This is a genomic window from Streptomyces sp. NPDC034085, from assembly GCF_055575555.1.
Genome location: NZ_JBVISL010000005.1, coordinates 24,403 through 79,481, shown reverse-complemented (window position 1 = coordinate 79,481; position 55,079 = coordinate 24,403). Strand labels below are relative to the sequence as shown.

The following is a 55,079-nucleotide window of genomic DNA, read 5'->3' as shown; positions in this document are numbered from 1 at the left end:
AGCCGTGTTGAGGGCAAGTTGGGCATTCAGGGGTAGTTATTCACCCGAAGTCACTGAGGTGAACGAGAAAGGCCCCCCACCCGTCGGAGTGGGGGACCTGGAAGTCCGGAAATCGCTTCAGCGTACGGGTTCAGTTCACCAGTTCGGTGATGAACTCGCCGATACCGGAGGCGGCGTCCGATATGCCTTGGAAGCCTATTCCCACCATCTCGGCCGCCCGCTTGGGCTGGGTGATGATCACGAAGAGGACGAACACGGTGAGGACGCCCGTGATGAGCTTCTTGGTGTCCATGAACGGTGTCGGCCTCCCCAACCGGTGCTGCAAAGTCGGGTGAGTCTAACCGGTCGGGTTTGGACGCTCACCCGCCCTTTAGGGACCAATGACCCGCTGGTTGGGGCCCTTTGCCGCTGGGTGTGCGGTTGCGGGAGGCGCAGGATGGAGCACGAGCCCACCGGTTCTGGCAGGAAACCGGTGGGTGAGGGACAGGGCCTCACTGCGGGGCCCGAGCCGCGGGTATCCCCCTGACCGCGGCTCGGGCGGCAGGTCCGTCCTCACCGGGGGAAGTGGCTTTGTCCCCCCGATGCCACTTCCCCCGTCCCCGTCGTCGAAGGCCCCGGCTCCGGCCGGGGCCTTCTTCGCGTGGTCCGGGACGGGGGGCGGTGTCGGCCGCGGCGGCGGGGCGGGCGCCTACTGGATGGCGCCGGCCAGGCTCAGGACCGGCTCGACGGGCGCGATCACCGGCGCGAGCTGGTCGGGCAGGGTCATCAGCTGGTTCAGCTGGTTGGCCCCCTCGCTGACCTTCGCGCCGATCTCCTGGACCGAGGCGGGCTGGGAGCCGGCCGGCATCCCCGGAGCGGCGGTGGGCAGGTCGGGCAGGGCGAGGGGGGCCACTCCCACGGGCGCGGCGGTGGCGGCGGGTGCGGCGAGGCCCGCGGCGGCCCCCGCGAGGGCGAAGGCGGCGAGCATGCGCTGGGTCTTGGTCATGCCGTGACAACGGCCGAGCGGGCGGCCGGTCACGGCGGGGACGCACGAGAGCCCCGGTTCGTACGAACCGGGGCTCTCGATCAAGAGCGGTAGTGGAGGGATTTGAACCCCCGATGGGTTGCCCCATACTCGCTTTCGAGGCGAGCTCCTTCGGCCACTCGGACACACTACCGAGAGAGATCCTAGCCCACGGTGGGGAGTGCTTTGCAAATCCGCAGCACAGACCGCACCCGCGCCGCCCTCGTCACCGCTCCCGGAAGAAGTCGGTGAGCTGCCGTGCGCACTCCTGCTCCAGCACCCCGCGGATCACCTCGGGCCGGTGGTTGAGCCTGCGGTCGCGGACGAGGTCCCACATCGACCCCGCCGCGCCCGCCTTCTCGTCTCCGGCGCCGTAGACGACCCGCGCCACGCGGGACTGGACGAGCGCGCCCGCGCACATCACGCACGGCTCCAGGGTCACGACCAGCGTGCACCCCGTCAGCCGCCACTCCCCGAGCCGTTCGGCCGCGCGCCGCAGCGCCAGCACTTCGGCGTGCGCCGTGGGATCGCCGACGGCCTCCCGTTCGTTGTGCCCGGTGGCGAGGAGCTCCCCGCCGGGGCCGAGCACGACGGCACCGACCGGCACGTCGCCGGCCGGTACCGCCAGGGCGGCCTGCTCCAGCGCGAGGCGCATGGAGTCCCGCCAGGGATCCCGTACGGGATCGGGGTCGTACACGGTGTCGTGCTCGGCGATCACTAGCGGACGGCCTCCAGGACCTCGGTGGCGCCGAGGGCGTCGGCGATCTCCGTCAGGGCGTCTCCGTCGAGGGACAGCAGTTCCTTGTGGCCGACCCCGAGGTCGTCCAGCAGGCGGGGGTCGCCGAGGGGGCCGGCCGGAGCGGGCTCGGAGCCGGTGAGCGGCTCGTCGTCCTGGTCGTCGTCCTCGTCCGTGAAGGCGGCGACCGGTTCGTCGTCGCCGTCCTCGGTGCCGTCCAGGTCCAGTTCGTCGAGGTCGTCGTCGTCCTCGTCGGTGCCCATCAGCTCCTTCGTCAGCATCGATCCGTAGGAGCTGCGGTCGGCCGCGGAGGCGTTCGACACGAAGTACCGAGGGTCCTCCTCTCCGTCCACGCGGATGACGCCGAACCAGGCGTCCTCCTGCTCGATGAGGGCGACCACCGTGTCGTCGTCGACAGCGGCGGAACGTGCGAGATCGATCAGATCACTGAGGGACTCGACGTCGTCGAGTTCCATGTCGCTCGCTTCCCACCCGTCTTCGGTGCGCGCGAGCAGTGCGGCGAAATACACCGTGACTCTCCCACTGGTCGTAGGCGTGCCGGTTGGAGGTCCCCCCGGCCGGAGGGTGGGGAGAACGGCCGTGACGCTTGCCGTCCGCACCCCGCCCAATCGGCATCGTGGCAGAAACAGCGGCTTTGCGAGAGGTCTTCGGCGCGGCGGCCGTGTCGCGGCGCCGCCCGGCCGCGCGGGTCACCAGCGGAAGGTACGCATCCGCATCTGCTGCCGCATCCGGGCCGCGCGGGCGCGCCGGGGCTGCACCCGGTCCCGCAGCTCCCGGGCCTCGTTCAGGTCGCGCAGGAACTGCGCGCGTCGCGCCCTGCGCTGCGCCGCCGTCTCCGGCGCCTCGTAGACCTCTCTCCCGTCGATGTCGTTGGGCTGCGTCTCGGGCATCGGCACCACCCCAGGCTGGGTCAGGTCGTCCTCCTCCGCCGGCGCGGAGCAGACCCCCCGGTGCCACCTTCCCCCGCACGGCGCGTTTGATGCCACCCCCCGCGCAGATAGCCCCAGGTCAGGGGTCGGCGCAGCGGATGCGGGTGCCGCGGCGGCCGGCGGTCAGACCCCGTCCTCGTCGGTGAGGGACGGTACGACGGCCACCGGGCCCTGCGCGTGCTGGAGCACCGCGTGCGCCACCGACCCCATCAGCAGGGACCGCACGCGCGGGTGGTGGCGGCCCACCACGACCAGCGCCGCCGACCGGGACGCCTCCACCAGCCGCCCGGCCGCGTTCCCGGGCTCGGCGGCCTGCTCGACGGGTACGTCCGGGTACCGCTCCCGCAGCGGGGCCAACCGCTGCGTCTGGGCCCGCAGCGTCTCCCGTTCGGCGGGCACCGTGTCCGCGTCGTCGGTGAGCGCCTCGGGCGGGATCACCGCGAAGGGGCCGCCGAGCAGCGTCGTCGGCCCGGGCGGGAGGGCGTACGCCGAGACCACCTGGACGGTGGTCCCCCGTGCGGCGGCTTCCGCGAAGGCGAAGGCCAGTACGTCGTCGGGGGTCTCGGCGGCGTGCAGCCCGACCACCACCTTGCCGGCCGAGTCCCCCGCCGGAGCGCCGGCCGCGTCCCGGCCGGGGGCCGCGTCCCGGCTCGGGGCGGCGTCGCGGTCGGCGTGCGGGACCACCACCACCGGGCAGGAGGCGGTGCCGGACACGGCCCGGCTGTTCGACCCGAGCAGCAGCGTGGCGAACCCGCCGCGCCCCCGGGAGCCCATCACCAGCATCAGCGGCGAGCCTTCGCCGCTGATCACGCGCAGGGCCGCCGGAACCGAGCCCTCCAAGGCCTCGTAGCGGACCTCCGCGGGCAGCTCGGGGGCGGTCGCGAGGAGGCCGCGTACGTGGTCGCCGACCGGGTCGGCGTACTCCTCGGGCTCATTGGGGTCGTGCAGGGCCGAGCGGCGGCCGGCGTACAGCTGGGACGCCTCGGGCAGCACATGGGCGACCAGCAGCCCGGTGCCGTGCCGCAGCGCCGCGGTGCGGGCCCACTCGAGCGCGCGGAGGCTGTGTTCCGATCCGTCGACGGCCGCGATGACCGGTCCGTTGCTCACCAGTCAAGGGTGCTCGGCGCCGCGGCGGCCCGCAACGCAGGGCGCCGGGCGGACGCGGAGCGGGGTGCGCAGCGCGTAGCCTTTTGCCAGTGGGTCGCGAACAGGCGGCCGTTTTCGCAGGTAGCAGGGTCTCGCAGTTCGCAGATCGCAGGTCGAAGCCCGGCTGAGTCTTGGAGGATGTTGTGCGTTTGCAGGTCGTCGATCACCCCTTGGTGGCGCACAAACTCACCACGCTGCGCGACAAGCGCACCGACTCGCCCACCTTCCGGCGGCTCGCCGACGAGCTGGTGACCCTCCTCGCGTACGAGGCCACCCGCGACGTGCGTACCGAGCAGTCCGACATCGAGACCCCGGTGGGCCCGACCACCGGCGTCAAGCTGGCCCGCCCGCGTCCGCTGGTGGTGCCGATCCTGCGCGCCGGCCTCGGCATGCTGGACGGCATGGTCCGGCTGCTGCCGACCGCCGAGGTGGGCTTCCTGGGCATGGTCCGCAACGAGGAGACCCTCGAGGCCTCCACGTACGCGACGCGCATGCCCGAGGACCTCTCCGGCCGCCAGGTGTACGTCGTCGACCCGATGCTGGCCACCGGCGGCACGCTGGTCGTCGCGATCCAGGAGCTCATCAAGCGCGGGGCCGACGACGTGACCGCCGTGGTGCTGCTGGCCGCGCCCGAGGGCGTCGAGGTCATGGAGCGCGAGCTCGCGGGCACGCCGGTGACGGTGGTGACGGCCGCCGTGGACGAGCGGCTCAACGAGCACGGCTACATCGTGCCGGGCCTGGGCGACGCGGGCGACCGCATGTACGGCTCGGCCGAGTAGCGCGCCGCCCCCGCGTTCCGGGGGATCAGCACTGCTTGGAGGGCGCGGGCGCGGGGTTGGCCAGGAGGGCCAGCGCCTTGTCCGCGTCCTCCTTCGTGCTGAGCTCCTTGAAGGCGTCGCCGAGGATCAGGTCGATGTCCGTGCCCTCGCGGGCGTCGGTCTGCGTGGTGACCCCGGCGAGCTGGGTGCCGAGGACGGAGTAGGCGGCCTTGTCGGTGCGCGGGGAGCCGAGCAGTATCCCGGTCCCGGGGACCTTCTTGTCGAAGTCGGCGGGGGCGTTGCCGACCTGGCCGATGGTGAAGCCGCGCTTCTTCAGCTCGTCGCCGACGGCCTTGGCCAGGCCCGCGCGCGGAGTCGCGTTGTAGACGTTGACGGTGATCTGGCCGGGCTGGGGGAGGACGACCGCGGGGGCACCCGAGGCGGCGGGGGCCGCGTCCGGTCGGGCGCCGGGTTGCACGGCGCCGGCGGGCTTGGCGGGTGCGGCGGACGCCGTCGGGCAGTCCTTGCCGGCCGCCGCCGCACCGCGCTTGCCGCTGCCGTCGCCGAACACGTCCATGAGCTGCAGCGCCCCGTAGCCGAGCAGGGCCAGCGCCAGGACCGACCCGAGCAGGGCGGCGACGATCTTCCGACGCCGCCGGGGGCGGCTCATGCGGGGGTAGGCAGCTCCCGTTACGCGGTACTTTCCGCCCATGCCGGGGGGAGTGAGCATGCTCATGGGCGCAGCGTAGTGCCGTACCGGAATGGTGCCTACTAAATGATGAGTTGATCGGGTGATGCCGACCCGAAAGGCGCAATCAGTCCATCTCGAGCACGCGTGCGTGCAGGACCTGGCGCTGCTGGAGGGCGGCGCGCACGGCGCGGTGCAGCCCGTCCTCCAGGTAGAGGTCGCCCTGCCACTTCACGACGTGGGCGAAGAGGTCCCCGTAGAAGGTGGAGTCCTCGGCGAGCAGGGTCTCGAGGTCCAGCTGCCCCTTGGTGGTCACGAGCTGGTCGAGCCGGACCGGGCGCGGGGCGACGTCCGCCCACTGCCGGGTGGTTTCCCTGCCGTGGTCGGGGTACGGCCGCCCGCTTCCGATGCGCTTGAAGATCACACGGAAAGCCTACCGGGCCGGTGCCTCCGGGCGCAGCCTCGCTCGGGTGGTGCAAAGGTGGCACACGGGGCTATTCCGGGAGGGATGCATGAGTCAGAGCACCGACCCGGCCGGTTCGGGCGGCACGCCCGGCGCGGCCGACGCGGCCGCCGCCGAGATCGCCGCCGGTTACGCCTTCACCGGCCCGGCGCTCGATCTCGGGGCGCTGCTCTGGGACGGGCAGTGCCTGCCCGGGCGGCAGATCCGCATCCCGCTGTCGATGCTCAACCGGCACGGGCTCGTGGCGGGCGCCACGGGCACCGGCAAGACCAAGACCCTCCAGCTGATCGCCGAACAGCTGTCGGCGAGCGGCGTGCCCGTCTTCCTCGCCGACATCAAGGGGGACGTCTCGGGCATCTCGGTGCCCGGCGCGGCGAACGACAAGACCGCGCAGCGGGCCGGGGAGGTCGCGCAGGAGTGGCGGCCCACGGGATGCCCGAGCGAGTTCTACTCGCTGGGCGGGATCGGCCCCGGCATCCCGGTCCGTGCGACGGTGACCGCCTTCGGGCCGGTGCTGCTGTCCAAGATCCTCCAGCTCAACCGGACGCAGGAGCAGTCCCTCGGCCTGATCTTCCACTACGCCGACTCCAAGGGCCTGGAGCTGATCGACCTCAAGGACCTGCGGGCGGTGGTCGCCTTCCTCGTCTCCGACCGCGGAAAGCCCGAACTGAAGGGGATCGGCGGGCTCTCCACGGTGACCGCCGGGGTGATCCTGCGCGCCCTGACCGCATTCGAGCAGCAGGGCGCCGCGCAATTCTTCGGCGAGCCCGAATTCGACACCGGTGAATTTCTCCGGACGGCCGCCGACGGGCGCGGTGTGGTCTCCGTACTGGAACTCCCGGCAGTCCAGGACAAACCGCAGCTTTTCTCCACATTTCTGATGTGGCTGCTGGCCGACCTGTATGGCGGCCTCCCCGAAGTCGGCGACCTGGACCGGCCCAAACTGGTCTTCTTCTTCGACGAGGCGCACCTGCTGTTCCACGACGCCTCGAAGGCGTTCCTGGAGTCCATCACCCAGACAGTCCGGCTGATCCGCTCCAAGGGGGTCGGCGTCTTCTTCGTCACCCAGACCCCCAAGGACGTGCCGGCCGACGTGCTGGCCCAGCTCGGCAACCGGGTCCAGCACGCCCTGCGCGCCTTCACCCCGGACGACGCCAAGGCCCTCAAGGCCACCGTCAAGACCTTCCCGCACTCCGCGTACGACCTGGAGGAGACGCTCACCGGGCTCGGCACCGGCGAGGCGGTGATCACGGTGCTCAGCGAGCGGGGCGCCCCCACGCCGGTCGCCGCCACGCGGCTGCGCGCCCCGCAGTCGCTGATGGGGCCGGTCGAGGCCGCCGCCCTGGACCGCGCCGTGAAGGCGTCGCCGCTGTACGTGCGCTATGCCGAGCCGGTCGACCGCGAGTCCGCGTACGAGAAGATCACCGCCGAACAGGCCGCCGCGGAGGCCGGGGCGGAGGCGGCGGCCGCGGCGGCGGAAGCCGGGAAGCAGGCCGAGGAGGCGGCGAGGTCCGCCCGCAAGACGCCCCGACCGGAACCCTCCCTGGCCGAACAGGTCGTGGGAAGCGGTCTGTTCCGCTCCCTGGCACGGTCGATCGGCACGCAGCTGGGACGCGAGATCTCCCGGTCGGTCTTCGGGACGGCGCGGCGACGGCGCTGAACCCGGAGGCCGTGCGCACCCCTCCAGACGGAATCGAGCGAACCGGCTGTTTGCGGTGCGGCGGCCGCTGACAGACTCGGGGGTATGCGGACCGAACTCACCGACACCACGTCCAGCAAGATCGGCCGGGCGCTGCTCGACGCCCGGCGGGCCGTCGGCAGCCCCACCATGGGGCTCGTGCTGACCCTCGTCATCGTCACCGACGAGGAGAACGCCTACGACGCCGTACGCGCGGCCTCCGAGGCCTCGCGCGAGCACCCGTGCCGGATCATCACCGTGATCAAGCGGACCTCGCGCGGCCCCGAACGGCGGCGCAAGACACGGCTCGACGCCGAACTGCGCGTGGGATCGGACGCCGGCTCCGGGGAGATCGTGCTGCTGCGCCTGCACGGCGACCTCACCAGCCAGGCCGGTTCGGTGGTGCTGCCGCTGCTGGCGCCGGACGCGCCGGTGGTGGCGTGGTGGCCGGCCGGCGCGCCCGCCGATCCCGCCCGCGACGAGCTGGGCGCGCTGGCGCAGCGCCGGATCACCGACTCCCAGGCGGCGCCCGACCCGCTGGGCGTGCTGGCCGCGCGCGCGGCCTCGTACGCCCCCGGCGACACCGACCTGGCCTGGACCCGGCTCACGCCGTGGCGGTCCCTGCTGGCCTGCGCCTTCGACCAGAAGCCGCTGCCGGTGACCGCCGCGGCGGTGGAGAGCGAGCCCGACAACGCGAGCGCGGAGCTGCTGGCGCGCTGGCTGGAGGACCGGCTCGGGGTGCCGGTGGCCCGGGTGGCCACGGACGGGCCGGTCATCACCCGGGTCCGGCTGGAGACGTCGGCCGGCGAGGTGGTCGTGGACCGCCCCACCGGCTCGCTGGCCACACTGGTCCTGCCCGGCTGGCCCGACCGCAAGGTCGCGCTCAAGATCCGCAGCACCGCCGAACTGATCGCGGAGGAACTGCGGCGGCTCGACGCCGACGAGGTCTACGCCTCGGCGCTGCGCAGCCGGCCGGCCCAGGCGTCGCTCTCGGCGTAGTGGTTGTCGTACGCGGGCTGGCTGTCGATGATGTCCTGCACGGTGGCCTCGCCCGCGCGCACCCGCCCGAGGAGGCGGTAGTAGTCGAAGCGGGCCATGCCGGGGGTGAACCCGACGAACACCTCGGCGGTGTGGCCGGCGGCCGGGGCGAAGGCGTGCTTCACACCGGGGGCGATGCTGAGGAAGTCGCCCTTGGCGAGGGTATGGACCTCGTCGCCGACGAGCACGTCGAGGCGGCCGTCGGTGACGTGGAAGAACTCGGTGGCCCTGGTGTGGAAGTGCACCGGCGCACCGGCCGCGCCGACCTCGAACCGGGCGGTGTTGCAGGTGAGTTCGGGGGTGTCGGTGAGGAGCGTGATGAAGCTGCCGGGACCGTCGGAGACGACTTCGGCGCCGTCGGCGCGCGTGAGGTTGTCGATCATGGTCCCGACCCTACGGCGACCCCCGCTCCGCCGCGGCCGGGTTTCCCGCCCCGCCGCCCGCTCCCGGGCGGACGGCCGAGGGGGTGTCCGCGAAGTCCCGCCTGCCCTGCGGGCGGCCGGCGCTACTTCGCGGACACCCCCTGGGAGCCCTTCGCGGCGGCCTTCTGCGCCTGCTTGTACGCGCGGACCTTCGCCAGTGAGTCCGGCCCGGTGATGTCGGCCGCCGAGCGGTACACGTCGGGCAGTCCGTAGCCGCCGGCGGCCTCCCGCCACCCCTGCGGGCGGACGCCGAACCGCTTGCCCAGCAGCGCCAGGAAGATCTGCGCCTTCTGCTCCCCGAAGCCCGGCAGCGCCTTCAGCCGGCCCAGCAGCTCCGCTCCCGTCGCGGCGTCGGCCCACACGGCGGCGGCGTCCCCGCCGTAGTGCTCCACCAGGTACGCGCACAGCTGCTGGATCCGCTTCGCCATCGATCCCGGATACCGGTGCACGGCCGGCTTCTGCGAGAGCAGTGCGGCGAAGGCCTCCGGGTCGTGGGCGGCGATGGCGTGCGCGTCGAGGTCGTCGGCGCCGAGCCGCCGGGCGATCGTCCACGGCCCCGAGAACGCCCACTCCATCGGCACCTGCTGGTCGAGCAGCATGCCGATGAGCGCGGCCAGCGGGCTGCGGGCGAGGAGGGCGTCGGCCTCGGGCTGCTGCGCGAGCCGGATGGTGATCTCGTCCATGCCTCCAGCCTCCCCCGGGACCGGCGTCCCCGCGCGGTCGGCGCGCGGCCCGGCGCGCCGTCGGGCGCTGCCCGCGTCCGTCCGGCGCGCGATTGTCAGACCCGCCGCCTAGCGTGGTTGCGACGGCGCAAGCATGCGTAGAGGACGACACAGGAGTCGATCGGCCATGGCTGAGTTCCCGGAAGGCGCCCCGTGCTGGGTGGACGCGATGTTCACCGACGTGGAGGCCGCCAAGGAGTTCTACGGAGACGTGCTGGGCTGGACCTTCGGCGAGGCCACCAGCGAGTACGGCAACTACACGCAGGCCTACTCCGGCGGCAAGGCGGTCGCGGCCGTGGTGCCGCCGATGCCCGGGGGCGAGGCGCCCTCGCAGTGGTGTCTGTACTTCGCCTCGCGGGACGCGGCGGCCACCGCCGAGAAGATCAAGGCGGCGGGCGGCACGCTGATGATGGAGCCGATGCAGGTCGGCAGCTTCGGCACGATGGTGATCGCGAAGGAGCCGAGCGGCGCGGTCTTCGGCGTCTGGCAGCCGGGGGACCACAAGGGCTTCGAGAAGCTCGGGGAGTCCGGCGCGTACGCCTGGGCGGAGGTCTTCACGCGCGAGCCGGAGAAGGCGGACGGCTTCCTGTCGCAGGTCTTCCCGTACGAGTCCCAGCAGATGGAGGCCGGTGACGACCCGGAGGCCGCCGGGATGGACTTCAAGGTCTTCAGCGTCGGCGGCCCGGACAACCCGGTGCTCGGCCGGATGAGGATGGGCCAGGAGTTCCCGCCGGAGATCCCGTCGTACGTACAGGTCTACTTCGCCGTGCCGAACTGCGACGAGGCGGTCGAGAAGGCCACGAAGCGCGGCGGGGCGCTGCACTTCGGGCCGATGGACAGCCCGTTCGGCCGTTTCGCGGCGGTGACCGACCCGCAGGGGGCGGCGTTCGCGATGATCGACCTGTCGACGACGGTGGGGGAGATGCCGAAGTTCGGCTAGGCGGGGCCTCTTCGCCGGTCTTCTGCCCGGCGCCACCCGTGCCCCCGCCGGTCGACACGGCGGAGGCACGGGCGTGCGGGACGCCGGCCGGGTGTCAGTTCAACCCGTAGACCACGTAGGCGGGGTGGAAGACAGGGTGGAGGGCGGGGTGGACGACCAGCGGGACGTGCCAGACACCCGGAGCCGAGGCGGCGGTGTAGACGGCGGGGTAGCCGAAGGGCGGGAGCGGGAAGGGGCTCGGCGCGGCCTGGGCGGGGGTGCAGGTGAACAGGGCGGTGCTGAAAGCGAGCGCCGCGGCGGCGGCGATGTTCTTGATCATGCGTGCAGAGATAGCGCCGTCGCGCGCGCCCCCACCAGCCGAGGACACTCCCGATCACCCGGTTGCCGGAGCGGATTCACCGCAGAATCGATCACTCGTCGCTTTCGCCGGCGTTGTCGGGTGGCCGGTAAATATGCGCAGACGTACGCCCGTTGACCACCTAGTGTGGTCCGCCATGCCTACCAATGAACACGTGATCGAACAGGCCCTGGAGCGGATCACCGCCGGCTACGTCTTTCCCGAGAAGGCCGCCGCCGTCGCGGCGGCCATCCGCGAGCGTCTCGCTGCGGGCGCGTACGCAGGCCTGGACGGCCCGGTGCTGTGCGAGACGGTGACGGCAGACCTCCAGGAAGTCTGCCCCGACAAGCACTTGCGGCTGCTGTGGACGCAGGAGCCGCAATCGCTGGAGCCGGTGGACGACGACGGCGGGCACGCCGCGTTCCTCGCGATGCTCAGGGCGGAGAACCAGGGGATCCGCCGCGTGGAGCACCTCGAGGGGAACGTCGCGCTCATCGACGTCCACCGCATCGCGACCGCCATCGAGGGCGCGAGCGCGATCGGCGCGGCCATGCAGCTGGTCGCCCACAGTGCGGCGCTCGTCCTGGACCTGAGGGCGTGCCTCGGCGGGTCCCCCGAAGGTGCGGCGATGTGGTGCAGCTACTTCTTCCCGGACGACCAGGTGCACCTGAACGACATCTACGACCGGATCTCCGACTCGACCCGGCAGTTCTGGACGGCGGGGCACCTGCCCGCCCCGCGCTACGCGGACCGCCCCGTCTACGTGCTCACCAGCGAGATGACCTTCTCCGGGGGCGAGGACGTGGCGTACACCCTGCAAGCGCACGGCCGGGCCGTCGTCATCGGAGCGACCACGCGCGGCGGGGCCCATCCGACGTCCCGCCACGCGGTCGCCGAGCACGTCCTGGTCACCGTACCGACGGCCCGGACCGTCAACACCGTCACCGGTACCAACTGGGAGGGCATCGGCGTGGTGCCCGACGTCCCGGTTCCGGCGGACCGGGCCCTCGAGGAGGCGCTCAAGGCCGCGCTGCGCCGCGCAACGGTCTGACGGCGGCCACCGGCTCCGGGCAGCGGGGGCAGTCGGCCGGTGCCCCCGCTGCCCGGAAGGGCGTCAGCGGGGCGGCAGTTGGTCGTACGTCCTGTAGGTGTACAGCGCGGACAGGGTGATCGCGTTGCCGGTCTGCGCCGGGAGCCCGAGCCTGTCGTTCAGGACCCGCCCGAGCGGCCCGCAGCCCTCGGCGGCCGGCACGGCGAAGGTGTCGTCCGCGGCGGCGAACTTGATCACTGGCGGGTTCTTCGAGACCCGCTCGGAGGGGCCCACGCGCTTCAGCCGGATTTCGACGGGGGTCTCACCCGCGCCGATGACGCAGCCCCGCGGGAGCAGCGGGCCGAGGGCGCGGTAGCGGACGGTGAAGAGGCCCATGTCGTCGCCGACCGTGTAGAAGTCCGAGCGCCCGCCGTACTCCGGCTGGACGGACAGGCCCAGGGCGGGGCTGCGGTCGCCGCCCGGGCTGCCGGACAGGCCGCCGGGGACGGCGGTCGGCGCGCTGCGCAGGGCGCCCCAGACCTGGCCCCTGCTCCCGTCGGGCATCGGCCCCTCGGCGTGCGTGACGGTCATCGGGGCGAACTCGGGCAGGGTGCGGTTGCCGAGCGTCAGGGACCCGGTGGCGGTCATGACCTCGCACTTCCACCGTGCGGCGTCGGCCCCGGCCGGGAGGGCGGGGCAGTCGCTGAAGTCGTACGAGGGGCCGGGCGCGGGCGCCGCACCGGCGGATCCGGCGACCGTGAGGGTGAGGGCGGCGGCGACGGCGAGCCCGGCTGCCGCGCGGCGGAGGAAGGTGTGGGTCTGCATGCCCCCCACGCTGCCGTTCCGCCCGGCCCGGACGTCACCGGGGAAGCCCCCGCCCGTCCCCGAGGCGTCCCTGATCAGGACTCAGGGGTGACCAACTGGTGGACCGCTCAGGGGCCTTGAGTGCATCGGCGAGCCGCGGGGGTGTATCCGGCCGGCGTTGGTGCGTGTGATCAAGGGGGCCGAGGTCTGCGTCCAGGCGGCGTGACACCGCCCGCCGGTGCCGGCCTGGGTCGCCGCTCACTCGATGTAGAGGCTCTGGCCGTGCCCGATCGCGGTCTGCCCCGGCAGGATCGGGTGCACCACCCGGCCGTCGCAGTGCGGGCCCGACCAGACCCACGCCGTCGCGTCCGTGAAGTTGGCGACCTCCGACGGGACGAAGTCGCCCAACGGGTAGCAGCCGCTGGGGTCGGCGTTCGGCGCGCGGTCGATGAACAGGGCCCCCTGGGCCGCCTGTGCGCTGCCCGGCGCTGCCAGCGCCAGCGTCGCGGCCGCCGCGCAGACCCCGAGCAGCCTTGCCGTCCTCCGTACCATCCGCCCGCCTCGTTCCTCACGTTCCACCAGGTCTCCTGACCGAAGGTAAGGGGAGGTTACGTTCCGTGATACGGCGCGCGGTGGTGCGACAGGGGCGCGTGAAGGGCGTGATGCCCCTGCGCACGGACGCCGCGAAGGGTGTCGGTGGTCCCGGGCTCGTCCCGGACGGCGCCCAGGACCTGCCAGCCGAGGCGGGTGAGGCCGAACTCGGCCAGCACGGAGTCCATCGCGGTGGTGAGGGCCTGGTCGGTGCGGTTCAGCCAGTAGCCGATGGGTTTCATCGGGTGCTCCTCGTGGGCGCGGGTCATCGGCGGGTGAAGGCGCCGGCGTTCTCCCGGGCCCACTGGCCGAACGTGCGGGCGGGACGGCCGAGGAGGGTCTCGGTGGTGTCGGCGATGGGGGCGGGGCCGTGGGTCGCGGCCTCCCACAGGTCGAGCAGCGAGGAGACCATCGGTGCGGGCATGTGGGCGCCCATCTCCTGCTCGGCCTCGGCGCGGGTGATGTGCTCGACGGGGATCGCGCGTCCGACGGCCTCCGCGAGCACCTCGATCTGGCGGCGGAAGGTGAGCGACTCGGAGCCGGTCAGGGTGAGGCGGCGGCCGGTGAGCGTGTCACCGGTGAGGGCCTCGAAGGCGATGTCGGCGATGTCCTCGGGGTGGATGGGCGCGATGTGCGCGTCCGGATGGGCGAGCCGGACCGGCATCGAACGGCCGACGGGCCAGGCCCAGCCGAGGGAGTTGCTGGCGAAGGCGTCGGGCCGCAGGAAGGTGCAGGTGAGGGTGGAGGCGGCGAGGGCGCGTTCGACGTCGAGACTGTGGCGCGCGAGCGGGTCGGTCTCGGCGTCCGGGCCGAGGACCGAGGACGAGGACAGCAGGACGACGTGCTCGACGCGGGCGGCCTCGGCGGCCCGGACGAGTTTGTCGATGCCGGCGGGCTGGGGGTAGAGGAAGACCTGGCGGACGCCGCGCAGTGCGGCGGCGAAGGTCTCGGGGCGGTCGAGGACCAGCTCACAGGTCTCGACGCCGGCCGGGACGGCGAGCTCGGCGGGGCGGGCGCTGGCGGCGCGGACGGCGAGGCCCGCGGAGTGCAGACGGCTGATGACGGCCTGGGCGACCTTGCCGCGGGCGCCGGTGACGAGGACGGTCATGAAGGACTCCGTTCATTGGCTGCGTACATATGCATGCTTACATGCACACGTTTTCGCGTCAACACATGTTTGCTTGAAGTCACGTATGTACGATGGCCTCATGACGAAGCAGCAGGCGGAACCCGGTGACGACGAGCTGCTGGACGCCGTCGGTCCGGCCTTCGGGAAACTGCGGCGCTCCTCGCTCCTGGAGGTCGAGAACCCGATCTCGCAGAAGGACCTCAGCCGCACCCTGGTCCTCAACATCGTCCTGGAGATCGCCCAGGACGGGGCCCGCGAGGTCACCGTCGGCGCGGTCGGCGAGCACCTCGGGGTCGACCCCTCGGTGGCCAGCCGGATGGTGTCCGACTGCATTTCCGCGGGCTACCTGGTCCGCGCAGCCTCCCAGCAGGACGGCCGCCGTACGGTCCTCCACCTCAGCGCGGGGGGCCGGGAGCTGATGGACCGCTTCCGCCGGCACCAGCGCTCGGCCTTCGAGTACATCACCGCCGACTGGAGCGAGCGCGAGCGCCTGGACTTCGCCCGCCTGATGCTGAAGTACGTCGCGTCCCAGGAGGCCCTGCGCCGGCAGGACCGCTGACCGCCCGCCCGCCTCGCCGGGGCCCCGCGCCCCCGGAGCCGGGGGACACCGCGGGCCGCCGGGACGGCCCCCGCGTCACCGCGAAACGCCAGAGGGCCGGACCGCTGATGCGGTCCGGCCCTCTGAGCTGGCGGAGGATACGAGATTCGAACTCGTGAGGGGTTGCCCCCAACACGCTTTCCACATGTTCGTACGCCCGTCCGGTGAGGGTCGTACACGTCCTGACCTGCGGTGGAGTGCCTCGGATGCCTCAGTCCGAACGTCCTCGGGCGGAGGCGGATGCAACCAGAACTGCAACCACCCGTCGGCTACTTACGGCCCTCCGGGCCGTACCACTGGAGGGGCTGGCCGGTTACTGCCGCGATGCAGTCGAAGTCGTGGTCACAGTGCAGGAGGGTGAGTCCCTGCAACTCGGCAGTCGCGGCGACGACGAGGTCCACCGCACCGGCGCTGCGGTGCTTGCCCTGCTTGGTGAGGACCTCCTGGACCTGCCAGGCCCGGTTGTAAGCCCGGTCGTCGACGGGGACCCAGCCGAAGAGCAGCCGCATGTCCTCGATGCCGCGCGCCCGGTCGGCTGCTGATCGTGCGCTGTAGAAGAACTCCAGCTCGGTGATGGGGCACGTGGCGATCAGGCCGGCGGCCGCCGCCTGGTCCCAGCCGTGCTGCTCTGCGTCGCCCCGCATGAAGCGGGCGAGGGCGCTGGTGTCGATCAGGTAGAGAGCGGCGTTCACCGTCGGTAGTTCCGCTTGTCCTCGAAGAGTGCGAGATCGAACGCGCCTTCGTCGGCCGCGGCGCGCAGGCGGGTCAGGGCCAGCGCTCGCCGCCTGTTCTCCAGCACCTCGCGCAAGGCGGTGTTGACCGTCTCCTTCTTGGTGCTGGTCCCCAGGGCTTTGGCTACGTCTGCCACCAGCTCGTCATCGAGGTCAATCACTGTCCGGCTCATGTGCACCTCCTTTATATCAACTATGGAATCAACTATACCTCCCATAGGTTATCGATGTCATGGGTTCACGTCGGCATGACGCTGTGGATACGGGAGAGGGTGAAGACGCGTTCGTCTTCTCGCAGGTGGCACCAGGCTTCCAGGTAGGGCGGGTCGAGTTCGAGGCGGCTGAGGGTGCGCACTGTGCGGTTGCCGGAGGCGGCGACGTATTCGACGGTGAGGGGCGTTCCGGCGTCGACGGCATGCGCGAGCTGGCGGACATCGGTGTAGGACAGATGTTTCGCGTACCCGGCGACGATCTCCTCGGTGTCCGTTCCGAAAGGGGCCCCGCCGCCGAGAGGGTCGGTGTCCGGGGTGGTCGATGGAGCGGTGAGCAGGCGGGCGGCCAGGGCGTTCGAGTCTGCGGTGGCGGGTGTCGTCGCGGTGTGGCGGACTGCGTTGCGGCGACCGGTGCCCCCCGTTGGCCCGTCGGGGGGTCGGTACGGGGGCGGCTGCCCTCTGCGGTCGGGTCTTCTCAATGCGCACGGTTCCGTCGGCGGTCTCGGCAACGGGGGCGTAGCCCTCGGAGCGGAGCGCGGCGAGGGTCGCGTCGAGCGGGCTGCGGCTGACCAGCACCGTGGGGGCGAGCTGTCGCAGGCCGAGTCTGGCCAGCTTGCGATGGGCTGCGAGCTCGGCGAGTAGCGCCGGATCCTCGCCGTGGATGACGCAGGCGGCGGGGGCGATGCGCACGCGGCCGTGACTGCGAGCGGTGTCGGCGATGAGATAGGACAGGGGTTGGGGGCAGCGGCCCGGAAGCGACGGCGGCCAGGTCGGCTGTGAGGGCGTCAGGCGAGTGTCCGGCATCCAGGGCTCGGCGGACGCTGCCGGTACTGAACCGCCACACCGAGGCCGTGCCGCTGGTCTCGCGGTCGGCGACGGAATCCAGCAGCGCGGCGAGTGGCGCGGACGGCGTGCCGGTGACGATCGCGGTGAGGTCGGCGCCGATCCGTGCTGTTCGGGTAGCCGTGGGCAGGAGCCGCCGGCACGCGGCGGCCAGTCCTGCCGCATCGTCTTCGAGCAGGGCGGCACCGAGGGGAGACAGCGCGCCGCGAGCGAGTGCGCCGAGCAGCTCGGCTTCGCGGATTACCGTGGCGAACGGTGTCCCGTCCTGGGGTGACGCGTCGGCGAGGGGCCGGTACCAGGCCACCAGCGGTCCCAGGTCGGAGCCGACGGCCGCGCCGCAGCCTGCCGGGAGCTGTGCCGCCGCGTGGAGCAGCCCGCGCCGGGCCTGCAAGCAGCCGCCGCAGGGGGGTGCTCCCGCGAGGGCGGGGAGCGCCTTGTTGTCCTCGTCTCGTGCCTGGGTCGGGGTGAGTGCCAGGCTGTGCCATGCGTGGAGCAGTGCGGTGAGCCGCTCGGCGGGCTCCTGGTCCGCCCAGGCGTCGTATGCCTTGGTGGGTGCCACGCGGTCATGGTCCCGGCCCAGCAGTCCGGCCGCGTACGCGGTCTCCAGGGTGAGGCGTACGACAGCGTCGTCGGCTTGGGCGGCCTTGCCGATCCGGGCCAGTTCACGGGCGCCGATCCCGCCGGATGTGAGTCTGGCCGGCGGAGACGCCGAACAGGCGGCCAGGACCGACGCGGCCTGGGCGGCGAACGCCGTGGCCGCGGCTGCTGCCTCCCGCTCCACCTCGGCGGAGCCGATGGCCATCGACTGTGCGGAAGGCGGACGGGGATCGAACGGGGCGTGCCAGATCGGCCCGCGCAGTGCGAGCGCGACTTCAACGGGCATGCGCGCGGGGCCGTACCGGTGGCGGTCCACGATCAGGAGTCCCCGGTCGAGTGCCCATCGCGCGCCGGGTTCGAGCTTGGGCCCGGACGACCCGAACATGATGAAGTGCCGCTGCCCCGCGGTGGAGTCCGCTCGGCGGGCGAACAGCTCCCGGGTGATCTCGGGTGCCCGTGCCACGACTTCGGCGACGGCTCCCGGGTCGCTGTGGTGTTCCACCAGGGTCGCCAGCCGCTGCTGCCTGGTGCTCGGCGGCTTGATACCGAGTGCCACCAGCATGGCGCGCAGCTCCTCAGAGGTCGCGCCCGCAAGTAGCTTCTCCAGAGGGGCGTCCAGCCCCAGAGGTGCCTTCCACGCCTGCTGCAGGGGAGAGGCCATGCGGAGTGCTGCTGCGCCGTCCGGCCACACCAGGGCGTGATCGGCCAGCGTCTCCAGCGTGAAGTCCAGACCGCGAGCGGCTTCGCCGTCCGCTGCTCCCAGCAGCTTCGCCAGGTCGTCGCGCGACGCCGCTCCTCCCCGCGCCGCCAGCGCCTCGGCCACTTGCAGGCACGGCAGCGTGAGTGGCGGCAGGGCGAGTGCCACCGACGCCGGGCGCTGGAGGCGGTCCGCCAGCTCCCCCACCGTGCGCGGTTCCGGAGACGCCGCCGCGTCCTTCCGCGTGGCGAGTACGCGTGCCAGGCGCGGAGCGTCAAGCGAACCAAGCCAGGCTGCCAGCGTTGATCGGGACTTCACGGGGCACCTCGCCGGACCGGGCAGCAGCACCGGAACGGCCCCGGCGCAGAGCCAAGCATGGTGCACATGCCGGCGGTGTCGGTGAAGAACGGGAGCGGTTCCTCCTTGGAGACTGCGTTTCGCGGGCGGTGCACGAACCTCGAAATGTCCCGTTCGAGGCGATGTGAATGCAACCAGAACTGCAACCAGGGCATGCAGAAGAGCCGGACCGCAATCAGCGGTCCGGCTCTTCGTTTCGCCTGTTCAGGCGGCTGCGGAGGATACGAGATTCGAACTCGTGAGGGGTTGCCCCCAACACGCTTTCCAAGCGTGCGCCCTAGGCCTCTAGGCGAATCCTCCGCCGCAAACAATACAAGACGTTGAGGGGTGCTCGCGAACACGATCCGGATGGGCGGTCCGGGATCGGAAACGGGGAGGGGACCGGCTCGATTCCGGGGGGTGACATCCGCTAGGGTGGGGCCCAGCCCCTCACGCGGCGCTATCTCACCCAACTCCCCCAGGGCCGGAAGGCAGCAAGGGTAAGTGGGCTCTGGCGGGTGCGTGGGGGGCCCTTTGCGTTCCCGGGCGGGTCCCGGGGCAGCGGCGGGCCGCTGTTGTCGGTGGGCCCGGATAACCTCGTAGACGTGTCGTCCCTTGCGCTGTACCGCCGCTACCGCCCCGAGTCGTTCGCCGAGGTCATCGGGCAGGAGCATGTCACTGTCCCGCTGATGCAGGCCCTGCGGAACAACCGGGTCAATCACGCGTACCTGTTCAGCGGGCCGCGCGGCTGTGGAAAGACGACCAGCGCGCGGATCCTGGCGCGCTGTCTGAACTGCGAGCAGGGCCCCACCCCCGACCCCTGCGGCACGTGCCAGTCCTGCCAGGACCTGGCCAGGAACGGGCCGGGGTCCATCGACGTCATCGAGATCGACGCCGCCTCGCACGGTGGTGTGGACGACGCCCGTGACCTGCGCGAGAAGGCCTTCTTCGGGCCCGCGTCCAGCCGGTACAAGATCTACATCATCGACGAGGCCCACATGGTCACCTCGGCGGGCTTCAACGCCCTGCTGAAGGTGGTCGAGGAGCCGCCGGAGCACCTCAAGTTCATCTTCGCGACGACCGAGCCCGAGAAGGTCATCGGGACGATCCGGTCGCGCACGCACCACTACCCCTTCCGGCTCGTGCCGCCCGGGACGCTGCGCGACTACCTCGGCGAGGTCTGCGGGCGCGAGGGCGCGCAGGTCGAGGACGGCGTGCTGCCGCTCGTCGTGCGGGCCGGAGCCGGCTCCGTGCGCGACTCCATGTCCGTCATGGACCAGCTGCTCGCCGGTGCGGGCGACGACGGTGTGACGTACGCCATGGCCACCTCCCTGCTCGGCTACACCGAGGGCTCGCTGCTCGACTCCGTCGTGGACGCCTTCGCCGCCGGGGACGGGGCCGCCGCCTTCGAGGTCGTCGACCGCGTGGTGGAGGGCGGCAACGACCCGCGGCGGTTCGTCGCCGACCTGCTGGAGCGGCTGCGCGACCTGGTGATCCTGGCCGCCGTGCCCGACGCCGGGGAGAAGGGGCTGATCGACGCCCCCGCCGATGTCGTGGAGCGGATGCAGGCCCAGGCGTCGGTGTTCGGGGCCGCCGAGCTCAGCCGCGCCGCCGACCTGGTCAACGCCGGGCTCACCGAGATGCGCGGTGCCACCTCGCCCCGGCTCCAGCTGGAGCTGATCTGCGCCCGGGTGCTGCTGCCGGCCGCCTTCGACGACGAGCGGTCCTTCCAGGCCCGCCTCGACCGGCTGGAGCGCAGCGGGCCCCCGCCCGCCGCCTTCATGGCGCCGCCCGCGGCCGCGCCGGCCGGGACGCCCGCCATGGGCTACGTGCCCGGGCCCGAGGCGCACGGGATGGCCCCGGCCGGGCCCGGTGGCGGGGTCGCCGCCGCGCGTGCCGCCGTACGGGGTCCCGGGCCGCAGGAGGCTCCGGCAGCGGCGGCCGCCCCGGCGCCGGTCCAGGCCCCCGCCGAGGTCCAGGCGCCGGCACCGGCCCCCGCGCCGGTCCAGGCGCCGCCGCAGGCTCCCGCTCCGGCTGCCGCTCCGGCTGCCGCCCCCGGTGCGTGGCCCGGTGCCGCGCAGCCGGGCAGCGGTGCCCCCGCACCCGGCGCCTGGCCCGGTGCGACCCCGTCGGCCGCCCCGGCCGCCCCGGCCGCGGGGGCGTGGCCCAGCGCCGCCGCCCCCGGCAGCGGCGCACCGGCCCCGACTCCCGCCGCGCCGGCTCCGGCCGCGGCCGCCCCCTCGGCACCCGCGGCCGCCGCGCCCTCCCCCGGCATGGCCGCCGGGGCGGGGCAGGTCCAGGCGATGTGGCCCGGCGTCCTGGAGGCCGTCAAGAACCGCCGCCGCTTCACCTGGATCCTGCTCAGCCAGAACGCCCAGGTCACCGGCTTCGACGGAACCACCCTGCAGCTCGGCTTCCCCAATGCCGGAGCCCGGGACAACTTCGCGAGCAGCGGCAGCGAAGACGTCCTCAAGGCGGTCCTCGCCGAGCAGTTCCAGGTCAACTGGAAGATCGACGCCGTGGTGGGCGGGGGCGGACCGGCTCCGGCCGGGCCCTCCTCCCACTCCGCCCCGCCCGCCCCCGCGTACGGCCGGCCCCCGTCCGCCCCCCAGGCCCAGCCGCAGGACCGGCAGTCCCCGCAGCCCCCGGCCGCCTCCCACCAGTCCCCCGCCCACCAGGCGCCGCCCCAGCAGACCGCTGCCGCGCCGCAGGCTCCCGTACAGCAGGCGCCCCCGCCGGTGGCTCCCGAGGACGACGTACCGGAGGAGGACGACCCCGACCTCGTGGACAGCGCCCTGACCGGACACGAGCTGATCGTGCGCGAGCTCGGAGCGACCGTTGTGGAGGAATACACGAATGAGTAGCCCCTGCTGATTGGGTGGCCGCACGAAACCGGCCGCGCCGTCCGGGCTACCCTGGGCGGCGTGAAGGTCCTCGTCATCGGCGGCGGCGCCCGCGAACACGCCCTGTGCCGCTCTCTGTCCCTCGACCCCGACGTCTCCGCGCTGTACTGCGCCCCCGGCAACGCCGGCATCGCCGAGGTGGCGGAGCTGCGCCCGGTCGACGCCCTCAACGGCACCGCCGTGGCCCGGCTGGCAGCCGAACTGGGCGTCGGCCTGGTCGTCGTCGGCCCGGAGGCCCCGCTGGTCGCCGGCGTCGCCGACAGCGTCCGCGCCGCCGGCATCCCGGTCTTCGGCCCGTCCGCGGCGGCAGCGCAGCTGGAGGGCTCCAAGGCCTTCGCCAAGGACGTGATGGCCGCGGCCGGGGTGCCGACCGCGCGCAGCTACGTCTGCACCACCGCCGAGGAGGTCGACGCCGCGCTCGACGCCTTCGGCGCCCCCTACGTGGTCAAGGACGACGGCCTCGCAGCCGGCAAGGGCGTCGTGGTCACCGACGACCGGGCCGCCGCCCGCGCCCACGCGCTGGCCTGCGAGAGGGTCGTCATCGAGGAGTACCTCGACGGCCCCGAGGTCTCCCTGTTCGCCATCACCGACGGCGTCACCGTGCTGCCGCTCCAGCCCGCGCAGGACTTCAAGCGCGCGCTCGACGGGGACGAGGGCCCCAACACCGGCGGCATGGGCGCGTACTCGCCGCTCCCGTGGGCCGACCCGAAGCTGGTCGACGAGGTCATGGAGCTGGTCCTCCAGCCGACCGTCGACGAGCTCCGCCACCGCGGCACCCCCTTCTCGGGACTGCTCTACGCCGGCCTGGCCATCACCGGCCGCGGCACCCGCGTGATCGAGTTCAACGCCCGCTTCGGCGACCCCGAGACCCAGGTGGTCCTGGCCCGGCTGCGCACCCCGCTCGCGGGCGTGCTCCTCGCCGCCGCCAACGGCACCCTGCACGCCGAACCGCCGCTGAGCTGGAGCGACGACGCGGCCGTCACGGTGGTCATCGCCTCCCACAACTACCCGGACACCCCGCGCACCGGCGACCCGATCCAGGGCCTCGAGGAGGTCGCCGCCGAGGACGCGCCCGACGCGTACGTGCTCCACGCCGGGACCCGGCGCGAGGGCGACGCCGTCGTCAGCGCGGGCGGCCGCGTGCTCTCGGTGACGGCGACCGGTTCCGATCTGGTGCGGGCGCGCGAGAAGGCGTATAAGGCGGTCGGGCGGATCAAGCTCGACGGCTCGCAGCACCGTACGGACATTGCTGCCAAGGCCGCCGAAGGCCGCTGACCAGCAGGGCCGTCACGCGGCGGGCCCGGGGCGCGAGCGAGCGCACCGGGCCCGCGCGTACATGCGCGTGCGACTGCATCCGGCCGCCTTCGAACGCAGCCACCTTTACCCAAAGCCATTCCATCGGGTGATCGTCACCCGGACTGCCTGACGACCGCCCCGGCCCCAACTAGGGTGCGGCGCAAGCATTCCGGCACATGGCCCACCGGCATTGCGATGTCAGTGGCGGGTGTCACAGTGGGGGAGTGAGCAAAGCCGCCGCAGGGCAGAGGGGGTGAGGTCCGGCCGTGTCCGGAACCGGTTCGATCGCAGAAGTGGGCGCGCCGTCCGCGCGTTCGCGGGCCCTCGCCGTGCTGCGGGTCCGCAGCAGGGCCATGGCCGCCGTACTGCTGCCCGCCGCCCTCGCGGTGGTGCTCGTCGCCGCCCGGATGACGGGCCGGCTGGCCGGGGATCCCTGGCCGGCGGTGACCCTGGCCGTCTGCGCCGTGGCCGCGCTGGTGCTGCTGGCGGGCGCGCTGTTCGGCGCCGTGGTGCTGCGGGCGCGGCCCGCCGTGACGCCGACGGTGCCGCTGCCGGAGGCCGCCGCGCCGGACCTCTACCGGCTCGTGCGGGACCTGGCCGACCGGATGGACGTTCCCGCGCCCTCCGCGATAGCCCTGACCCCGGACTGTGACAGCTGGCTGGAGGACCGCAGCCATGCGGCCCACCGCCGGGGCCGCGCGCGTGCCGCGTCCGCGGGCATAGCCGGGTCCGGCGGCCCGGAGTCCCAGCCCGGCGCGGCCCCCGTGCTGGTCATCGGCTCGCCGTTCCTGTGGTGGATGCGGGTCGCCGAGCTGCGGGCCGTCCTCGCGCCGGTCGTCGCCGGTACGGGCCCCTCCGCGCACCCGGACATAGCCGACGCGCGGGGCTTCGTACGGGGGCTCGACGCGGCGGTGGACATCGGTGGCAGGCCCGGCCTCGGCTGGATCGCCCGCCCGGCCCGGCTGCTGCTGCGGCTGTGCCAGGCCGACGCCGCCGAGATGGAGCGCGGGGTCGCCGCGGCCGCGTCCGACCGCGCCTACGGGGTGGACTACGGGCTGCGCATCGTCGCGCAGGAGCAGGTCGGCCTCGCCTACGCGGGCTGGGACCGGCTCCTGACCCGGGTCGCGCTGCCCGCCTGGCGGATGGGCCGCTGGCCGGCCCACCTGGACGCCGGGGTGGTCTCCGCCCTGACCGAGCTGTCCCGCCGGGACCGGCTGGCCGACGAGTTCACCTCGCGGCTCGGCGAGCGCCCCGCCTGCGACCTCCTGGAGCAGCCCGGCGTGGTGGACGAGGCCACCTCCCTGCTGGCGGCCCGGCTCTTCCACGGCGGCCCGGCCGAGGCGGGACCGGACTGGGCGCCCGTCGACTGGACGGCCTACCCGCACGAGGTCGTGGACCGCACCTGGCGTACCGAGGCGGCCCGTCTGCACGCCGCGCTCGACGCGCTGTCCGTCCCGGGGGACCTGGCAGCCCCCGCGGGCCCCGCCGCCCGGCCCGAGACCGCCATGGCCCCGGGAGAGCCGGTTCCGGTGACGACGGGCGCCCCCGCCCGGGCCGGAGCCTCGCGGACCGGCACCGCCGCCCCCGGCGGCCCCGGCGCCCGCCCGGCGGACCGGTGCACCCCCGCCGACACGGCGCCCCCGGGCGGGCCGACGCTGGAGCGGGTCCTCGGATACCTCACCGACCCCACGGGGGACGGCGCCGCCGGAGAGGCCCTCGCCGGGCGGCTCAGCGGCGATCTGGCCCGGGAGGAACGGGCCGCCGGAGCCGGCGACAGGCCCCGGCCGCGCGGCGGCGCGGACACGCTGCCGCTGTTCCCCCTCCAGCCCCCGCGCAGCGGCCGCGACCTGCTGGCCGACCACGTCACCGCCCTCGTCTGCTGCGCCGCCGTGGACTCGGCCGGCGCGGGCCCCGGCCTGGACTGGCTGGACGGCCCCGTCCTGCTGGTCGGCGGCGAACGGCGGGCGGACCTCGCCCCCCGGGTGCTCTCCCTCGTCGAGGACGGGGACCCGGAGCCCCTGCGCGACTGGCTCGCCGAGCTCGGCGTACCCCCGGAGAAGCCCGTCCGCCTCCTCTGAGCCCACCCCGGCCCGCCCACCCCCGGCTCGCCCCTCCGCCCCCCTGGCCCCCACCCGGCGGCAGCCCGCGTGTTCCGGTCACGTCAATTCACGACGAACGGTGACGGAGTGAGTGCGTTATGTGATGTGCTTGGGACCGGTCGTGGATGGGTGTCCGAGAACCCGCCGCGCATCCGAGTGGAGCGAACGCGTTCGGGGGAGCGAGGGAGGGGAGCGGTCATGGGTGCGGACCAGATCCGGCGGTGGGAGTCAGGTGCGCTCGCGCACGCGGTGACCGATCCCTTCGGCCAGGGTCCCCTGCCCTGGTTCCGGGGCAGCGAGCTGTACTTCGACGACACCGGCCAGGTCGTCCCCTGGTACGTGGACCCGTCCCTCGCCGCCCCCGGCCGCCACGCCCGCGGCGGCGGCCCGCGCACCGCCGACGACGTGCACCGGCAGATCAAGGGCTTCGCCTCCACCGGAGCCGTCGCCCCCGGCGAGGCCATCGACTTCCACATCACCGTCGACCCGCCCCAGCAGTTCTCGGTCGACGTCTACCGCATCGGCCACTACGGCGGGGACGGCGCCTCCAAGATCACCACCAGCCCCCGGCTGTCCGGCATCGTCCAGCCGCCCCCGCTCACCGCCGACCGCACCGTCTCCTGCCACCACTGGTGGCTGTCCTGGCGGCTCCAGGTCCCCTCGTACTGGAGCGTCGGCGCCTACGTGGCCGTCCTCACCACGGCCGACGGCTACCGCTCCCACGTCCCCTTCACGGTCCGCGACGACCACCCCGCCGACCTCCTGCTGCTGCTCCCGGACATCACCTGGCAGGCCTACAACCTCTACCCGGAGGACGGCCGCACGGGCGCGAGCCTCTACCACGCCTGGGACGAGAAGGGCCGGCTGCTCGGCGAGCGGGACGCCGCCCTCACCGTCTCCTTCGACCGCCCCTACGCCGGCGCCGGGCTGCCCCTGCACGTCGGCCACGCCTACGACTTCATCCGCTGGGCCGAGCGCTACGGCTACGACCTCGCCTACGCCGACACCCGCGACCTGCACGCCGGGCGCGTCGACCCGACCCACTACCGGGGCCTGGTCTTCCCCGGCCACGACGAGTACTGGTCGCTCCCCATGCGCCGCACCGTCGAGCGCGCCCGCGACCACGGCACCTCCCTCGTCTTCCTCTCCGCCAACACCATGTACTGGCAGGTGGAGCTGTCCCCCTCGCCCTCCGGGGTCGAGGACCGGCTCCTGACCTGCCGAAAACGCCGCGGCCCCGGCCGCCCCAGCCTGTGGCGCGAGATCGACCGCCCGGAACAGCAGCTCCTCGGAATCCAGTACGCGGGCCGGGTCCCCGAACCGGCCCCCCTGATCGTCCGCAACGCCGCGCACTGGCTCTGGGACTCCACCGGTGCCGCCGAGAACGACGAGCTCCACGGCCTGGTCGCGGGCGAGGCCGACCGCTACTTCCCGCGCACCCAGCTCCCCGAGCACCAGGACCGGATCCTGCTCGCGCACTCCCCCTACCTCGACGGCGAGGGAGCCAAGCGCCACCAGGAGACCTCCCTGTACCGGGCCCCCAGCGGCGCCCTGGTCTTCGCGTCCGGCACCTTCGCCTGGTCGCCGGCGCTCGACCGCCCCGGGCACGTGGACGAGCGGGTCCAGCGGGCCACGGCCAACCTCCTCGACCGGATCTGCAAGCGGGACTGAACGCCCCCCTGACCGGGGCACGGGACCCCGTACGGGAGAATGGGGACGCGCTCGTACAGAACCACAGGGAGACCCCGTGTCCGGATTCGTCGAAAAGCCCGAGCCGGTGCAGGTGCCCGGCCTCGTCCACCTCCACACCGGCAAGGTCCGCGACCTCTACCGGGACGAGGACGGCCGGCTCGTCATGGTCGCCAGCGACCGCATGTCCGCTTACGACTGGGTGCTGCCCACCGAGATCCCGGACAAGGGACGCGTGCTGACCCAGCTCTCCCTCTGGTGGTTCGACCAGCTCGCGGACCTGGTCCCGAACCACGTCATCAGCACCGAACTGCCCGCCGGCGCCCCCGCCGACTGGGCCGGGCGCACCCTCGTCTGCCAGAACCTGGACATGGTGCCCGTCGAGTGCGTGGCCCGCGGCTACCTCACCGGCTCGGGCCTCGCCGAGTACCGCGAGACCCGCACGGTCTGCGGCCTCGCCCTCCCCGAGGGCCTGGTCGACGGCTCGGAGCTGCCCGCCCCGATCTTCACCCCGGCCGCCAAGGCCGAGGTCGGCGAGCACGACGAGAACGTCTCGTACGAGGAGGTCGCGCGCACCACCGGCGCCGAGACGGCGGCGCTGCTGCGCCAGACCACCCTGGCCGTGTACTCCCGGGCCCGCGACATCGCCCGCGAGCGCGGGATCATCCTGGCGGACACCAAGTTCGAGTTCGGCTTCGACAAGGACGGCCGCCTGGTCGCCGCCGACGAGGTCCTCACCCCGGACTCCTCCCGCTTCTGGCCCGCCGACCTGTGGGAGCCGGGCCGCGCGCAGCCGTCCTTCGACAAGCAGTTCGTCCGCGACTGGCTGACCTCCCCGGCCTCCGGCTGGGACAAGAACGGCGAACTCCCCCCGCCGGCGCTCCCGCAGGACGTCGCCGAGCAGACGTCCGCCAAGTACATCGAGGCCTACGAGCGCCTCACCGGCCTGAGCTGGGCCACCACGATGGCCGCCGCCACCGGCGCCTGAGACACGACGAAGGCCCCGATCAATGATCGGGGCCTTCGTTCCTGAGCGGACAACGCGACTCGAACGCGCGACATCCACCTTGGCAAGGTGGTGCTCTACCAACTGAGCTATGTCCGCCTGTGCGCCGTAGCGCGAGAACCACTATACCCAACCCCGCTGCCGCGCGAGACGCACGGCCGTGTGCCGGTTTTCCGCGCCGAGCTTCGTCGCCGCCGAGGACAGGTAGTTGCGTACGGTGCCCTGCGACAGCGAGGCCCGCTCCGCGATCTCCGCGACCGGCGCCCCGTCCGCCGCGAGTTCCAGCACCTCCGCCTCGCGGGCCGTCAGCGGCGAGTCGCCCGCGCTGATCGCGTCGGCCGCCAACTCCGGGTCCACGTAACGCCCTCCGCCGTGCACCGTGCGGATCAGCTCGGCCAGCCGCTGCGCCGAGACCGTCTTCGGCGCGAACGCCCGCACTCCCGCCGCCAGGGCCCGCTTGAGGTGCCCGGGACGGCCGTGGCTGGTCACGATCATGGTCTTGCAGCCGGGCAGTTCGGCCCGCAGCGATGTGGCCACGCTCACACCGTCCGCGCCCGGCATCTGGAGGTCCAGCACCGCCACGTCCGGCCGGTGCGCCCGGGCCATCGCGAGCGCCTCCGGCCCGGAAGCCGCCTCGGCGACGACCACGAGGTCGTCCTCCAGCCCGAGCAGCGCGGCCAGCGCCCCCCGGATCAGGTGCTCGTCGTCGGCCAGCAGTACCCGTACGCGGTTCACGCCCGCACCTCCATTCGTCGTCCGTCCAAGGGCACCTCGGCCCGCAGCCGGAACCGGCCGCCGCCGGCCGGCCCCGCCAGCAGGGTCCCGTCCACCGCCGCGAGCCGCTCCCGCAGCCCCGCGAGCCCCGACCCGGGCGGCCCGGCGGGCAGTTCGGACACCCCGTCGTTCTCCACCAGCAGCGTCACGGTGCCCGCAGCCTTCCCGGCCGTCAGCCGGATCAGGCAACTGCGGGCGTCCCCGTGCCGCAGTACGTTCGTGGTCGCCTCCCGGACCACCCAGCCCAGCGCCGACTGCACCTCGGCCGGCAGCTCCCGCGCGGCCGTCGCGAACTCCACCCGGCAGTCCATCCCGGCCGCGCTCAGCACCCCGCGCGCGCCCTCCAGCTCCACCGCGAGGTCCGCCTCCCGGTAGCCGCGCACCACGTCGCGCACCTCCCGCTGCGACTCGCGCGCGATCCGCTGGACCTCGATCATCTGGTCCACGGCCTCGGGGCGTTCGCGCCGGGCCAGCTGCACCGCCAGCTCGCTCTTGAGGGCGATCACGGCCAGGTTGCGCCCCATCACGTCGTGCAGGTCCCGCCCGAACCGCAGCCGTTCCTCCGCGACCGCCAGCCGGGCCTGGATCTCCCGGGTGCGGTCGAGCTCGTAGACGGTGCGCAGCAGCCAGCCGGAGAACCCGCAGGTGAAGGTGAGGAAGGCGCTCATCAGCAGCGTCCCGACGAAGTATCCGATGACCTCGTTCAACGGCAGGCCCAGCGCGGCGACCGTCCCCGATGTCCCGACGGCGGCGGCCACGGGCACGTACCTCATGTGCCGGACCTTCTCGAGGGTCAGGACGAGGGAGCCGCAGCCGAAGCCGAGCACCCCGACCACCAGTCCGGGCGCCACGGCCGCGTCGAGCCCGCCGAAGCGGCGCAGGAAGAGGAAGAGCAGGACGGTCGCGGCGGTGAGGGCCGAGACCACCACCGCGAGCCGCACCGGGGTGTCGCGGCGTCCGGACACGCCGTCCAGGGCCCTGGAGGAGAGGAAGCCCACGACGACGGCGTGGGCGCAGACCACCAGGAACGACACGATGGCCAGCGACTCGGGGGTGTCGTTCTCCCGGCCGCCGGTGAAGGCCATCAGCCCGAAGGACACGATCTCTATGACCACGAAGAAGTGGAAGGACCAGCGTGTGTACAGCTCGACCTTCCCCGCGCTGCTGCGCTTCTTCCACCACCCGGTCAGCTTCGACACGGTCCCGTCCCCCCGGTTCTTCCCTCTGGCTCACGTCGCGGTTCCCAGCGGAACCGCCACGGGACAGCAAACACCGTGCCGGTGCTCATGACCCAAGCCTCGCGGTGCGCCGGCGGGCGGAGCAGTGCGCGTCGTCACCGACGGCGATGACATTTGTCATCGGGTGTGACGCGTACCACGGCCGACCCGGGGAAGGGCCGGTCGGAACGGGGATACGACGAAGGCCCCGATCGGAAACCGATCGGGGCCTTCGCTCTCTGAGCGGACGACGCGACTCGAACGCGCGACATCCACCTTGGCAAGGTGGTGCTCTACCAACTGAGCTACGTCCGCATCTCGCTGCGGCCTGGGCCGTTGCGATGCGAGCACTACTCTACCTGATCCACAACCGTGGTCGGTCAGCAGTGCAGAGCGGGTGACAGGGATTGCACACTGCGCCTCCCCCCTGGAAGGGGGGTGTTCTGCTACTGAACTACACCCGCACGACTTCGGGGCTTCGACCTTTCGGCCTGGCCCCTCGGCGTGATCCACACACTAGCCGATCAGTGGGGGTGGATGCCAAATCCGGGTCAGTGGGCTTCCTCGTAGGCGGTGTAGACGGCCTTCGGGATGCGCCCGCGCGGCGGCACGTCGTGGCCGTGGGACCGCGCCCAGGCCCGTACGACCGCCGGGTCCGGGGCGATCGAGGTCGTCTTGAAGGCCTTCCCCGACCGGGACTGGCGGCGGCCGGCGGCCACGAAGGGCGCGAGGCTCTTCCGCAGTTTCTTTGCGTTGGCCGCATTGAGGTCGATCTCGTAGGACTTACCGTCCAGGGCGAACGTGACCGTTTCCGCCGCTTCTCCGCCATCGAGGTCGTCGGAGATCGTGACTACTACGCGCTGCGCCACGGATATCGGTCCCTTCGTGCGCCCACCCCGCTCGCTGACGTGCGGTGATGTCGCCTGTGTGGATGTTTCGGTGGAATGTGGCAAACCGTCCCCGTCGCGAGGCGACAAATGCCACGGTCCCGGCTGATTCCTTTGTACCGCGATTCTCATTGAATTGCGAAGCCCAGTTAATTCTCTGCGCGTGTCCCGTCGCAATCCCGGGCGGGTGGTTTTCCGGCGGATTTTGCGAAGCGTTGGTGAAGCCGAAACGGCGCGTGCTTCGCTCCCGGCCGATATCTACCCGCGTAGAAATTTCGGCCGGGTACGCTGAGGGAACCGCCTTCGCACCAACCACCTCATCGGGAGTGCCAGTGGCACGCGTCGTAGTCGACGTCATGCTCAAGCCGGAGATCCTCGACCCCCAGGGCCAGGCGGTGCAGCGTGCACTGCCGCGCCTGGGCTTCGACGGGATCGCCGACGTCCGCCAGGGGAAGCGTTTCGAACTGGAGGTGGAGGGACCGGTCGACCAGGCCGCCCTCGACCGCATCCACAAGATGGCCGAAACGTTCCTCGCCAACACCGTCATCGAAGACTTCACCGTGAAGGTCGAGGCCTGACGGTGACCACACGCATCGGAGTCGTCACGTTCCCCGGAACGCTCGACGACCGTGACTCGCTGCGCGCCGTCCGCCTCGCGGGGGCCGAGCCGGTCTCGCTCTGGCACCGCGACAAGGACCTGCACCAGGTCGACGCGGTCGTCCTCGCGGGCGGCTTCTCCTACGGGGACTACCTGCGCGCCGGAGCCATCTCCCGGTTCTCGCCGGTGATGGAGACCGTCATCGAGCAGGCCAGGGCCGGCATGCCCGTCCTCGGCATCTGCAACGGCTTCCAGGTCCTCACCGAGGCCCACCTGCTGCCGGGGGCGATGCTCCGCAACAACCACCTGCACTTCATCTGCCGCGACCAGAAGCTGCGGGTGGAGAACGCGGAGACCGCGTGGACCGGCGACTACGACGCAGGCCAGGAGATCTCCGTACCGCTCAAGAACATGGACGGCCGGTACGTCGCCGACGAGCGCGTGCTCGACGAACTGGAGGGCGAAGGCCGAGTGGCCTTCCGGTACGTCGACATGAACCCGAACGGCTCGCTGCGCGACATCGCCGGCATCACCAACGCCGCGGGCAACGTCGTCGGCCTCATGCCGCACCCCGAGCACGCGGTCGAGCCGCTGGTCGGGACCGGCCGCACCGACGGCCTCCCGTTCTTCACGTCGGTCCTGAAGAAGCTGGTCAGCGCATGAGCCTCGACACCGTAAAGAACGCCACCGAGACCCCGGACGCCTCCCAGCCCTGGAAGGAGCTCGGCCTCAAGGAGGACGAGTACGCCCGGATCCGCGAGATCCTCGGCCGCCGCCCCACCGGCGCCGAGCTCGCCATGTACTCCGTCATGTGGTCCGAGCACTGCTCGTACAAGAGCAGCAAGGTCCACCTGAAGCAGTTCGGCGAGAAGGTCCCGGAGAACGACGCCATGCTCGTCGGCATCGGCGAGAACGCCGGCGTCGTCGACGTCGGCCAGGGCTACGCGGTCACCTTCAAGGTGGAGTCGCACAACCACCCCAGCTACATCGAGCCCTACCAGGGCGCGGCCACCGGCGTCGGCGGCATCGTCCGCGACATCCTCGCCATGGGCGCCCGCCCGGTCGCCGTCGTGGACCCGCTGCGCTTCGGCGCCGCCGACCACCCCGACACCAAGCGCGTCCTGCCGGGCGTCGTCGCGGGCATCGGCGGCTACGGCAACTGCCTGGGCCTGCCCAACATCGGCGGCGAGGTCGTCTTCGACGCCTGCTACCAGGGCAACCCGCTGGTCAACGCCGGCTGCATCGGCGTGATGAAGCACGAGGACATCCACCTCGCCAAGGCCTCCGGCCCCGGCAACAAGGTCATCCTCTACGGCGCCCGCACCGGCGGCGACGGCATCGGCGGCGTCTCCGTACTGGCCTCGGAGACCTTCGACGACACGAAGCCGACGAAGCGCCCGGCGGTCCAGGTCGGCGACCCCTTCCAGGAGAAGCTCCTCATCGAGTGCACCCTGGAGATCTTCAAGGAGAAGCTGGTCGCGGGCATCCAGGACCTCGGCGGCGCCGGGCTCTCCTGCGCCACCTCCGAGCTGGCCTCCGCCGGCTCCGGCGGCATGCGCGTCGAACTGGACACCGTCCCGCTGCGCGACGCGACGCTCTCGCCCGAGGAGATCCTCATGAGCGAGTCGCAGGAGCGCATGTGCGCCATCGTCGAGCCGCAGCACGTCGACCGCTTCATGGAGATCTGCGAGAAGTGGGACGTCATCGCCACCGTCATCGGTGAGGTGACCGACGGCGAGCGCCTGGAGATCTTCTGGCACGGCGAGCAGATCGTGGACGTGCCCCCGGGCACCGTCGCCCACGAGGGCCCGGTCTACCACCGTCCCTACGCCCGCCCCGAGTGGCAGGACGCCCTCCAGGCCGACGACGCGGGCCGGCTGCCGCGGCCGCAGACCTCCGAGGAGCTGCGCGCGCAGGTTCTGGCGCTGGTCTCGTCCCCGAACCAGGCCTCCAAGTCCTGGGTCACCGACCAGTACGACCGGTTCGTGCAGGGCAACACCGTCCTCGCCCAGCCCGAGGACGCGGGCATGGTCCGCATCGACGAGGAGACCAACCTCGGCGTCGCCATGGCCACCGACGGCAACGGCCGCTACGCCAAGCTCGACCCGTACGCGGGCGCGCAGCTGGCGCTGGCCGAGGCCTACCGCAACGTCGCCGCGACCGGCGCGAAGCCCCTCGCCATCTCCGACTGCCTGAACTTCGGCTCCCCCGAGGACCCGGGCGTCATGTGGCAGTTCGCCGAGGCCACCCGCGGCCTCGCCGACGGCTGCCTGGAGCTGGGCACCCCGGTGACCGGCGGCAACGTCTCCCTCTACAACCAGACGGGCGACGTCGCGATCCACCCGACCCCGGTCGTGGCGGTCCTCGGCGTCATCGACGACGTCAACCGCCGTACGCCGATGGCGTTCGCGGAGGCCGGCCAGCTGCTGTACCTGCTGGGCGACACGGCCGAGGAGTTCGGCGGTTCGGCCTGGTCCCAGGTCGTCCACGACCACCTCGGCGGCCTGCCGCCCAAGGTGGACCTGGGCCGCGAGAAGCTGCTCGCCGAGATCCTGATCTCCTCCTCCCGCGACGGCATGATCGACGCGGCGCACGACCTGTCGGACGGCGGCGTGATCCAGGCGCTCACCGAGTCCTGCCTCAAGGGCGGCAACGGTGCGCGGATCGTGGTCCCGGAGGGCCTGGACGCGTTCACCTTCCTGTTCTCCGAGTCCGCGGGCCGCGCCATCGTGGCCGTCCCGCGCAGCGAGGAGCTCCGCTTCACCGACATGTGCGGTGCGCGGGGCCTGCCGGCCACGCGCATCGGCGTGGTGGACGGCGACGAGATCGAGATCCAGGGCGAGTTCACCCTCCCCCTGGCAGAGCTCCGCGAGGCCCACGAGGCGACGATCCCGGCGCTGCTGGCCTGAGCCCGGCGCCCCCTCCGCGGGCCCCCGGCCGGATCACCTCCGGCCGGGGGCCCGCGGCGTCGGTCCCCAGGAGCACCGCGCGGCGGCGCGGGCGCACCGGGCTCGTACGGCCCGGGCCGCGGCCCCAGTAGGGTCGGGGCATGCCGCCCGCCAAGAAGAAGCCGCGCACGTACGACCACGCGAAGATCCGGGCCGCGGTCACCGCGCAGTTCGGACACATCGCCGCCGCCGTACGGGAGTTGGGGCCCGAGCAGCTGGCACGTCCCAGCGGGCTCGGGGAGTGGAGCGTGGCCGAGCTCGCCGCGCACGTCGCGTGGATCGCGGACTCGCTGGCCCGCGGCCTGGCCAAGCCGCCGGCCGCCGTGCCCGAACTCAGCGCCGTCGAATGGCCCTTCGTCACCGCCTCCCTCGCGGGCAGGATCTCCGAGGCGGCCCGCGAGACCCTGACCGGCGCCCCGCTGCCCGAGCTGTACGAGCGGGCGGGCGCCCACCTGGCCGAAGCGCTGGAGACCCACCCCGGCAGCCGGGTGCTGGACCTGTGGATCGGGGACATGACCCTCGCGGACTTCCTGGTCACCCGCACCGTCGAGCTGGTCGTGCACACCGACGACCTGAACCGGGCCGCCGGCCTGGACATCCCCGTCGAGCGGCAGGCCCTGGCCGCCTGCACCCGGCTGCTCGCCGACGCCCTCGCGCTGAAGGCCCCCGGCGGCTCCGTCGAGGTACGGGTGCCGCCCTTCGCGGTGGTCCAGTGCATCGAGGGCCCCCGCCACACCCGCGGCACCCCGCCGAACGTGGTGGAGACCGACCCGCTCACCTGGCTCCGGCTCGCGACGGGCCGCACCGGCTGGGCCGAGGCCCTGGACGCGGCCCGGGTCAGGGCCAGCGGCGAGCGGGCCGACCTCTCCGCGCTGCTGCCCCTGATGGGCTGAGGGAACCGACTGAGGGAACCGACTGAGGGAACCGGCCGGGTGCCGGTTCCGTCCCAGGGGCATGCGTACCCTCAGGCACCTGACGACCGGCGCGCTGGCGCTCGTACTGGCCCTGACCGCGTGCAGCGCGGCGGGGCAGGGCCGTGACGACGCCGCCCTCACCGTGCAGACCTCGACCACGCCGCCCGTCCCCGACGCGCCGCTCACCGCGACCGCCTGGACCGTAGCCTCCGTGGCCGGGGCCACCGCCCCCGCGGGCCGGGAGGCCCGCTTCACCCTCACCCCCGAGGGGCAGGCGAACGGCACCCTCGGCTGCAACCGCTTCAGCGCCCCCGCCACCGTCGCCGGCCCCACCGTGACGGTCGGGCCGCTGACCAGCACCCGGATGGCCTGCGAGGGCCCGGCGGGCGAGGTGGAGCGGGCCCTGACCGCCCTCTTCGGCAGCGGTCCCCTCACCTGGAAGGTCCGGGGCGGCACCCTCACCCTCACCGCCCCGGACGGCACCACCCTCACCGCCGAGGCGGCTTCGGCGGCCGAGTGACCGCCGGGGCCCGGAGCCGGGCCGTGGTCAGGCCGGGTACGGCAGCAAGCCGGCGTCGACGGCCTCCCAGGCCCGGCGCAGCTCCGCCAGCCGGGCCGGTTCCACCGCCGCCTTGTCGGCCTGCTCCCGCAGGTCCCCGGCCAGGTCGAACAGCTGGTCGCGCCCCGACTTGCCGCGGTAGTACTTCCAGTTCCCGCGGCGCAGCGCCCGCTCCCCGCGCACCCGCCAGAACAGGTCCCGCTCCGCCGGCTCCTCGCCCCGCAGCAGGTACCCGGCCAGGCTCACCCCGTCCAGCGGGTACGCCGGGTGGGGCCGGGTCCCGGCCACCTCCAGCAGGGTCGCCGTCCAGTCGGGGCTGAACACGGGGAGGCGGCTGACCTGGCCGCCGTCCAGCCGGGCGGGCCAGCGCACGATGTTCGGCACCCTGATCCCGCCCTCCTGGAGCGAGGCCTTGGCGCCCGACAGCGGCCAGGCGTAGGAGAAGCGCTCGCCGCCGTTGTCGCTGGAGAAGACGACCAGCGTGTCGTCCTCCTGGCCGGAGCGCTTCAGCGCCTTCAGCACCTCGCCGACCGACCGGTCGAGGTCCTCGACCATCTGCCGGTACTTCTCGACCGAGCCGCCGTCCTGGTGCCACAGGGCGCGCCCGTCGCCCGCCTTGATCCGCCGGACGATCTCGGCGCTCGCGGCCGTGTCCCCGTCGGCGATCCACGGCCAGTGAGGGGTGGTGAAGTTCAGGTTCAGCAGCCACGGCCTGCCGCCGTGGTCGCGGGAGACGTACTCGCTCGCCCGCTCCGTGATGATCCGCGTGTAGTAGCGCAGGTCCTTGTACTCGGCGTCGCCCTCGTAGAGGTCGTACTCACCGCCCAGGCCCAGCTTGGAGTAGTACTCCAGGGCCCCGCCGAAGTTCCCGAAGAACTCCTCCCAGCCGGACTTCGTCGGGCTGTGGTCGGGCAGGTAGCCCGCGTGCCACTTGCCGATCAGCGCGGTGGCGTAGCCGGCCCCCTTCAGCAGCGAGGCCAGCGTCGGGTGCGTGGGGTCCAGGCCCGCCGACCTGTCGGCGATCGGCTCCGCCAGGCCGCCCCGGGTACGGGCCGGGTAGCGCCCCGTGTAGAGGCTGAAGCGGGTCGGGGAGCAGGTCGCGGAGCCCGCGTAGGCGTCCGTGAAGCGGACCCCCTCGCGGGCGAGGCGGTCCAGGTTCGGGGTCTTGATGTGCGGGGCCCCGTACGAGGAGAGGTCGGCCCAGCCGAGGTCGTCGCCGAGGATGAACAGGACGTTCGGACGCCGCGACCGGCGGCCGCGCGCGGCCCGGAAATCACGCTCCCGCGGGCCCGCTCCAGGGGCTTCGGCGGCCGCGGCCGGGGCGGCGCCCAGCCCCACGGCGGCGGTGGCCGCACCCACTCCGAAGGCCCCTCCGAAGGCCCGGCGGGACAGCTTGCTGTTGTACGAAGACACAGGTACTCCAGGACACGGCTCGGCCGCCCCCGCCCCCGGCGGCGCGCGACGGCGCGCGGCACGGCGGGGCGGGGCCCGGCGGAGCGAAATGTGGAAAAGGGAGAAAGAGTTGTGGCTACGCGCAACAGCGACAGATGGCGCTCGCGACACGGACCAGGTCCACGTGCCGGCGCTCGACGAGGGTGACGGAACGGTCACCGAGAGGCTGCATGGAGCGAGAGCCTGTACGAATTCCCTCGTAGCTGTCAACAAACTGATCCGCATACCGAGACGCGGCCGTCCGGTCACCCTCTGTGCTGTGAGATTTCCCGGCCCTCACCAATTCGGACCAGTGGTCGATCTCGCCTACACTCGGTGGTGTGCCTCGTGGTGATGGACGACTCAACCACGACCTGCTCCCCGGTGAGAAGGGCCCCCAGGACGCTTGCGGCGTCTTCGGTGTCTGGGCCCCGGGTGAAGAGGTCGCCAAGCTCACCTACTTCGGACTGTATGCACTGCAGCACCGCGGACAAGAGTCCGCGGGAATCGCTGTGAGCAACGGTTCCCAGATCCTCGTCTTCAAGGACATGGGCCTCGTTTCCCAGGTCTTCGACGAAACCTCTCTCGGCTCGCTCCAGGGTCATATCGCGGTCGGTCACGCCCGCTACTCGACCACCGGAGCCTCCGTCTGGGAGAACGCGCAGCCCACCTTCCGCGCGACCGCCCACGGCTCGATCGCCCTGGGTCACAACGGCAACCTGGTGAACACCGCCGAGCTCGCCGAGATGGTCGCGGACCTCCCCCGTCAGGACGGGCGTGCCACCCAGGTGGCCGCCACCAATGACACCGACCTGGTCACCGCCCTGCTCGCCGGCCAGACCGACGACGAGGGCAAGCCCCTGACCATCGAGGAGTCGGCCGCCAAGGTCCTCCCGAAGGTCAAGGGCGCCTTCTCCCTGGTCTTCATGGACGAGGGGACCCTCTACACCGCCCGTGACCCGCAGGGCATCCGCCCGCTGGTCCTCGGCCGCCTGGAGCGCGGCTGGGTGGTCGCGAGCGAGACCGCCGCCCTCGACATCTGCGGCGCCAGCTTCGTCCGCGAGGTCGAGCCGGGCGAGCTCATCGCGATCGACGAGAACGGCCTGCGCACCTCGCGCTTCGCAGAAGCGAAGCCCAAGGGCTGCGTGTTCGAGTACGTCTACCTGGCGCGCCCGGACACCGACATCGCCGGCCGCAACGTCTACCTCTCGCGTGTCGAGATGGGCCGGCGCCTCGCCAAGGAGGCCCCGGTCGAGGCCGACCTGGTGATAGCGACGCCGGAGTCCGGCACGCCCGCCGCCGTCGGCTACGCCGAGGCCAGCGGGATCCCGTACGGCTCCGGCCTGGTCAAGAACGCCTACGTGGGCCGGACCTTCATCCAGCCCTCGCAGACGATCCGCCAGCTCGGCATCCGCCTGAAGCTCAACCCCCTCAAGGAAGTCATCCGGGGCAAGCGCCTGGTGGTCGTCGACGACTCGATCGTCCGCGGCAACACCCAGCGCGCCCTCGTGAAGATGCTCCGCGAGGCCGGTGCGGCCGAGGTCCACATCCGGATCTCCTCCCCGCCGGTGAAGTGGCCGTGCTTCTTCGGCATCGACTTCGCCACCCGGGCCGAGCTGATCGCCAACGGCATGACGGTCGACGAGATCGCCACGTCGCTTGGCGCGGACTCGCTCTCGTACATCTCGCTGGACGCGATGATCGAGGCGACGACCATCCAGAAGCCCAACCTCTGCCGCGCCTGCTTCGACGGTGAGTACCCCATGGAGCTGCCCGACCCGCAGCTGCTGGGCAAGCAGCTCCTGGAGTCCGAGCTCGCGGGCGGCACGGACGCCGCCGACGCGCTCCGCCGCCCGTAGGACCCCGGCTCAACCTGCGCCAGGCCCTGTCTTTGAGGCTTCTCCCAGGGCCTGGCACCACATGCAGTAACGACACGAAAGCTCTCTCCTGTCATGACAGAGAAGACCACCGGTGCCAGCTACGCAGCCGCAGGCGTGGACATCGAAGCGGGCGACCGCGCCGTCGAGCTGATGAAGGAGTGGGTGAAGAAGACGCAGCGCCCCGAGGTCCTCGGCGGCCTCGGCGGCTTCGCCGGCCTCTTCGACGCCTCCGCCCTCAAGCGCTACGAGCGCCCCCTGCTGGCCTCGGCCACCGACGGGGTCGGCACCAAGGTGGACATCGCCCGCCAGCTGGGCGTGTACGACACCATCGGCCACGACCTGGTCGCGATGGTCATGGACGACATCGTCGTCTGCGGCGCCGAGCCGCTCTTCATGACGGACTACATCTGCGTCGGCAAGGTGCACCCCGAGCGTGTCGCGGCCATCGTGAAGGGCATCGCCGAGGGCTGCGTCCTCGCCGGCTGCGCCCTGGTCGGCGGCGAGACCGCCGAGCACCCCGGGCTGCTCGGCCCGGACGACTTCGACGTGGCCGGCGCGGGCACCGGCGTGGTCGAGTACGACCGCCTGCTCGGCGCCGATCGCATCCGTACGGGGGACGCCGTCATCGCGATGGCTTCGTCCGGCCTTCACTCGAACGGGTACTCGCTCGTCCGGCACGTCCTCTTCGACCGGGCCGGGATGTCCCTGGAGCAGCACGTCGAGGAGTTCGGCCGCACCCTCGGCGAGGAGCTGCTGGAGCCGACCAAGATCTACTCGCTGGACTGCCTGGCCCTCACCCGTACGGCCGAGGTCCACGCGTACTCGCACATCACCGGCGGCGGTCTCGCGGCGAACCTCGCCCGGGTCATCCCGGACCACCTGCACGCGACGGTCGACCGCGGCACCTGGACCCCGGGCGCCGTCTTCGACCTGGTCGGCAAGGCCGGCAGCGTCGAGCGGCTGGAGCTGGAGAAGACGCTGAACATGGGCGTCGGCATGATGGCCGTGGTCCCGCAGGAGTCGGTGGACGTGGCCCTGACCACCCTGGCCGACCGGGGCGTCGAGGCCTGGGTCGCCGGCGAGATCCTCGACCGGGGCGACCACGCCGAGGGCGCGACCCTGACCGGCAGCTACGCGGTCTGAGCAGCACTGAAACCCGGTCCGGGGCGAGGCCCCGGGCCGGGTTTCGGCATGTATCGAACCAGTGCGGCTTCAGTCAGCCGGCTGGTGCAGACGCTGTGTGCAGAGGAGCGGTGCGTCAAGCCCCGCGACGGTGCGCCGACGGACCGGACTGATCGTCCTCGTCCTCGTCGTCATCGTTGTACAGATCCGCGTACTTGGCGTACGGGTCGTCGTCGTCCAGATCGTCATCGACTTCGACCGGAGCGCCGATAGGCAGCGGCTCTGTCTGCGATGCGCCCAGCTCATTGGCCAGACGCGAGAGGTCAGTCCCGCCGCTGTTGTACTTCAGCTGGCGGGCGACCTTTGTCTGCTTGGCCTTGGCCCGGCCGCGCCCCATGGCTCGACCCCCTCGGTGACGGGGCTCGACGGCCCCAGAGTCTGACACGCGTTCATGGTTCGGAGCGGGCTCTCCGTGGAGAGACCGTCCCAGGGGTTTAACGGTACCTGCTTCCGCGGCCATACGGTACGCCGCCCGCATGACGCGCCTCTCCACAGGACCAGCGGGACACCCCGTACTCGCTGGTCAGCTGCGATTTTAACGCTTTCCTAGCCGCCGACCCGCCGAAGCGCAGTGAGTTCCGTCTCGCCGCGCCCCGGCGGGTCCCCGGCGGGCTAGGCCGTGCGGGCCGCCGTGCGGGCGGCGAGCGCCTCGGACATGCGCTGCTCGGCGATCCGGTCGGCCGCGGCGGCCGGCGGGATCCCGTCCGCCTTCGCACGTGCGAATATGGCCAGGGTGGTGTCGAAAATCTTCGAGGCCTTCGCCTTGCACCGGTCGAAGTCGAAGCCGTGCAGCTCGTCGGCGACCTGGATGACCCCGCCGGCGTTGACGACGTAGTCCGGGGCGTAGAGGATCCCGCGGTCCGCGAGGTCCTTCTCGACGCCCGGGTGGGCGAGCTGGTTGTTCGCGGCGCCGCACACGACCGTGGCGGTCAGGACGGGGACCGAGTCGTCGTTCAGGGCGCCGCCGAGCGCGCAGGGGGCGTAGATGTCCAGGCCCTCCGTGCGGATCAGGGCCTCGGTGTCGGCGACCGCGGTGACCTTGCCGTCGGGGTGGCGGTCGAGGATCTCCAGGACCGACTCCCAGCGGACGTCCGTGATCACGACCTCGGCGCCGTCCTCCAGCAGGTGCCCCACCAGGTGGCGGCCGACCTTGCCGACTCCCGCGACGCCGACCTTGCGGCCGCGCAGCGTGGGGTCGCCCCACAGGTGCTGGGCGCTGGCGCGCATGCCCTGGAAGACGCCGTACGCGGTGAGCACCGAGGAGTCGCCGGCGCCGCCGTTCTCGGGGGAGCGGCCGGTGGCCCAGCGGGTCTCGCGGGCGACGACGTCCATGTCCGCGACGTACGTGCCGACGTCGCAGGCGGTGACGTAGCGGCCGCCGAGCGACTCCACGAACCGGCCGTAGGCCAGCAGGAGTTCCTCGCTCTTGAGGACGGACGGGTCACCGATGATCACGGCCTTGCCGCCGCCGAGGTCGAGGCCGGCGAGGGCGTTCTTGTACGACATGCCGCGCGAGAGGTTCAGCGCGTCGCGGACCGCGTCCTCGTCCGAGGCGTACGCGTGGAAGCGCGTGCCGCCGAGGGCGGGACCCAGGGCGGTGGAGTGGATGGCGATGACGGCCTTCAGGCCGGTGGCGCGGTCCTGGCACAGCACGACTTGCTCGTGGCCGCCCTGTTCCGAACGGAACAGGGTGTGCAGGACGCCGTCGGTCATTTCGGTCACGGTGGTGACTCCCATGGAAGAGATGCGGCGGAAAGACGCCCGCCCTGCGGGTGGGGGAGGGCGCACTGGGAGCAGAGTAAGACCTGCGGCGCGCGGGGGTACCCCCTGTCCGGGGATCGGAACACTCCCGTGTTGCCCGCCTCCCGGAGGTGAGCCGGAGCGCCAAAGAGGGGAGGACGGGTGCGTGAGCGAATCCCCGCGGCCCGGGCCGGTCGTCCCGTACGCCTCCTACCTGCGCGTGTACGAGCCCCTGGCCGCCTTCGCGGAGCCCGAGCGCACGCACTGGGCGGCCTACGCCCGGCGCGGCACCGTCCCCACGGCCCAGGACGAACTGCGGCGCTCGCTCTCCGATCTGGTGCGCGTCCCCGTCGTCGGGGTGCCGGCGCACGAGAGCGGGGACGCCTTCACGGCGGAGCTGGACGGGGTGCTGCTGGTCTGCCCCTGGCGGACCCGGCTGCGCGGCTGGCTGGCGCTCCAGGAGCTGGTCGCCGAGTTCCCGCGCCCGGTGCTGGACGCGGCGCTCCCGCCGGCGCAGCGCCGCCGGGCCGCCGAGGCGTACGAGGCCTGGCGCGAGCGGAACCCGGACGCGCGCCCGTGGATCCGTACCGGGGTGTGGCAGGTGCCGCTCCGCTGGTTCGTGCTGGTGGCGGACGAGGAGCGGGAGTACCTGCCGGGCGAACGGCTGCGCTACCGGACGCCGATGGTGCAGGCACGCCGCCGCCTCGCGCGGACGCTGCGGACCCTGCGCGCGGCGGAGGGCTACGGGGTCCTGGCGGAGGGGCTGGTGGAGGTCGGCAGCTGGCTGGAGGAGTTCCATCCGCGCTCGCTGGTCGAACTGGATTACGGGGGGCTGCTGCACGCGCTGCCGGCTGACGGCCTGGCCGGGGACCGGTCGGCCCGCGACCTGGCGGAGGGGATCGCGGCGCTGCGGGCGGGGGACCGGGAGGGTGCCGGGCAGGTGTACACCGAGCTGTCGCTGCGCTGGCGGGCGGTCCGGGAGAGGCTCTTCGCGAATTAGGTGGGCTTGGGGCCTTTCGGGAACGGGGGTCGATGGGGATCATGTACGAATCCCGTTCGTCACCCGGTCGGACCCCTCGCGTATCGCCCGTATCGGTTGTCATCGGCTGATCGGCCACAATGCGCAGATCAGGGGTTCGATCACCGCATTAGGGTCTTAGTTCCAGGACCTACGTCCCGATACGGGCCATTGGCCCAAGCGTGACGGAACGCACTATCCACACCCTTGCGCCCATCCCCTACCCTCGTGCCAAAATAGGACAAGGAGTCCGGGGAGGGTTCCTTCCGCCCAACTATGGTCGGAATGCTCGGTATTGCACTCTATGGGGGGTCTGACGACTCCTGATCGCTCTGTGACTGATCGTCACAGTGGGGTGACTGTCCGTTATAGGGCGGTCCATCGGCTTCCGCCGCTGATGAACACCTCGGAGGGCAATTCCATCGGTTTGGCCCTTGAGGCTGGACGGATGGTGTAGTTGTAGTGCCGAGGACAAGCCGTTCGTCCTATAACCGACTCGGCCTGCGTATGTCCATTTCGGGCAACGCGGGCCAAGGTGCAGAATTTAGAGGAAAGAACCGAGATGGTTCGGTTCTCCCGAGGAGGCCGCTCATGACCGCTCGCACCCCTGATGCCGAGCCGCTGCTGACCCCGGCTGAGGTTGCCACGATGTTCCGCGTGGACCCGAAGACGGTCACCCGCTGGGCCAAGGCTGGCAAGCTCACGTCCATCCGCACCCTGGGTGGACACCGCCGTTACCGCGAGGCCGAGGTTCGCGCACTGCTCGCGGGAATTCCGCAGCAGCGCAGCGAGGCCTGAGGTCCCGCAGCACCCCTGCATTAACGGGTACGTGTCGGATCCCCCAATCCGATGAACCCACATGGCTTCATGCGGCCGGGCCTGCCCCAACAGGCTCACTGCCGTTCGATCGCGCTGGACTCCGCCGGGTCCAGCGCGGTCTTTTTTTATGCCCGAACCGGTCCCGGGTGGCGTCGTTCCCGGGATGCCGGCACGGGAGGTGCCATTGCACATATTAAATCGACTGTGCGTATGGGTCCGATAAAAGTAAGAGTCTCAAAAACTCATGTGGTGACTCCCGTCACACCGATAACTCCCGTCCATCCGGGACGGCACCCGGCGCGCGGATGTCCCGCCCGGAGCGCCTCATGCGTACGGGGGATTTTCCCTCACGGGGCGATGTGTTCCGGAGCCCCGCTGGAGGGCCCCTGGAAGGGACGCGGGACGTGCCGGGGGCCCGGGAACGTGCCGGAGGGCCGGCGGGGCCCTCAGCGGGGCCTCCAGGGGCGCCGCGCTCTCGGGCGGTCGCGAGTGCGGGCGGCAGCGGTACGCGTCCCCGGCCCCCGGACCCGGCGCCTCGCCCGTACCCGGACACGCGTCAGGGCCCGTATCCCTTGCGGAATACGGGCCCTGACGTTTCTGCGATCCTGACGGGACTTGAACCCGCGACCTCCACCTTGACAGGGTGGCGAGCTAACCAACTGCTCCACAGGACCTTGATTCGCGGCCGACTGGCGTGGCTGCGAAACAGACTGTACAGCAGCTCAGGGGGTGCGGTCGAACCGGATCACGGCGCCGCCGCGTCCACCGCCTTCACGATCCGCTTGTCGGAGATGGGGTACGCCGTCCCGAGCGCGTGCGCGAAGTAGCTGACCCGCAGCTCCTCGATCATCCAGCGGATCTCCTTCACCGCCTCCGGCACCGGCCGGCCCTTCGGCAACTGCTCCAGCAGCCACAGGTACTCGTCCCGCATCTCGTGGACCTTCTCCATGCGCGTGGTGTCGCGCTGGGCGCCCGTCGGCATCTGCTGGAGCCGCCGGTCGGCCGCCACCAGATAGCGCATCAGGTCCGGCAGCCGGCGCAGGCCGGTCAGCGTGACGAAGCCGGCCGGCACCAGGGCCGCCAACTGCGCCTTCACGTCCGCGACGTTGGCCATCAGGGCCAGGCTGCCGGTCGCCTTCAGCCGCCGCTCGCAGGCCTGCCACGCCGCCAGGACCTGCTGCACCTGCCCGACGGTGCGCACCGTCGTGTCCACCAGATCGGCCCGGACCGCCTCGTACAGCCGGCGGAAGCCCGCCTCGTCCCAGGCGGGGCCGCCGTGGTCGGCGATCAGCTTGTCGGCGGCCGCGGTGGCGCAGTCGTCGAACAGCGCCTGGATGGAGCCGTGCGGATTGCGCGAAAGCGCCAGCTTCTGCTGGTTGGTGAGCTTGTCCGAGGCGAACTTCGCCGGGTTCACCGGGATGTTCAGCAGGATCAGGCGCCGCGTGCCGAGCCACATCGCCTGCTGCTGCTCGGCCTCCGTGTCGAAGAGCCGTACGGAGACGCTGGTCCCGTCGTCCACCAGGGCCGGGTACGCCTTCACCGGCTGGCCCGCCCGCCGGGTCTCGAAGACCCGCACCAGGGTGCCGATCGTCCAGTCGGTCAACCCCGAGCGTTCGAGCGACTCCCCGCCCGCCCGCTCCGCGGTGGCGGCGGCGGCCTTGGAGAGGGCCTGGCGGGCCTTCGGCTTCAGCTTCAGCCGCAGCGACTCCAGGTCCTTGTCCTCGGCGATCTTGCGGCGCCGTTCGTCGACGATACGGAAGGTGATCTTCAGGTGGTCGGGGATCCGGCCGAGGTCGAAGTCCTCCACCGCCACCGGGACCCCCACCATGCGGTGCAACTCGCGCGCCAGCGTCACCGGCAGCGGCTCCTGGAGGGGAACGGCCGTCTGGAGGAACCGCGTCGCGTAGTTCGGCGCCGGGACGTAGTGCCGGCGGATCGGCTTCGGCAGCGAGCGGATCAGCTCCGTGACGACCTCCTCGCGCAGGCCCGGGATCTGCCAGTCGAAGCCCTCGTCGGTGACCTGGTTCAGCACCTGGAGCGGGATGTGCACGGTCACGCCGTCCGCGTCCGCACCCGGCTCGAACTGGTACGTCACCCGGAACGACAGCTGTCCCTGCCGCCAGGTGTCCGGATAGTCGGCCTTGGTGACCCCGGCCGCCTTCTCCGTCAGGAGCATCTCGCGCTCGAAGTCGAGGAGTTCGGGCTCCTCGCGCTTCTTGTGCTTCCACCAGGAGTCGAAGTGCGCCCCCGACACCACGTGCTCCGGGATGCGCTGGTCGTAGAAGTCGAACAGGGTCTCGTCGTCCACGACGATGTCGCGGCGCCGCGCCCGGTTCTCCAGCTCCTCGACCTCGGTGAGCAGCTTGCGGTTGTCGGCGTAGAACTTGTGGTGCGTACGCCAGTCGCCCTCGACCAGCGCGTTGCGGATGAACAGCTCCCGCGACACCTCCGGGTCGATCCGGCCGTAGTTGATCTTCCGCTGCGCGACGATCGGCACGCCGTACAGCGTGACCTTCTCGTACGCCATCACGGCCGCCTGGTCCTTCTCCCAGTGCGGCTCGCTGTAGGTGCGCTTGATCAGGTGCTGCGCCAGCGGCTCCACCCACTCGGGCTCCACCTTGGCGTTCACCCGCGCCCACAGCCGGGAGGTCTCCACCAGCTCCGCCGACATCAGGAACTTCGGCTGCTTCTTGAACAGCGCCGAGCCCGGGAAGACCGCGAACTTCGCCGACCGGGCGCCCAGGTACTCGTTCTTGTCGGTGTCCTTGAGCCCGATGTGCGACAGCAGGCCGGCCAGCAGCGAGATGTGGATGTTCGTCTCCGAGGCGTCGGCCTCGTTGACGTGGATGCCCATCGTCTTCGCCACCGAGCGCAGCTGGGCGTAGATGTCCTGCCACTCGCGGATCCGCAGGAAGTTCAGGTACTCCTGCTTGCACATCCGGCGGAAGGAGGACGAGCCGCGTTCCTTCTGCTGCTCGCGGACGTAGCGCCACATGTTCAGGAAGGAGAGGAAGTCGCTCGTCTCGTCCTTGAACCGGGCGTGGTTCTGGTCCGCCTGCGTCTGCTTGTCCGACGGCCGCTCGCGCGGGTCCTGGATGGACAGGGCCGCCGCGATGACCATGACCTCGCGTACGCAGTTGTTCTTGTCCGCCTCCACCACCATGCGGGCCAGGCGCGGGTCCACCGGCAGCTGCGAGAGCTGGCGGCCCATCTGCGTGAGCCGCTTCTTGGGGTCCTTCTCGGAGGGATCCAGTGCCCCGAGCTCCTGGAGGAGCTGGACGCCGTCGCGGATGTTGCGGTGGTCCGGCGGGTCGATGAAGGGGAACTTCTCGATCTCGCCGAGCCCGGCCGCGGTCATCTGGAGGATGACGGAGGCCAGGTTGGTGCGCAGGATCTCCGCGTCCGTGAACTCCGGACGGGCGTTGAAGTCGTCCTCGGAGTACAGCCGGATGCAGATGCCGTCGCTGGTGCGGCCGCAGCGGCCCTTGCGCTGGTTGGCGCTGGCCTGGCTGATCCGCTCGATCGGCAGCCGCTGCACCTTCGTGCGGTGGCTGTAGCGGGAGATGCGGGCCGTGCCCGGGTCGATCACGTACTTGATGCCGGGGACCGTCAGGGAGGTCTCGGCGACGTTGGTGGCCAGGACGATCCGGCGGCCCGTGTGCTGCTGGAAGACCCGGTGCTGCTCGGCGTGCGAGAGCCGCGCGTACAGGGGGAGAACCTCTGTGAAGCGCAGATTCCGCTTGTTCAGGGCGTCCGCCGTGTCGCGGATCTCCCGCTCACCGGAGAGGAAGACGAGGATGTCGCCCGGGCCCTCGCCCTGGAGCTCGTCGACGGCGTCGCAGATCGCGGTGATCTGGTCGCGGTCGCTCTCCTCGCTGTCCTCCTCCAGGAGGGGGCGGTAGCGCACTTCCACGGGGTAGGTGCGGCCGCTGACCTCGACGATCGGCGCGTCCCCGAAATGGCGGGAGAACCGCTCCGGGTCGATGGTCGCGGAGGTGATGACGACCTTGAGGTCGGGGCGCTTGGGCAGCAGCGTCGCCAGGTAGCCCAGCAGGAAGTCGATGTTCAGCGACCGCTCGTGCGCCTCGTCGATGATGATCGTGTCGTAGGCGCGCAGCTCGCGGTCCGTCTGGATCTCCGCGAGGAGGATGCCGTCCGTCATCAGCTTCACGAAGGTCGCGTCCTGGTCCACCTGGTCGGTGAACCGCACCTTCCAGCCGACCGTCTGGCCGATCTCCGACTTCAGCTCCTCCGCGATGCGCTCCGCGACCGTGCGCGCCGCGATCCGCCGGGGCTGGGTGTGCCCGATCATGCCCCGGACGCCGCGCCCCAGCTCCATGCAGATCTTGGGGATCTGCGTGGTCTTGCCGGAGCCGGTCTCGCCCGCGACGATCACGACCTGGTGGTCGCGTATCGCCTCGGCGATCTCGTCCTTCTTCTGGCTGACGGGCAGGTTCTCGGGATACGTGACCTCCGGCATGCGCGAGGCACGGCCGGCCAGTCGCGCGGCGGCCTTCTCGGCCTCCGCGGCGATCTCGTCGAGCACGGCCTGCCGGGCCTCGGGCTTGCGGATGCGGCGGGCGCCCTCGAGGCGGCGGCCGAGGCGGTGCGCGTCGCGGAGGGAGATCTCCCCGAGAAGCGTCTGCAGGGCGGCGAAGGAAGTAGACATACCTGATCGAGGATCTCACCTGGGCCGGGCGGGTGGCGAACGCATTTGTGCCCCTCCCCGTACCATTTCGGGACGAGTCCCCCAGTCGCGCGTATGAGAGGCAGCCCACCCTTGTCCTGTCGTCCGCGTGCGAGCCGGCTGCGGGCCGCCGCGGTGCCGGTGTTGCTCACGCTGCTGGTGATGGCCGTGACGGTGGCGGCGGCGGTCCGGGCCCCTGCCCCGCCGGCGCCCCCGACGGCCGGGGCGGCACCGGCTCCGGCCTTCCGGACGCGGACCGTCCCGGCACCGGCGGCACTGGCGGCACCGGCTCCGGCCTTCCGGACGCGGACCGTCCCGGCACCGGCGGCCCCGGCTGCACCTGCGCAGGCGGCCTTGGCGCAGGCCGGTTCGGCTTCGGTGGTGCCGGCGCGGGGTGCGGCGGGGGAGGCGTCCGTTGGGTTGCCCGGGCGGGGGCCCTCCTGTGATCCGGGCTCGCCGGGGGACCGCCCCGTGCCCGCGGCGCCGCCCCGGGCCGGGCAGGAGCACGCTCCGGGCCCCGCGGCGCGCCCCGCGCCCGAGCCGGCGCGCCCGTACCTCGCGACGCGCGTCCGGGTCCCCGTACGCGGGCCCGACCGGCCGGCGCCCTCGCCCGTCGAGCTGTCCGTGCTGCGGGTGTAGGGGAGAGCCGCACCACCGGTCCCCCCTGCATCACCCGCAACAGCTCTGGAGCACCCGCATGTCCCGTCCGTCCCGCAAACCCCTGCTGATCTCCGCCGGGGTCGCCCTCGCCGCCGTCACCCTCGGACTGGTCTCCTGGCAGGCCACCGCCCCCGAGGAGAGGCACCGCGGCACCACCGCCTCCTCCGGTTCCGCGCCCCGCACCGACCCCGCCGCGGAGCTCGCGGCGCTGGCCCGCCGCGACCCGGGCGACAAGCTCGCGCTGGGCCGCGCCGACGCACCCGTCGTCCTGATCGAGTACGCGGACTTCCAGTGCGGCTACTGCGGCACGTTCGCCCGCGACACCGAACCCGAACTGGTGAAGCGGTACGTCGAGGACGGCACCCTGCGCATCGAGTGGCGCAACTTCCCGATCTTCGGCGCCGAGTCCGAGGCCGCCGCCAGGGCCGCCTGGGCCGCCGGACAGCAGGACCGGTTCACCGCCTTCCACACCGCCGCGTACGCCGCGGACGCCAAGGCCAAGGGCTTCGGCGAGGAACGCCTCACCGAGCTGGCCCGGGAGGCCGGGGTCCCGGACCTGGAGCGCTTCCGGCGGGACATGGCCGGCGAGCAGGCCGCCGCGGCCCTCAGGAAGGACCGGGAGGAGGGCTACCGCATCGGCGTCCGGTCCACCCCCTCCTTCCTCGTGGGAGGCCGCCCCCTGGCCGGCGCCCAGCCCCTGGAGGCCTTCACCGCCGCCATCGCCCGGGCCGAGGCGGCGGCGCGGCCGTGACCGGCATCGGATACCTGGCCGCCCTGCTGGGCGGCCTCCTCGCCCTGCTCAGCCCGTGCAGCGCCCTGCTGCTGCCCGCCTTCTTCGCCTACTCCATCGACTCCCGCTCACGGCTCCTGGCACGCACCGGGATCTTCTACGCGGGCCTCGCGAGCACCCTCGTACCGATGGGCGCGGCGGGCTCCTACGCGGGCCGCTTCTTCCACGGGCACCGCGACCAGCTCGTCCTGGCCGGCGGATGGCTGATCGTCGCGCTCGGCCTCGCCCAGATCCTGGGCCTCGGCTTCGCCCCGCGGCGGATCGCGGAGCTCTCCGGGCGGATCCGCCCGGTCACCGCCCTGTCGGTCTACGCCCTCGGCGCCGTCTACGGGCTCGCCGGCTTCTGCGCCGGCCCGATCCTCGGCAGCGTCCTCACGGTGGCGGCGGTCAGCGGCAGCCCCGTCTACGGCGGCCTGCTGCTGGCGGTGTACGCGCTGGGCATGGCCGTACCGCTGTTCGTGCTGGCCCTGCTGTGGGAGCGCTTCGACCTGGGCCGGCGGCGCTGGCTGCGCGGGCGCGCCTTCCGGCTCGGCCCCCTGGAACTGCACACGACCTCGCTGCTGTCCGGGCTGTTCTTCATCACCCTGGGCGCGCTGTTCCTGGCGTACGACGGGGCGAGCGCCCTGCCCGGGCTGCTGGACGCGGACGCCTCGTACGCCGTCGAGCGCCGGGTGGGCTCCGTCGCGGACGCCGTGCCGGACTGGGCGCTGCTGGGGCTGGTCGCCGGGGGCGCGACGGCCTTCGGCCTGGTGCGGTGGCGGCGTACGGCCCGGGCGGCGGAGCAGGAGGGGTGAAACGCGGAAGGCCCCGTCCGAGGACGGGGCCTTCCTTCTGTGGCTGGGGCCGGGGTCGAACCGGCGACCTATCGCTTTTCAGGCGATCGCTCGTACCAACTGAGCTACCCAGCCACGAGACTGTTTCCAGCCTCAGCGATCCTGACGGGACTTGAACCCGCGACCTCCACCTTGACAGGGTGGCGAGCTAACCAACTGCTCCACAGGACCTTATGTGTGCAAGAGCAAGTCTTGCACATGGTGTTGCGTACCCCCAACGGGATTCGAACCCGTGCTACCGCCTTGAAAGGGCGGCGTCCTGGGCCACTAGACGATGAGGGCTAAAGGCCCGCCGGGCACTTTGCAGCGCGTCGGGGACGTGAGAAGCATATGGGATCCGGAGAGGTATCGCCAAAACGGTTTCCCCCGACGGGTGGGAAGGGCCCCCGCCGGAGCGACAATGGCCGGGTGCTGGAGATGACGCGCGAGGAGTTCGAGGAGCTCGTCGCAGAGGCCCTGGACCGGATCCCGCCGGAGCTGACGCGGCTGATGGACAACGTCGCGGTGTTCGTCGAGGACGAGCCCCCGGCCCATGATCCCGAGCTGCTCGGGCTGTACGAGGGGACCCCGCTCACCGAGCGCGGCGAGTGGTACGCCGGAGTGCTGCCCGACCGCATCACCATCTACCGGAACCCCACGTTGCGGATGTGCGAGGACCGGGAGAGCGTGGTCGCCGAGACGGAGGTGACGGTGGTGCACGAGATCGCCCATCACTTCGGGATCGACGACGAGCGGCTGCACGCCCTGGGTTACGGGTGACCCGCCCGCTGCCCGGCGCGGAGGCCATCGACCCCGACGTCGACCTCCACGTGCCCGCCCAGCGCGCCGAACCGCAGGGCCGGGTGTGCGCCGCGGTCGCGGCGGGCGGGGCCGTCGGCGCCTCGGCGCGCTACGGGGCGGCCCTGCTGTGGCCGGCCGCGCCCGGGGCCTTCCCGTGGGCCACCTTCTGGACCAACGTCGCGGGCTGCGCGCTGATCGGCGTACTGATGGCGCTGATCAGCGAAGGCGGACGGAGCGCGCCGCATCCGCTGCTGCGGCCGTTCGCGGGGGTGGGCGTGCTCGGCGGGTTCACCACCTTCTCCACCTACGCCCTGGACTTCTCCCGGCTGCTGGACGAGGGGGAGGCGGGGACGGCGCTGGCGTACGCCGGGCTGACCGTGGCGGCGGCGCTGGGCGCGGTCTGGGCGGCGGCCTCGGCGACGCGGGCCGCGCTCGCGCGGGCGGGCCGGTGAACTGGCTGCTGGTGGTGGCGGGCGCCGTCGTCGGGGCGCCGCTGCGGTACCTGGCGGACCGGGCGGTGCAGGCGCGGCACGACTCCTTCTTCCCGTGGGGGACCTTCGTGGTCAACGTTTGCGCCTGTCTGCTGCTCGGGGTGCTGGCGGGGGCGGCGCTGGCCGGGGCGGGCTCCTCGCGGCTGGGCCTGCTGCTCGGGACGGGGCTGTGCGGGGCGCTGAGCACCTACTCGACCTTCTCGTACGAGACCCTGCGGCTGGCCGAGCGCGGGCGGCGGTTCCTCGCCGTGGCGAACGTCGCCGCCTCGGTGCTGGCCGGGCTGGGCGCGGTGACGCTCGGGTCGCAGGTGGCGCGAGAGCTGTTCGCGTAAGGGGCGTGTCTCTTACGGGGTAAAGGGAGTTGGGCTCATTGACCCGCTCATCGCGGACCCCGCCGCAGTGCTCCGGAGGTGCCCCCGTGCGCCCTTTGACCGCTTCCCTGTCCGCGTCCCTGAGACTGGCCGTCTCCGCGCTCGCCGTCGCGGCGACGGCGGGATGCATGAGCGTCGGCGAGGACGCCGCGAAGCCGGGGCCCGCCGCTTCGGTGGGCGGCAAGGGCGCGGGCGGGCCCGCCGGGGCGGCCGCCGGCGGGCACGGCTCCGGGGTCCACGGCAACGGCCACGGCGTGAAGGACGCCACGGGGAACCAGGCGGGCAAGTCCGGCGAGCCCGGGAAGGCCTCCGGGGCCACCGGGGCCTCCCCCGGCCCCGGGGCGCCCGCGAAGCCCGGGCAGCCCTCGCCGTCGGCCGGCCCGGGCGGCGGCGCGGGCGGGCAGGGCGGCCAGGTGCCGTCCGGCGGAGGTACGGGCGCCGGCGGCTCGGGATCCGCGGCGGGCGGATCGGGCTCCGGCTCGGGCGCGGGCGGTACGGGGTCGGCGGCCGGCGGCGCGGGATCCGGCTCGGGCTCGGGGTCCGGCTCGGGGTCCGGATCCGGCGGCTCCGGCTCGGGCGGCTCCGGCGGGACGGGCGGTTCCGGCGGCTCCGGCGGTACGGGCGGAACGACCACGCCGACCGGGGAACCCACGCCCCCTGTGACGGAACCCACACCGAGCGGGCCGTCCGACCCGGGTCCGGGACCGAGCGTCGTGTAGCGGCTGGTCTGCCCCGTTCCGGGCGTCGGGCGGCCCTTGCCGGGGTTCGCGTCACTCGTCCCGGCTTCATCGCAGCAGGTCAGCGGTGGTGTCGGGGGAGCGACTTGCCAGACCCCCGGGAGGGTGCGTATGGTTATAGATCGTTTGATCCCATTGCCCGGCGCCGAATCCGAAGAGCGCCGTGTGGCGCGTACTCTCCCTAGCCGTGGCTGACCGCATTGAGGCGGTCGATTTGCGATTCACGGAGTTTGGGCGCGTGCCGAGACTCCGGAAGGTTTCGCATTTCGCATGTCCATTTCCAGTTCTGACCGTTCCGTCATGCCCGAGAACGACACCACCGACATCGTCGACGCCGAGACCCTCGCGGTCACCGAGGCGATGGACGCCATCGAGGCGGACGAGATCATCGAGGCCCTCGAGGCCGACGTGACCGGCGACGTGAACGACGAAGACGGCGCCTCCGACGCCGAGCCCACCATCACCTTCGCGGACCTCGGTCTGCCCGAGGGCGTGGTGCGCAAGCTCGCGCAGAACGGCGTCACCACCCCCTTCCCGATCCAGGCCGCGACCATCCCGGACGCCCTGGCCGGCAAGGACATCCTCGGCCGCGGCCGCACCGGCTCCGGCAAGACCCTCTCCTTCGGTCTGCCGACCCTGGCCTCGCTGGCCGGCGGCCACACCGAGAAGAAGAAGCCCCGCGCCATCATCCTCACGCCGACGCGTGAGCTCGCGATGCAGGTCGCGGACGCCCTCCAGCCCTACGGCGACGTCCTCGGCCTGAAGATGAAGGTCGTCTGCGGCGGTACCTCCATGAGCAACCAGATCTACGCCCTGGAGCGCGGTGTCGACGTCCTCGTCGCCACCCCCGGCCGCCTGCGCGACATCATCAACCGCGGCGCCTGCTCCCTGGCCAACGTCCAGGTCGCGGTTCTCGACGAGGCCGACCAGATGGCCGACCTGGGCTTCCTGCCCGAGGTCACCGAGCTGCTCGACCAGATCCCCGGCGGCGGCCAGCGCATGCTCTTCTCCGCCACCATGGAGAACGAGATCGGCACCCTGGTCAAGCGCTACCTGTCCAACCCCGTCACGCACGAGGTCGACAGCGCCCAGGGCAACGTCACGACCATGACGCACCACGTCCTCGTCGTGAAGCCGAAGGACAAGGCGCCGGTCACGGCCGCCATCGCCGCCCGCAAGGGCCGCACCATCATCTTCGTCCGCACCCAGCTGGGCGCCGACCGCATCGCCGAGCAGCTCGTCGAGTCGGGCGTGAAGGCCGACGCGCTGCACGGCGGCATGACGCAGGGCGCCCGCACCCGCGTCCTCGCGGACTTCAAGGACGGCTACGTCAACGCGCTCGTCGCCACCGACGTCGCCGCCCGCGGCATCCACGTGGACGGCATCGACCTCGTCCTCAACGTGGACCCGGCCGGCGACCACAAGGACTACCTGCACCGCTCGGGCCGTACCGCCCGTGCCGGCAAGTCCGGTGTGGTCGTCTCCCTGGCCCTGCCGCACCAGCGCCGCCAGATCTTCCGCCTGATGGAGGACGCGGGCGTCGACGCCTCGCGCCACATCGTCCAGGGCGCCGGCGCGTTCGACCCGGAGGTCGCCGAGATCACCGGTGCGCGCTCGCTCACCGAGGTCCAGGCCGACTCCGCGAACAACGCCGCCAAGCAGGCCGAGCGCGAGGTCGCCGACCTGACCAAGCAGCTGGAGCGCGCGACCCGTCGCGCCGCCGAGCTGCGCGAGGAGGCCGACCGCCTCGTCGCCCGCTCCGCCCGCGAGCGCGGTGAGGACCCGGAGGCCGCCGTCGCCGAGGTCGTCGAGGCCGCCGAGGCCGAGCTGGCCGAGGCCGTGGCCGCCGTCGTCGAGCCCGTCGCCCAGGAGCGCACCTTCGAGCGCCGCGACGACCGGGGCAACTACGAGCGCCGCGACAACCGCGGTGGCGACCGTGGCGGGTTCCGCCGCGATGACCGTCCGTCGGGTGGCTTCCGTTCCGGTGGTGACCGTCGTGACGACAACCGTAGTGGCGGCTTCCGTCGCGATGACCGTCCGTCCGGTGGTTTCAACCGTGACGACCGCGGTGGCGACCGTGGTGGCTTCCGCCGCGATGACCGTCCGTCGGGTGGCTTCCGTTCCGGTGGTGACCGTCGTGACGACAACCGTGGTGGCGGCTTCCGTCGCGATGACCGTCCGTCCGGTGGTTTCAACCGTGACGACCGTGGTGGCTTCCGCCGCGACGACCGTCCGTCGGGTGGCTTCCGTTCCGGTGGTGACCGTCGTGACGACAACCGTGGTGGCGGCTTCCGTCGCGATGACCGTCCGTCCGGTGGTTT

The 55,079-nt window shown here is 72.3% G+C and carries 54 protein-coding genes, 9 tRNA genes, 1 other RNA gene and 2 pseudogenes; 29 read left to right on the top strand and 37 right to left on the bottom strand.

From position 1 onward, the window contains the following. Positions 1-130 precede the first annotated feature (130 nt). From ACZ501_RS19045 to ACZ501_RS19015, 7 genes are all read right to left on the bottom strand, one after another. Positions 131-292, bottom strand: a complete 162-nt coding sequence (locus tag ACZ501_RS19045) for a hypothetical protein (RefSeq protein WP_164720920.1) — start codon at positions 290-292, stop codon at positions 131-133. A 396-nt stretch (positions 293-688) separates the two neighbouring features. Then, positions 689-985, bottom strand: coding sequence for a hypothetical protein (locus ACZ501_RS19040; protein ID WP_361600595.1), 297 nt, complete (start codon positions 983-985; stop codon positions 689-691). Positions 986-1,072: 87 nt separating this feature from the next. Beyond that, positions 1,073-1,157: transfer RNA gene (locus ACZ501_RS19035), tRNA-Ser, on the bottom strand. A 72-nt stretch (positions 1,158-1,229) separates the two neighbouring features. Then, complete coding sequence (gene tadA, locus ACZ501_RS19030; protein WP_468797304.1) at positions 1,230-1,658, bottom strand: tRNA adenosine(34) deaminase TadA; 429 nt, start codon at positions 1,656-1,658, stop codon at positions 1,230-1,232. Positions 1,659-1,720: 62 nt separating this feature from the next. Continuing rightward, positions 1,721-2,269, bottom strand: coding sequence for a tRNA adenosine deaminase-associated protein (locus ACZ501_RS19025; protein WP_361600592.1), 549 nt, complete (start codon positions 2,267-2,269; stop codon positions 1,721-1,723). Between the two features lie 180 nt (positions 2,270-2,449). After that, entirely contained in the window at positions 2,450-2,650 is a 201-nt protein-coding gene (locus ACZ501_RS19020; RefSeq protein ID WP_361600589.1) for a hypothetical protein, read from the bottom strand. Positions 2,651-2,812: 162 nt separating this feature from the next. Further along, positions 2,813-3,796, bottom strand: coding sequence for a universal stress protein (locus ACZ501_RS19015; RefSeq protein WP_468796742.1), 984 nt, complete (start codon positions 3,794-3,796; stop codon positions 2,813-2,815). A 182-nt stretch (positions 3,797-3,978) separates the two neighbouring features. Here ACZ501_RS19015 and upp point away from each other — a divergent pair, with 182 nt between their 5' ends. Then, positions 3,979-4,614, top strand: a complete 636-nt coding sequence (upp, locus tag ACZ501_RS19010; RefSeq protein ID WP_361600583.1) for a uracil phosphoribosyltransferase — start codon at positions 3,979-3,981, stop codon at positions 4,612-4,614. Positions 4,615-4,639: 25 nt separating this feature from the next. Here upp and ACZ501_RS19005 read toward each other — a convergent pair whose 3' ends face one another. Beyond that, positions 4,640-5,329, bottom strand: a complete 690-nt coding sequence (locus tag ACZ501_RS19005) for a LytR C-terminal domain-containing protein (protein ID WP_468796739.1) — start codon at positions 5,327-5,329, stop codon at positions 4,640-4,642. Positions 5,330-5,408: 79 nt separating this feature from the next. After that, positions 5,409-5,705 (bottom strand): type II toxin-antitoxin system VapB family antitoxin, encoded by a 297-nt coding sequence (locus tag ACZ501_RS19000; protein ID WP_008740979.1) that lies wholly within the window; start codon positions 5,703-5,705, stop codon positions 5,409-5,411. Positions 5,706-5,793: 88 nt separating this feature from the next. Here ACZ501_RS19000 and ACZ501_RS18995 point away from each other — a divergent pair, with 88 nt between their 5' ends. Both ACZ501_RS18995 and opcA read left to right on the top strand, forming a co-directional pair. Next, positions 5,794-7,404, top strand: coding sequence for a helicase HerA-like domain-containing protein (locus ACZ501_RS18995; protein WP_468796736.1), 1,611 nt, complete (start codon positions 5,794-5,796; stop codon positions 7,402-7,404). A gap of 84 nt (positions 7,405-7,488) precedes the next feature. After that, positions 7,489-8,421 carry a glucose-6-phosphate dehydrogenase assembly protein OpcA gene (opcA, locus tag ACZ501_RS18990; protein WP_361600574.1) on the top strand — a complete coding sequence of 311 codons (933 nt, stop codon included), beginning with the start codon at positions 7,489-7,491 and terminating at the stop codon, positions 8,419-8,421. On the opposite strand, the gene ACZ501_RS18985 is transcribed toward opcA, so the two are convergent. Further along, positions 8,370-8,843 (bottom strand): cupin domain-containing protein, encoded by a 474-nt coding sequence (locus tag ACZ501_RS18985; protein WP_361600571.1) that lies wholly within the window; start codon positions 8,841-8,843, stop codon positions 8,370-8,372. The genes opcA and ACZ501_RS18985 overlap by 52 nt on opposite strands. 122 nt (positions 8,844-8,965) lie before the next feature. Further along, on the bottom strand, positions 8,966-9,565 hold the full coding sequence (locus tag ACZ501_RS18980; protein WP_468796733.1) for an HhH-GPD-type base excision DNA repair protein: 600 nt from the start codon (positions 9,563-9,565) through the stop codon (positions 8,966-8,968). 166 nt (positions 9,566-9,731) lie between these two features. Here ACZ501_RS18980 and ACZ501_RS18975 point away from each other — a divergent pair, with 166 nt between their 5' ends. Next, the gene (locus ACZ501_RS18975; RefSeq protein WP_361600565.1) at positions 9,732-10,544 is read left to right on the top strand and encodes a VOC family protein; all 813 of its coding nucleotides are present in this window, start codon (positions 9,732-9,734) and stop codon (positions 10,542-10,544) included. A gap of 94 nt (positions 10,545-10,638) precedes the next feature. Here ACZ501_RS18975 and ACZ501_RS18970 read toward each other — a convergent pair whose 3' ends face one another. Continuing rightward, a complete protein-coding gene (locus ACZ501_RS18970) occupies positions 10,639-10,863 on the bottom strand; it encodes a hypothetical protein (RefSeq protein ID WP_361600562.1) in 225 nt (74 codons plus the stop codon). 175 nt (positions 10,864-11,038) lie between these two features. Here ACZ501_RS18970 and ACZ501_RS18965 point away from each other — a divergent pair, with 175 nt between their 5' ends. Next, positions 11,039-11,932 carry a S41 family peptidase gene (locus tag ACZ501_RS18965; RefSeq protein WP_468796730.1) on the top strand — a complete coding sequence of 298 codons (894 nt, stop codon included), beginning with the start codon at positions 11,039-11,041 and terminating at the stop codon, positions 11,930-11,932. A gap of 63 nt (positions 11,933-11,995) precedes the next feature. On the opposite strand, the gene ACZ501_RS18960 is transcribed toward ACZ501_RS18965, so the two are convergent. From ACZ501_RS18960 to ACZ501_RS18945, 4 genes are all read right to left on the bottom strand, one after another. Beyond that, complete coding sequence (locus ACZ501_RS18960; RefSeq protein WP_468796727.1) at positions 11,996-12,736, bottom strand: hypothetical protein; 741 nt, start codon at positions 12,734-12,736, stop codon at positions 11,996-11,998. A 237-nt stretch (positions 12,737-12,973) separates the two neighbouring features. Further along, the gene (locus ACZ501_RS18955) at positions 12,974-13,267 is read right to left on the bottom strand and encodes a hypothetical protein (RefSeq protein ID WP_468796724.1); all 294 of its coding nucleotides are present in this window, start codon (positions 13,265-13,267) and stop codon (positions 12,974-12,976) included. Positions 13,268-13,323: 56 nt separating this feature from the next. Beyond that, positions 13,324-13,548 (bottom strand): hypothetical protein, encoded by a 225-nt coding sequence (locus tag ACZ501_RS18950; protein ID WP_361600550.1) that lies wholly within the window; start codon positions 13,546-13,548, stop codon positions 13,324-13,326. Between the two features lie 23 nt (positions 13,549-13,571). After that, complete coding sequence (locus ACZ501_RS18945; RefSeq protein ID WP_468796721.1) at positions 13,572-14,414, bottom strand: NAD(P)H-binding protein; 843 nt, start codon at positions 14,412-14,414, stop codon at positions 13,572-13,574. Between the two features lie 100 nt (positions 14,415-14,514). Here ACZ501_RS18945 and ACZ501_RS18940 point away from each other — a divergent pair, with 100 nt between their 5' ends. After that, positions 14,515-14,994, top strand: a complete 480-nt coding sequence (locus ACZ501_RS18940; RefSeq protein ID WP_361600544.1) for a MarR family winged helix-turn-helix transcriptional regulator — start codon at positions 14,515-14,517, stop codon at positions 14,992-14,994. 308 nt (positions 14,995-15,302) lie between these two features. Here ACZ501_RS18940 and ACZ501_RS18935 read toward each other — a convergent pair whose 3' ends face one another. The 6 genes and pseudogenes from ACZ501_RS18935 to ACZ501_RS18910 all read right to left on the bottom strand — a co-directional run bounded on the left by ACZ501_RS18935 (position 15,303) and on the right by ACZ501_RS18910 (position 18,770). Next, positions 15,303-15,725 (bottom strand): PIN domain nuclease, encoded by a 423-nt coding sequence (locus tag ACZ501_RS18935; protein ID WP_361600541.1) that lies wholly within the window; start codon positions 15,723-15,725, stop codon positions 15,303-15,305. Next, a complete protein-coding gene (locus tag ACZ501_RS18930) occupies positions 15,722-15,937 on the bottom strand; it encodes a type II toxin-antitoxin system VapB family antitoxin (protein ID WP_361600538.1) in 216 nt (71 codons plus the stop codon). Before ACZ501_RS18930 ends, ACZ501_RS18935 begins: the two co-directional genes overlap by 4 nt. Before the next feature lie 65 nt (positions 15,938-16,002). Further along, positions 16,003-16,455, bottom strand: coding sequence for a WYL domain-containing protein (locus tag ACZ501_RS18925; RefSeq protein WP_468796718.1), 453 nt, complete (start codon positions 16,453-16,455; stop codon positions 16,003-16,005). Between the two features lie 163 nt (positions 16,456-16,618). Continuing rightward, a pseudogene (locus ACZ501_RS18920) lies at positions 16,619-16,780 on the bottom strand (hypothetical protein); the annotation flags it as partial. 1 nt (position 16,781) lies between these two features. Then, positions 16,782-17,621, bottom strand: a pseudogene (locus ACZ501_RS18915) (hypothetical protein); the annotation flags it as partial. Between the two features lie 1,064 nt (positions 17,622-18,685). After that, positions 18,686-18,770, bottom strand: a tRNA-Ser gene (locus tag ACZ501_RS18910). 121 nt (positions 18,771-18,891) lie between these two features. On the opposite strand from ACZ501_RS18910, the gene ffs reads away from it, so the two are divergent. The 6 genes from ffs (at position 18,892) to ACZ501_RS18880 (ending at position 27,424) form a co-directional block, all read left to right on the top strand. After that, an RNA gene (ffs, locus tag ACZ501_RS18905) (signal recognition particle sRNA small type) lies at positions 18,892-18,986 on the top strand. 68 nt (positions 18,987-19,054) lie between these two features. Continuing rightward, a complete protein-coding gene (locus ACZ501_RS18900; RefSeq protein WP_468796715.1) occupies positions 19,055-21,313 on the top strand; it encodes a DNA polymerase III subunit gamma and tau in 2,259 nt (752 codons plus the stop codon). 60 nt (positions 21,314-21,373) lie between these two features. Beyond that, positions 21,374-22,627 carry a phosphoribosylamine--glycine ligase gene (gene purD, locus ACZ501_RS18895; RefSeq protein WP_361608224.1) on the top strand — a complete coding sequence of 418 codons (1,254 nt, stop codon included), beginning with the start codon at positions 21,374-21,376 and terminating at the stop codon, positions 22,625-22,627. Between the two features lie 287 nt (positions 22,628-22,914). Continuing rightward, positions 22,915-24,726, top strand: a complete 1,812-nt coding sequence (locus ACZ501_RS18890; RefSeq protein WP_468796712.1) for a M48 family metalloprotease — start codon at positions 22,915-22,917, stop codon at positions 24,724-24,726. Positions 24,727-24,945: 219 nt separating this feature from the next. After that, positions 24,946-26,418, top strand: a complete 1,473-nt coding sequence (locus tag ACZ501_RS18885) for a N,N-dimethylformamidase beta subunit family domain-containing protein (RefSeq protein ID WP_361608218.1) — start codon at positions 24,946-24,948, stop codon at positions 26,416-26,418. Between the two features lie 76 nt (positions 26,419-26,494). Further along, positions 26,495-27,424 carry a phosphoribosylaminoimidazolesuccinocarboxamide synthase gene (locus ACZ501_RS18880; RefSeq protein ID WP_361608215.1) on the top strand — a complete coding sequence of 310 codons (930 nt, stop codon included), beginning with the start codon at positions 26,495-26,497 and terminating at the stop codon, positions 27,422-27,424. A 44-nt stretch (positions 27,425-27,468) separates the two neighbouring features. Here the strand turns inward: ACZ501_RS18880 and ACZ501_RS18875 are convergent. The 6 genes from ACZ501_RS18875 to ACZ501_RS18850 all read right to left on the bottom strand — a co-directional run bounded on the left by ACZ501_RS18875 (position 27,469) and on the right by ACZ501_RS18850 (position 30,302). Next, positions 27,469-27,541, bottom strand: a tRNA-Gly gene (locus tag ACZ501_RS18875). Between the two features lie 24 nt (positions 27,542-27,565). Further along, positions 27,566-28,177: a response regulator transcription factor gene (locus ACZ501_RS18870; protein WP_361608212.1), complete on the bottom strand. Its 612-nt coding sequence runs from the start codon at positions 28,175-28,177 to the stop codon at positions 27,566-27,568. Further along, a complete protein-coding gene (locus ACZ501_RS18865; protein WP_468796708.1) occupies positions 28,174-29,415 on the bottom strand; it encodes a sensor histidine kinase in 1,242 nt (413 codons plus the stop codon). The genes ACZ501_RS18870 and ACZ501_RS18865 overlap by 4 nt, the downstream gene beginning before the upstream one ends. 260 nt (positions 29,416-29,675) lie before the next feature. Then, a tRNA-Gly gene (locus ACZ501_RS18860) sits at positions 29,676-29,748 on the bottom strand. Positions 29,749-29,825: 77 nt separating this feature from the next. Next, a tRNA-Gly gene (locus ACZ501_RS18855) sits at positions 29,826-29,897 on the bottom strand. Positions 29,898-29,984: 87 nt separating this feature from the next. Then, a complete protein-coding gene (locus tag ACZ501_RS18850) occupies positions 29,985-30,302 on the bottom strand; it encodes a histone-like nucleoid-structuring protein Lsr2 (RefSeq protein WP_361608206.1) in 318 nt (105 codons plus the stop codon). Positions 30,303-30,652: 350 nt separating this feature from the next. On the opposite strand from ACZ501_RS18850, the gene purS reads away from it, so the two are divergent. From purS to ACZ501_RS18825, 5 genes are all read left to right on the top strand, one after another. Further along, positions 30,653-30,898, top strand: coding sequence for a phosphoribosylformylglycinamidine synthase subunit PurS (purS, locus tag ACZ501_RS18845; RefSeq protein ID WP_042801325.1), 246 nt, complete (start codon positions 30,653-30,655; stop codon positions 30,896-30,898). 2 nt (positions 30,899-30,900) lie between these two features. Then, positions 30,901-31,581 carry a phosphoribosylformylglycinamidine synthase subunit PurQ gene (gene purQ, locus ACZ501_RS18840; RefSeq protein ID WP_362462955.1) on the top strand — a complete coding sequence of 227 codons (681 nt, stop codon included), beginning with the start codon at positions 30,901-30,903 and terminating at the stop codon, positions 31,579-31,581. Further along, a complete protein-coding gene (gene purL, locus ACZ501_RS18835) occupies positions 31,578-33,827 on the top strand; it encodes a phosphoribosylformylglycinamidine synthase subunit PurL (RefSeq protein ID WP_361608200.1) in 2,250 nt (749 codons plus the stop codon). Before purQ ends, purL begins: the two co-directional genes overlap by 4 nt. A gap of 140 nt (positions 33,828-33,967) precedes the next feature. Further along, complete coding sequence (locus tag ACZ501_RS18830) at positions 33,968-34,759, top strand: maleylpyruvate isomerase family mycothiol-dependent enzyme (RefSeq protein ID WP_362462949.1); 792 nt, start codon at positions 33,968-33,970, stop codon at positions 34,757-34,759. A gap of 61 nt (positions 34,760-34,820) precedes the next feature. Further along, complete coding sequence (locus ACZ501_RS18825; RefSeq protein ID WP_468796705.1) at positions 34,821-35,300, top strand: META domain-containing protein; 480 nt, start codon at positions 34,821-34,823, stop codon at positions 35,298-35,300. 27 nt (positions 35,301-35,327) lie between these two features. On the opposite strand, the gene ACZ501_RS18820 is transcribed toward ACZ501_RS18825, so the two are convergent. Both ACZ501_RS18820 and ACZ501_RS18815 read right to left on the bottom strand, forming a co-directional pair. After that, a complete protein-coding gene (locus tag ACZ501_RS18820) occupies positions 35,328-36,752 on the bottom strand; it encodes a sulfatase family protein (protein ID WP_468796702.1) in 1,425 nt (474 codons plus the stop codon). A gap of 115 nt (positions 36,753-36,867) precedes the next feature. Then, positions 36,868-36,963 (bottom strand): putative leader peptide, encoded by a 96-nt coding sequence (locus ACZ501_RS18815; protein ID WP_361606121.1) that lies wholly within the window; start codon positions 36,961-36,963, stop codon positions 36,868-36,870. Positions 36,964-37,111: 148 nt separating this feature from the next. On the opposite strand from ACZ501_RS18815, the gene purF reads away from it, so the two are divergent. Continuing rightward, positions 37,112-38,629 carry an amidophosphoribosyltransferase gene (gene purF / locus ACZ501_RS18810; RefSeq protein WP_361606118.1) on the top strand — a complete coding sequence of 506 codons (1,518 nt, stop codon included), beginning with the start codon at positions 37,112-37,114 and terminating at the stop codon, positions 38,627-38,629. 93 nt (positions 38,630-38,722) lie between these two features. Continuing rightward, a complete protein-coding gene (gene purM / locus ACZ501_RS18805) occupies positions 38,723-39,793 on the top strand; it encodes a phosphoribosylformylglycinamidine cyclo-ligase (RefSeq protein ID WP_361606115.1) in 1,071 nt (356 codons plus the stop codon). 115 nt (positions 39,794-39,908) lie between these two features. On the opposite strand, the gene ACZ501_RS18800 is transcribed toward purM, so the two are convergent. Then, positions 39,909-40,169 (bottom strand): DUF3073 domain-containing protein, encoded by a 261-nt coding sequence (locus ACZ501_RS18800; protein WP_361606112.1) that lies wholly within the window; start codon positions 40,167-40,169, stop codon positions 39,909-39,911. Positions 40,170-40,444: 275 nt separating this feature from the next. Further along, complete coding sequence (locus tag ACZ501_RS18795) at positions 40,445-41,554, bottom strand: Leu/Phe/Val dehydrogenase (RefSeq protein ID WP_468796700.1); 1,110 nt, start codon at positions 41,552-41,554, stop codon at positions 40,445-40,447. Between the two features lie 184 nt (positions 41,555-41,738). On the opposite strand from ACZ501_RS18795, the gene ACZ501_RS18790 reads away from it, so the two are divergent. Next, positions 41,739-42,572 (top strand): DUF8083 family protein, encoded by an 834-nt coding sequence (locus tag ACZ501_RS18790; protein WP_468796697.1) that lies wholly within the window; start codon positions 41,739-41,741, stop codon positions 42,570-42,572. A gap of 609 nt (positions 42,573-43,181) precedes the next feature. Further along, on the top strand, positions 43,182-43,388 hold the full coding sequence (gene bldC / locus ACZ501_RS18785) for a developmental transcriptional regulator BldC (RefSeq protein ID WP_003949541.1): 207 nt from the start codon (positions 43,182-43,184) through the stop codon (positions 43,386-43,388). Positions 43,389-44,009: 621 nt separating this feature from the next. On the opposite strand, the gene ACZ501_RS18780 is transcribed toward bldC, so the two are convergent. Beyond that, a tRNA-Asp gene (locus ACZ501_RS18780) sits at positions 44,010-44,083 on the bottom strand. A 71-nt stretch (positions 44,084-44,154) separates the two neighbouring features. After that, positions 44,155-48,078 (bottom strand): ATP-dependent RNA helicase HrpA, encoded by a 3,924-nt coding sequence (gene hrpA / locus ACZ501_RS18775; RefSeq protein ID WP_468796694.1) that lies wholly within the window; start codon positions 48,076-48,078, stop codon positions 44,155-44,157. Positions 48,079-48,567: 489 nt separating this feature from the next. Here hrpA and ACZ501_RS18770 point away from each other — a divergent pair, with 489 nt between their 5' ends. The 3 genes from ACZ501_RS18770 to ACZ501_RS18760 are packed head-to-tail and all read left to right on the top strand — an operon-like array spanning position 48,568 to position 50,340. Then, positions 48,568-48,735, top strand: coding sequence for a hypothetical protein (locus ACZ501_RS18770; protein ID WP_468796691.1), 168 nt, complete (start codon positions 48,568-48,570; stop codon positions 48,733-48,735). Positions 48,736-48,793: 58 nt separating this feature from the next. Continuing rightward, entirely contained in the window at positions 48,794-49,507 is a 714-nt protein-coding gene (locus ACZ501_RS18765; RefSeq protein WP_468796688.1) for a DsbA family protein, read from the top strand. Beyond that, positions 49,504-50,340, top strand: a complete 837-nt coding sequence (locus tag ACZ501_RS18760) for a cytochrome c biogenesis CcdA family protein (protein WP_468796685.1) — start codon at positions 49,504-49,506, stop codon at positions 50,338-50,340. Before ACZ501_RS18765 ends, ACZ501_RS18760 begins: the two co-directional genes overlap by 4 nt. A gap of 40 nt (positions 50,341-50,380) precedes the next feature. Here ACZ501_RS18760 and ACZ501_RS18755 read toward each other — a convergent pair. The 3 genes from ACZ501_RS18755 to ACZ501_RS18745 form a co-directional block, all read right to left on the bottom strand. After that, positions 50,381-50,454 (bottom strand) — tRNA-Phe (locus ACZ501_RS18755). A 22-nt stretch (positions 50,455-50,476) separates the two neighbouring features. Beyond that, a tRNA-Asp gene (locus ACZ501_RS18750) sits at positions 50,477-50,550 on the bottom strand. 38 nt (positions 50,551-50,588) lie between these two features. Continuing rightward, positions 50,589-50,661: transfer RNA gene (locus tag ACZ501_RS18745), tRNA-Glu, on the bottom strand. Positions 50,662-50,787: 126 nt separating this feature from the next. Between ACZ501_RS18745 and ACZ501_RS18740 the strand changes: the two genes are divergently transcribed. From ACZ501_RS18740 to ACZ501_RS18720, 5 genes are all read left to right on the top strand, one after another. After that, positions 50,788-51,138: a metallopeptidase family protein gene (locus ACZ501_RS18740; RefSeq protein ID WP_361606094.1), complete on the top strand. Its 351-nt coding sequence runs from the start codon at positions 50,788-50,790 to the stop codon at positions 51,136-51,138. Next, on the top strand, positions 51,135-51,611 hold the full coding sequence (locus ACZ501_RS18735; RefSeq protein WP_362462926.1) for a FluC/FEX family fluoride channel: 477 nt from the start codon (positions 51,135-51,137) through the stop codon (positions 51,609-51,611). Before ACZ501_RS18740 ends, ACZ501_RS18735 begins: the two co-directional genes overlap by 4 nt. Beyond that, entirely contained in the window at positions 51,608-51,982 is a 375-nt protein-coding gene (crcB, locus tag ACZ501_RS18730; RefSeq protein WP_468796682.1) for a fluoride efflux transporter CrcB, read from the top strand. The genes ACZ501_RS18735 and crcB overlap by 4 nt, the downstream gene beginning before the upstream one ends. Positions 51,983-52,068: 86 nt before the next feature. Beyond that, on the top strand, positions 52,069-52,740 hold the full coding sequence (locus ACZ501_RS18725; protein ID WP_468796680.1) for a hypothetical protein: 672 nt from the start codon (positions 52,069-52,071) through the stop codon (positions 52,738-52,740). Positions 52,741-53,058: 318 nt separating this feature from the next. Further along, positions 53,059-55,079, top strand: a 2,021-nt coding sequence (locus tag ACZ501_RS18720) for a DEAD/DEAH box helicase (RefSeq protein ID WP_468796677.1), incomplete at its 3' end; no start/stop codon positions are given.

Bases quoted from the DNA above. Each gene is read 5' to 3' on its own strand.
- ACZ501_RS18885 (WP_361608218.1), top strand. From the start codon at position 24,946: ATGGGTGCGGACCAGATCCGGCGGTGGGAGTCAGGTGCGCTCGCGCAC.
- hrpA (WP_468796694.1), bottom strand. From the start codon at position 48,078: ATGTCTACTTCCTTCGCCGCCCTGCAGACGCTTCTCGGGGAGATCTCC.
- ACZ501_RS18975 (WP_361600565.1), top strand. From the start codon at position 9,732: ATGGCTGAGTTCCCGGAAGGCGCCCCGTGCTGGGTGGACGCGATGTTC.
- bldC (WP_003949541.1), top strand. From the start codon at position 43,182: ATGACCGCTCGCACCCCTGATGCCGAGCCGCTGCTGACCCCGGCTGAG.
- tadA (WP_468797304.1), bottom strand. From the start codon at position 1,658: ATGCGCCTCGCGCTGGAGCAGGCCGCCCTGGCGGTACCGGCCGGCGAC.
- ACZ501_RS18970 (WP_361600562.1), bottom strand. From the start codon at position 10,863: ATGATCAAGAACATCGCCGCCGCCGCGGCGCTCGCTTTCAGCACCGCC.
- ACZ501_RS18945 (WP_468796721.1), bottom strand. From the start codon at position 14,414: ATGACCGTCCTCGTCACCGGCGCCCGCGGCAAGGTCGCCCAGGCCGTC.
- ACZ501_RS18815 (WP_361606121.1), bottom strand. From the start codon at position 36,963: ATGCAGCCTCTCGGTGACCGTTCCGTCACCCTCGTCGAGCGCCGGCAC.
- purM (WP_361606115.1), top strand. From the start codon at position 38,723: ATGACAGAGAAGACCACCGGTGCCAGCTACGCAGCCGCAGGCGTGGAC.
- ACZ501_RS19045 (WP_164720920.1), bottom strand. From the start codon at position 292: ATGGACACCAAGAAGCTCATCACGGGCGTCCTCACCGTGTTCGTCCTC.
- ACZ501_RS18765 (WP_468796688.1), top strand. From the start codon at position 48,794: ATGTCCCGTCCGTCCCGCAAACCCCTGCTGATCTCCGCCGGGGTCGCC.
- ACZ501_RS18940 (WP_361600544.1), top strand. From the start codon at position 14,515: ATGACGAAGCAGCAGGCGGAACCCGGTGACGACGAGCTGCTGGACGCC.
- ACZ501_RS18955 (WP_468796724.1), bottom strand. From the start codon at position 13,267: ATGGTACGGAGGACGGCAAGGCTGCTCGGGGTCTGCGCGGCGGCCGCG.
- ACZ501_RS18830 (WP_362462949.1), top strand. From the start codon at position 33,968: ATGCCGCCCGCCAAGAAGAAGCCGCGCACGTACGACCACGCGAAGATC.
- ACZ501_RS18965 (WP_468796730.1), top strand. From the start codon at position 11,039: ATGCCTACCAATGAACACGTGATCGAACAGGCCCTGGAGCGGATCACC.
- ACZ501_RS18985 (WP_361600571.1), bottom strand. From the start codon at position 8,843: ATGATCGACAACCTCACGCGCGCCGACGGCGCCGAAGTCGTCTCCGAC.
- ACZ501_RS18950 (WP_361600550.1), bottom strand. From the start codon at position 13,548: ATGAAACCCATCGGCTACTGGCTGAACCGCACCGACCAGGCCCTCACC.
- purL (WP_361608200.1), top strand. From the start codon at position 31,578: ATGAGCCTCGACACCGTAAAGAACGCCACCGAGACCCCGGACGCCTCC.
- ACZ501_RS18825 (WP_468796705.1), top strand. From the start codon at position 34,821: ATGCGTACCCTCAGGCACCTGACGACCGGCGCGCTGGCGCTCGTACTG.
- opcA (WP_361600574.1), top strand. From the start codon at position 7,489: ATGCGGACCGAACTCACCGACACCACGTCCAGCAAGATCGGCCGGGCG.
- ACZ501_RS18800 (WP_361606112.1), bottom strand. From the start codon at position 40,169: ATGGGGCGCGGCCGGGCCAAGGCCAAGCAGACAAAGGTCGCCCGCCAG.
- ACZ501_RS19040 (WP_361600595.1), bottom strand. From the start codon at position 985: ATGACCAAGACCCAGCGCATGCTCGCCGCCTTCGCCCTCGCGGGGGCC.
- ACZ501_RS19005 (WP_468796739.1), bottom strand. From the start codon at position 5,329: ATGAGCATGCTCACTCCCCCCGGCATGGGCGGAAAGTACCGCGTAACG.
- ACZ501_RS19020 (WP_361600589.1), bottom strand. From the start codon at position 2,650: ATGCCCGAGACGCAGCCCAACGACATCGACGGGAGAGAGGTCTACGAG.
- ACZ501_RS18995 (WP_468796736.1), top strand. From the start codon at position 5,794: ATGAGTCAGAGCACCGACCCGGCCGGTTCGGGCGGCACGCCCGGCGCG.
- ACZ501_RS18960 (WP_468796727.1), bottom strand. From the start codon at position 12,736: ATGCAGACCCACACCTTCCTCCGCCGCGCGGCAGCCGGGCTCGCCGTC.
- ACZ501_RS18980 (WP_468796733.1), bottom strand. From the start codon at position 9,565: ATGGACGAGATCACCATCCGGCTCGCGCAGCAGCCCGAGGCCGACGCC.
- ACZ501_RS18930 (WP_361600538.1), bottom strand. From the start codon at position 15,937: ATGAGCCGGACAGTGATTGACCTCGATGACGAGCTGGTGGCAGACGTA.